The sequence below is a fragment of the Parasphingopyxis sp. genome (assembly GCF_028279465.1).
Classification (GTDB): Bacteria; Pseudomonadota; Alphaproteobacteria; order Sphingomonadales; family Sphingomonadaceae; genus Parasphingopyxis.
This window is the reverse complement of record NZ_JANQNS010000003.1, coordinates 165,762-220,384: the sequence shown is the minus strand read 5'-3', so window position 1 is coordinate 220,384 and position 54,623 is coordinate 165,762. Positions and strand designations below refer to the sequence as shown.

The following is a 54,623-nucleotide window of genomic DNA, read 5'->3' as shown; positions in this document are numbered from 1 at the left end:
GTCTCGAAGAAGATCGTATCGCTCGCGGCCTGGGCGAGGAAGTCCGCGCGGCTGCCCGGCGCGGGACCGGTCGGGCCCGTGGGGCCGGTGTCCGGCGTCGTCGTGCCGACGGGTGGCGGCGGCAGATCGTCGGGCGCTTCGCGCGAGCAGGCACCCAGCGCGAGCGCAGAGCCCGCAGCGAGAAAAATCGCGGTTCTGGAAAACTGGGTCATGATCATGTCCTCTTCTTCTTGCGATGCGGCCCCGCCTTATGCCGCCATATATCGAGCGGGAGTCAAGTATGCAGCGCGCCGATCAGTTCCTGAGCGGCGACCAGGAGGGGTCGGACGCGCCGACCGGCGTCGGTAGGCGGCGGATCATCCGCCCCGTCACATCGACCGACCAGAGGGTCGGCAGGGCATTGCCGCGCGGCGTCCGGAAGAAATGGATGACGCGGCCATTGGGCGCCCAGCTCGGTCCTTCATCCTGCCAGCTGTTCGTGAGGATGCGCTCGCCCGATCCATCGGGGCGCATCACGCCGATCCGGAAACCGCCGCCCAATCGCGTAAAGGCGATCAGATTGCCGCGCGGGCTCCATTCAGGCGTCGCATAGCGCCCGCCGCCAAAGCTGATCCGCCGCTGGTTCGAACCGTCGGCATTCATCACGTATAGCTGCTGCCCGCCAGAGCGATCGCTTTCGAACACGATCCGGCGGCCGTCGGGCGAATAGCTGGCGCTCGTATCGATGCCCGGCGTATTGGTCAGCCGCACCGGCTGCCCGCCCGACACGGCCACACGGTAGATGTCGCTATTGCCGTTCACCGCCATCGAGAAGACGACATAGCGGCTGTCCGGTGAATAGCGCGGCGCGAAGGTCATATAGGGCGCATTGACGAGCAGCCGCTGCCGCCCGCTCTCCACGTCATAGATATAGACGCGCGGCTCGTCGTTCAGATAGCTCATATAGGTGATCGTTCGGCCGTCCGGTGCGAAGCGCGGCGTCAGCACGATCGACTGTCCGTTGGTGAGGAAGCGGTGATTGGCGCCATCGGTATCCATGACCGCGATGCGGCGCACGCGGTTATCCTTGGGGCCGCTCTCGGCAACATAGACGATGCGGCTGTCGAAATAGGCGCCCTCGCCGGTCAGCCGCGCATAGACCATATCGGCACAGCGATGCGCGGCGCGGCGCCAATCGGCGTAATCGACTTCGTAACCCGCACGCTCCAGCGGCGCCTGGGCGAACACATCGTAGAGATAGCAGCCGACCGTCAGCCGGCCGTTGCTGCCGGCCTGCACATAGCCCTGAACCAGATTTTGCGCGCCAACCTGGCTCCAGGCCGGATAATCGGGCGCGGTCACCTGCGGCATATCGACATCGCGGAGGAACTGGCGCTCGACCGGATTGAAAAAGCCGGAATTGCGCAGATTATCCTCGATGACGCGTGCCACCTGCCGCCCGAGGTCCGCTGTATTGCCCGCCGGCGTATCTACGGCACGGGGCGTCGGCATATCCGGCACAGCAATCGCGGTCGGGTTGGAGATACCACCGATGACATCGCCCTCGATCGGGCCCGATATCCCGGCCTCCTGTGCCACAGCCGCGCTGCCCAGCATGGCGAGGCACAGACCCAGCGCGAACCGCCGCAGGGTGGAAATCGTGGGAAGGGAAATAGCCATGATGCGCATGCTCCTCAGGTCAATTGCGCCGGAATGAAGTTCAGAACCACATCGCTCCAGCCATTCTCATAGAGCGCGTCGGGCAGCGGCGGCATCGGACAGCGCGGATTGAGCACCGCACTGCGCGCCGCTTCCACCATCTGCGACTCATATTGTCGGTTCGAACCGTTCACGCCCCGTGCGCCGAGCACGCTAACTTGGCTGCGGCTGAGCGAACCGTCGCGCGACGGCTGGATACGCAGGCGGACGACAATGTCCTCGGCCGATGTCCCGCTCAACGAGCCGAGATTGTAACAGGGCCGTACCGCATTCACGATCCGGCTGATGAGGTTGGACCGGTCCGCCCCACTGACAGGCGCCTGCGAACGGGACGTGCCGCTATCATTTGTCGAGCCGATCCCATCCGTGATTCCGGCAATGCGCGACGTGCGGCGCTGTTCGCGTGGCGGGCGGCGTTCGGGGCGGGTCTCGGGTCGCCGTTCGGTACGGCGCTCCGCCGGGCGAGGCGGGGCGGGCGTCGGCGTGATGCTGGGTTGCGGGAGCGGTTCGATATCCGGCGGATCCATAACATCGATTTCGTCCGCGAGATCGCGGCGCTCGGCAGCTGGAGCAGGCCGGTCGGCGGCGGACGCGAAGGCGCCGATATCGTCGCTCAGCGTGACCGCAACCGCCTCCCGGCGGGGCAGCTCCTCGCGCGTCAGCAGGGTGACGGACAGGATCGCGAAGAGCGCGACATGGCCGATGGCCGCCGCGCCGAGCGCAATGCGCTCCGCCCGATCCACTAGATCGGCTCCACATCGGCGGGGTCGAGCAACTCGACATCGTCAGCCTGAGGCGCATCGTCGTCGGTACTTTCTGCCGCATCCGGCACGCTGCTCTCTCCGGGCGCGGTCGTGAGCAGCGAAATCCGATTAAGCCCCGCCCGGTTGAGCTCGCCCATGACGAGCATCACCCGGCCATAATCGAGCCGTGTGTCCGCGCGCAGGAACACCGCATGGCCTTCCGGCCCGGCCGGCTGTTCGGCAATCGCGGCAAAGGTCGACGCCAGTTCAAGATCGGTGACCGCAATATCGTCGACGAAAATCTGGCCACTCTCGTCGATCGCGATCTGGGTCGGCTCGCTTTCCTGGTCGAGCGCACCCGCCCGGCTTTCGGGCAATTGTACCGGCACGCCGGACGCGAGCAGCGGTGCCGTCACCATAAAGATGATCAGCAGCACCAGCATCACGTCGACGAAGGGCGTCACATTGATCTCGGACATCGGCACGCGCCGGCCACGCACGGACTCGGAGGGAAGCTGCATCGCCATGGCCTAACGCGTCGCCTCCAGCTCGTGGCTCAGCGTTGCGTGCAGGCCATCCGCATAGCGCGTCAATCGGGCTTCGAGCCGGTTCAGGCCGTGCGTCAGACGGTTATAGGCGATCACAGCCGGTATGGCCGCAAACAGGCCGAGCGCCGTCGCGAACAGCGCTTCGGCGATACCCGGGGCGACCACATCGAGGCTGGTCGACGCCTGGCCCGCGATATCGGTAAAGGCGCGCATGATGCCCCAGACCGTCCCGAACAGGCCGACAAAGGGGGCGACCGAACCTACGGTCGCCAGGATGTTGAGCCGGTCGGTCAGCTTGTCCATTTCGGCTGCCACCGCCGCACCCATCGCCGTCGCCAGCCGCTGACGCGTGCCGGGCCGGTCGATCGTGCCATTCTTGGTCGAACGCCGCCATTCGGCGAGTCCGGCACTGAATACCTTGGCTGCGGAGTTTTCGTCGCCGCCGCGCGCGTCATAGAAGCGATCGATATCCTCGGCGCGCCAGAAATCACGCTCGAACCGCTCGCTCCGCTTGCGCATCCCGCCGATCTTGCGGCCATGGCTGATGATGATCGCCCAGGTCCAGATACTGGCAAGCAGCAGCCCGGTCATCACGAGCTTCACGACGATATCGGCCTGCATGAACAGCGTCAGCGGGTTCATCAGCGATTCGCTCGCGCCGAATTCGAATCCTCCCATAGCGGTTATTAGTCTCCCATTTCCAAACGCTTGAACGCATCGATCCATTCGCGCGGCTGGCGTTTCGGCCGTCCGTTTGCGGCAAGCAAAGCTGCCGTCACGTCACCTTGCGTCAATATGTCGCGCCCGCGCATGACTCGCTGATGAATGGCGCAGCTTGCGGCGCGCACGCCGGTCACATGGCTGAGCACGACCAGATTATCATCGAGCTTGGCCGGAGCACGGTATTTGATCGCGAGATCGACCACCGCATAGGCGCCCTCGCCCGCCTCCATCCGCGCGCGCTGATCGACGCCGGCGAGCCGCAGCATGTCAGACCGGGCGCGCTCCATGAAGCGCAGATAATTGGCATGATAGACGATTCCGGAAAGGTCCGTATCCTCGAAATAGACGCGCACGGGAAAGCGATGCTGCTTGCCGTCAAAATAGCCGGATACCGGCCGATCGCGCGTTTCGTCGCTCATATCTCCAGCCTTAGCGGGGCGGGACTCGCCGGAAAAGCACGGATTTTCGGGTTGTCGCTGCGGGGGAACGGGCGAGCGTGCTAATCGAACAGCCCGTCTTCCGCACCCTGCGGCGGATTGAGGCCCAGATGTTTCCAGCCACGCCCGTTCAACTGCCGCCCGCGCGCCGTCCGCGCGACGAGGCCGAGCTGGATCAGATAGGGTTCGATCACTTCCTCGATCGTATCGCGCGGTTCGGAGAGGCCCGCGGCCAGCGTTTCGACGCCAACCGGGCCGCCTTTGTATATGTCCGCGATCATGGTGAGATAGCGCCGGTCCATCAGGTCGAGCCCCAGCGCATCGACTTCGAGCCGGTTGAGCGCGGCGTCGGCCGTCTTCGCATCGACCTCGCCAACGCCGTCGACATTGGCGAAATCGCGAACCCGCCGCAGCAGCCGCCCGGCGATCCGCGGTGTACCGCGCGCCCGGGCCGCGATCTCGCGCGCGCCATCTTCGGTGATCGCGAGATCGAGCAGGCTCGCCGCGCGCCGCACCACCTGTTCGAGTTCGTCAACGCTGTAGAAATTGAGCCGCACCGGTATACCGAAGCGATCCCGGAGCGGCGTCGTGATCAGCCCCTGCCGCGTCGTCGCGCCGACCAAAGTGAATTGCGGCAAGTCGATCCGCACTGAGCGGGCCGAAGGCCCTTCACCGATGATGAGATCAAGCGCGCGGTCCTCCATCGCCGGATAGAGGATCTCCTCGACTGCAGGATTGAGCCGGTGAATCTCGTCGATGAACAGCACATCGCCATCCTCAAGGTTCGTCAGCAGCGCCGCGAGATCGCCAGCCTTGGCGATCACCGGACCGGATGTGGCACGAAACCCAACGCCGAGCTCGCGCGCGACGATCTGCGCCAGCGTCGTCTTGCCGAGCCCCGGCGGACCGAACAGCATGACATGGTCAAGCGCATCCGACCGCCCTTTCGCGGCCTCGATAAAGACGCGCAGATTGTCGCAGGCCGATTTCTGCCCGATAAATTCGGCAAGCGTCTTGGGCCGCAGTGCCGCATCGGCGTCCTCCGGCTTTCGCTCTGGCGAAACATGGCGATCAGTATCGGTCATCGGACAATCGCCACGATGATGATGCAGATGAAAAGCGCAATGGTGAGCAAGGGCAGCAGCGTCAGCGGCCGCCGATAGGCGATCCGCGGATCGGGCGTATCGCCATCCGCGCGATTCTGCCGGTCGTCGCTATCAGTCATAATGCTCGACCTCGTCGCCCGGGATGGTCACCCAGCTATGCTTGCGCGCTTCCCAGACCGAAAATTTCGGCGGCGGGAAATCGGGATTCGTGAACAGCCCGACGGGAATGGCGATCGCGTCCGGCATCGGCCCGCCAGTATACCAGACCGTCGTGCCGCAGACCGGGCAGAAATGATAGCGCGTGACATTGCCCGCATCGGTCGTGCGTTCCCAAAGGGTGCTCTCGCCTTCGATAACGACCTTGTCCTTCGGCCAGCGCGCCTGTTCGCCGAACGGCGACCCGCTGCGCTGCTGGCAGGCGAAGCAATGGCAGACGGAAACGCGGATGGGCTCGCCCTCGCAGGTCGCGGAAAGCTGACCGCAGCGGCATGAAGCGGTCCGGTCAGTCATTCGCTGCCTCGTCGAGATGCGTTCCACATTCGCTACATACACGCTTCGGCCATAGTCGGTTTCCACCAACAAAAGGACCAATACGCCCGTTTTCATCCTCAGTCCGGAGCGGCGATTTCCCACATGAGGGGCACCCGGCAAATGCGACCGTGAGCGCATATGCTACAAATGCTGCGCAGAACAAAACCATGACGACATCAAATGGCACAGTCTCAAATGCGGCGATGACAAAGGACAAGCAAAATAGAAATAGGCTCAGCAAAAGAGCGGCACCTGTCCGGCCGTACTCGGTCGATAGCGGGAGACGTTTTGGTGCCGTCCTCACTTCGCTGCCCTTTTTAGCGCGACGCGGACGAGCGCATCCAGCCCCGCATCCGCGCCAAGCTCGCCCTGCGCGGCCGCCACGGCCGCGCTCGCTTCCGCAGGCTTGAAGCCGAGATTGAGGAGCGCAGACACAGCGTCGGCGGAGGGGCCGGACGGTGCGGACGCAGCGCTACCACCCGCTGCTGCCGGAATAGCGCCGACCTTGTCCTTCAGCTCGTTCGCGATGCGGCTGGCGAGTTTCGGGCCGACGCCCGGCGTGCGCGCGAGCATCGCGGCATCGCCCGCCGCGATCGCCGTCTGAATCTCCGCCGTCTCCAGCGTCGAGAGGATCGCCAGCGCGACCTTGCTACCGACGCCCTGCACGCTGCCGAGCATCCGGAACCAGTCGCGCTCGCCGGCGCTCGCAAAGCCGACAAGCCGGATGAAATCGTCGCCGACCAGCATCTCGGTATGGATCGTCACATCGCCGCCGACCGGGCCGAGCGCTTCCAATGTCCGCGTCGATGCCGCAACCTGATAGCCGACGCCTTGCACATCGATCACCGCATGATCGGCGGCGCTTGCCTCGAGCACCCCTTTGAGCTTGGCGATCATGCCGCTGCCCCAACCGCTCGCGCACTGGCCCGGTGATGGGCGTGGGTGATTGCAATCGCCAGTGCGTCAGCCGCGTCTGCGCCCGCGATCTTCGCGCCGGGCAGCAGGACGGACACCATCGCATGGATCTGCGCCTTGTCCGCGCCGCCCGTACCGACAACGGCCTTCTTTACGAAGCGCGCCGCATATTCGCCGATCGGCACGCCGGTATCCGCGAGCACGAGCATCAGCGCGCCGCGCGCCTGGCCGAGCTTCAGCGTGGATTGCGCATTGGTGTTGACGAACACTTCCTCAATCCCGGCTTCATCGGGTGCGTGTTCGGCGAGTATAGCGCGCAATCCTTCGGCCAGCGTCGCCAGCCGCTCCGACATCGACGCCTTCGCATCGGTCCGGATTTGCCCGTTCGCGATATGCGACAGGCTGTTGCCCTTCGCCGTAATGACGCCCCAGCCGGTGCAGCCGAGCCCCGGATCGAGGCCGATCAGCTTCAGTTGAGCTTCTCCATAATCTCGTCCGAGACATCGTAATTGCCCCAGACGGTCTGAACGTCGTCATTATCGTCAAGCGTGTCGATCAGGTTGAGCAGCGTCTGCGCATCCTTTTCATCGACCGTCACCTCGATACTGGGCCGCCAGGCGAGTTTTGCGCCGTCCGGCTCGCCGAGCGATTTTTCCAGCGCGCTGGCGACCGCGTGGAGATCGTCGGCCGCTGTCCAGATTTCATGACTCTCATCGTCGGATGAAATGTCCTCGGCGCCGGCCTCCATCGCGGCTTCGAGCACTTTCTCCTCATCGCCCGCATCGGATTTATAGGTGATCAGCCCGAGCCGCTCGAAACCGTGCGCGACCGAGCCGCTCTCGCCCATATTGCCGCCATTCTTCGCGAAGATCGAGCGGACGTCGGAGACGGTGCGGTTGCGATTGTCGCTCAGCGTTTCGACGATCAGGCTGACGCCGCCCGGCCCGAAGCCTTCGAACGTGATTTCCTCATAATCCTCGGCATCGCCTCCGCTCGCCTTGTCGATCGCGCGCTGGATATTGTCCTTGGGCATCGATTGCGCACGCGCCGTCTGCACGGCGAGCCGCAGGCGGGGGTTCATGTCGGGATCGGGCGTACCCATCTTGGCCGCGACCGTGATTTCGCGGCTGAGTTTGGAGAAAAGCGCCGAGCGCTTCTTGTCCTGCGCGCCCTTGCGATGCTTGATATTTGCGAATTTACTATGGCCTGCCATCGGTCTCGTCTGTCTAGCTGTGTATCTGGCGAGGCCTTAGCGTAGCAGTGTGGCCCCGCGCAACGCTTCCGCCGAAAAGCGGATCAGGCATCGACAATCCGCTGCCAGGCCACATCGCGCCAGGCGCCGAATTTCCAGCCGACTTCGCGATAGATGCCGACCGGCGTGAAGCCGACCGATTTGTGCAGCCCCTCGCTAGCGTCGTTGGGCAGCGCGATACCGGCATAGGCGGCGTGAATGTCATGCGCCGCGAGGATCGGGAAGAGCGCCTCGTATAGGGCCGTGCCGACGCCTTTGCCCGTATGCGCATCCGGCACATAGATCGCGACGTCGCAAGAGAAGCGATAGGCGTGGCGCAGCCGGTGCGGCGAGCCATAGGCATAGCCGGCGACCGCCCCGTCCAGCTCGGCCACGACCCAGCCATGCGATGCGCGGAACCCATCGATCCGCCGTGCCATCTCACGCACCGACGGTACTTCTTCTTCGAAACTGACCCAGGTCTCTTCGACGAATGGCGCATAGATCGCCTGACACGCTTCGGCATCTTCGATGCCGCCGGGGCGGACCTTCACCGTCACGCCCGCTTCAACCGAGTTTCACCGCCGTGCCCGATACCGAGACCATGAGCATCGATCCCGTCTCGCCGATCACTTCATAATCGAGATCGACCCCAACCACGGCATCCGCGTCCGCATCCTCGGCCTCATGTTCGAGATCGGCGAAAGCCTCGCGCCGCGCGGTCTTGAGCGCCTTCTCATACGCGCCTGCCCGGCCGCCGACGATATCGCGCACCTTGGCGAACATGTCGGAAAACACATTGGCGCCGATAATAGCTTCGCCGGTCACAACGCCGCAATAGCGCGTGATCGGCCGGCCTTCGACCTCAGGCGTGGTGGTGATGATCATGCCGGGCTCCCTGTCTGTGCGCGGATCACCCTAGCCGATCGGTTCGATTATGCCAGCCCGGTGTCAGTCCATGCCGAGCGCGGATTTGTAGGTTTCGAGAAGATCGTCCTGTTCGCGGCGATCGTTGGTATCCATCTTCCTGAGGCTAACGACCTTGCGCATGATTTTCGGGTCATAGCCGACCGCCTTCGCCTCGGCATAGACGTCCTTGATATCGTCAGCGATGCCCTTCTTTTCTTCCTCGAGCCGTTCGATCCGCTCGATCAGGAGCTTGAGCCTGTCCGCCTGAATTGCGCCGTCCGCCATGGTCATCTCTTTCTGCGTGAGTATGGAAAGCGCGAGGCTCTAGGCGAGCGCGCGGCAAGCCTCAAGCGTTCTTCGCAACGCTTTCTTTCATCCGCTGCAATTGCTCCGGCGTCGCATCGCCCTGATAGCGGTCTTTCCATACCGCATAGGGCATGCCGTAGATCGCCGCGCGCGCCTGTTCCTTGGTCAGCGAGCCGTCCGCGGCGTCCATGATCCAGTCGGCCAGACAATTGCGGCAAAAACCCGAAAGCCCCATAAGATCGATATTCTCCGCATCGGTCCGGTGCCGGAGATGGGCGACAAGCCTGCGGAATGCAGCCGCTGCCACAGCATCGTCGATTTCGGGCATGATTGCGGAATCGGGCATCGTTTCGCCTCCATTGCAGTTGCACTGTAACGTTAAGGCTATAGAGCCAAGATCATAAGTCTAGGAAGCATTGTGGTTTCGGATACAGATCCTCGCCAGCGCAAGGTGCGAATTCTCGCAACCCTCGGTCCGTCCAGCGACGACCCGGAGATGATCCGCAAACTCTATCTGGCGGGTGCCGATGCGTTCCGGCTGAATATGAGCCATGGCAGCCATGCCGATCACAAAAAGGTGATCGCCGCGATCCGCAAGCTGGAGAAAGACGCGCGCCGGCCGATGACGATCCTCGCCGATCTTCAGGGACCCAAATTGCGGATCGGCGAATTCGCGGACGGGCTCGTCCAGCTCGAAAAAGACAGTATTTTCACGCTGGACCGCGACGAGAGCCCTGGCGACCGGAGCCGCGTATCGCTGCCGCATCCGGAAATTTTCGCGGCGATCGAAGAAGGCGCCCGGTTGCTGCTCGACGACGGCAAGGTGGCCTTAAAGGTCACCGCCGCCGAACCGGACCGGATCGAAACGGTCGTTGAAGTGGGCGGTCCGCTCACGAACAATAAGGGGCTTAACGTCCCGGACGTTGTGATCCCGATGGCGGCGTTGACCGACAAGGACCGGAGCGATCTCGCCTTTGCGCTGGACCAGGGCGTCGACTGGATCGCGCTGTCTTTCGTGCAGAAACCCGAAGACGCGGCCGAAGCGCGGAAACTCATCCATGGGCGCGCCGCCCTGCTCGCCAAGATCGAGAAACCGTCCGCCGTGCGGCGCATCGACGAGATACTCGAAGCCGTCGATGCGGTGATGGTCGCGCGCGGCGATCTCGGCGTGGAAATCCCGCCGGAAGAAGTGCCGCCGCTTCAGAAGCAGATTATCGAAAAGGCGCGGATGCTCGGCCGGCCGGTGGTCGTTGCGACGCAGATGCTGGAGTCCATGGTCCGCTCGCCGAGCCCGACCCGGGCCGAAGTCTCCGATGTCGCAACGGCCGTTTATGACGGGGCCGATGCGATCATGCTCTCTGCGGAGAGCGCGGCCGGCGATTGGCCAGAAGAATCGGTTGCGATGATGGACAAGATCGCAACGGCTGTGGAGGCCGATCCCAGCCATTGGGCGCGCGTGCATTTTACTGAGACCATGCCCGATTCGACGAGCGCAGACGCGCTGGCTGAAGCCTCGAACGGCATCGCCGAGACCGTATCGGCCAGCGCGATCATCTGTTTCACGACATCGGGGTCCACGGCGCGGCGCGTTTCGCGCGAGCGGCCGTCGGTGCCGCTGCTCGTGCTGACACCGAAGCTCAAAACCGCCCGGCGGCTCGGCCTTTTATGGGGCGCGCATTCGGTGCATACGCGCGACGTCAATAATTTCGAGCAGATGGTCGCGAAGTCGAAGCGCATGGCGCTGCGCGCGCGCATCGCCAATGGCGGGGATCGTGTTATCGTTATGGCAGGCGTGCCCTTCGGAACGCCGGGATCGACCAATGTGCTGCATATCGTGCGGCTGCTCGGCGATGAATTGCAGCGCCACACACAGGCCGAGATCGCTCGGGACCGCTAAGCCGAGTTCAACAGGCCTTTCTCGTGTAAATCCTCGGCAAGCGTGTCGGCATCGCGGAAATGATGGCCGACAAAACCTTCGCCTTCGCTGGCGCGGACATTCTCCTCGCGATCGTCGATGAAGATTGCCGTGCCCGGCTCCAACCCAAATCGGTCCAGCGCCAAGCGATAGATCGCGGGGTCGGGCTTTATCACCTTCTCTTCACCGGAAATCACGATATCGGCAAAATGATCGATTACCGGCGCCGTCGGCCGGAAAATGTCCCAGAACTCTGTGCCGAAATTGGTGATCGCGAAAAGCGGAACGTTCCGCCGCGCCAGTGCGTCCACCAGCGCATGTACGCCGGGCACCGGCCCGGGGATCGTTTCGAGCCAGCGATCGACATAAGCATCGATCAGCGGCGCATGTTCCGGAAATTCGGCTTTGCGTTCGGCGACCATGGCCGCGAGCGGCCGACCGGCATCATGCTGAACATGCCAGTCCAGGGTGACCACATTGTCGAGAAACCAGTCCCGCTCCTCAGGGTCCGGGATCAGTTTTTCGAACAGAAAGCGCGGATCCCAGCGATACAAGACATTGCCGACATCGAAGACGACGGCGTGCACTGCCATTAGCCCTGGCGAGCTTTGAACCTGCGATTGGTCTTGTTGATCACATAGGTGCGACCGCGGCGGCGAATCACGCGGTTGTCGCGATGGCGGCCCTTGAGTGATTTCAGTGAGTTACGGACTTTCATGGCGCTGCCCGGCCTTTTTGCTATCTCGATTGTCGGAAACGAACGGTGCACCTATGGTCGAACCGCGTGAAAGTCAAGCATTTGGCCGCCGGAGAGCGGCAGGGAGTGTGTGTTGAATTTGCCATTCCGCAAGGACGAATCGGGAATGCTGCCCGCCGGAGAACGGGTGTACGCCATCGGCGACATTCACGGCCGGCTTGATCTGCTCGAAGCGATAATCGGGAAGATCGAAGCCGATAATACCCGGCGCGAGGCGGCGGATACCCGGATTCTCCTGCTCGGCGACCTGATCGACCGAGGCGATGATTCCGCCGGCGTGGTCGAATATGTGCGATCCTGGAACGCGGATTTCGCCGCAGTCGACGCGATCCTCGGCAATCATGAGGCCTCGCTGCTTTCGGTGCTGGATGGCGACACGCAATGGCTCGAGAGCTGGCTCGGCTATGGCGGCCGGGAAACGCTGCTCAGCTATGACGTTCCGGCGGACCTGCTGAGGCGCGGCAGCCTCGCGGAAATTGCCGAGGCCGTGCAGGCCTATGTGCCCGATACGCACGCGGCATGGCTGAAAGACCGGCCGCTTTCGATCCGCCGCGGCGGCTATCTCTTCGCCCATGCCGGTATCCGGCCCGGCCGCAAACTCAGCGATCAGAAGCCCAAAGACCTGTTATGGATTCGATCCGAGTTTCTCGACAGCGAAGCGGATCATGGTGCCGTTATCGTCCATGGCCATTCGATCACGCCGCAGCCCGAACACCGGCACAACCGGATCGGCATCGATACGGGCGCCTATTTCAGCCACACCTTGACCGCGCTCGGCCTCGAAGCCGGCGAGCGCTGGTTCATCCAAAGCAAGGGAGAACCGACCTCGTGAAACTGCTCGTCCCGCTTATCCTGTTGCTCGCCTCGTGCGGTTCGGCTGCCGGCAGCACGTCTTTCGAGGCAGACGGCCCGATTTCCGGCAACATCCTGCTGACCGGCAACAAGGGCGAGGACACGGTCAGCCTAATAGACCTCGACAGCGGGACGGAGCTGGCCCGCCTCGAAACCGGCAGTCAGCCGCATGAGATCGCGATCTCGCCGGACGGGCAGCGCGCGGCCGTGGTCGCCTATGGCGGGACGAGCATCGACATTATCGACGTGGCTGCGGCCGCCATTTCTCAGACCATCGATATCGCGCCAAACAGCCGCCCGCACGGCCTGCTCTGGCTCGTGGACAATCGGCTCGTCGCGACCACCGAGGGCAGCGATACGCTGACCATCGTCGATATGGACGATGCCGGTGTATCGGCCATGCCGACGGGCGGGGAAGGCTCGCACATGGTCGCCGTCAGCCCGGACACCAGCCGGGCCTATGTCGCCAATATGCGCAGCGGGACGGTCAGCGTGCTCGAGCTCGCAACGGGCGCGCTGCTCGCGACCTGGGAAGCCGGCGAGATGCCGGAAGGACTCGCGGTTTCGTCAGACGGCACGACGCTCTGGGTGGCCGACCGCGCCAATGCGACGCTGTTTGCGTTCGACACGACGAGCGGCGAACGGATCGCCGAAATCGCGGTCGGCCAGTTTCCGATCCGCGTCGCGATCAGCCCCGATGGTGCGACGGTCGTCACCTCCAATCTGATGAGCGGCAATCTCAGCCTGATCGACGCCGAGAGCCGGACTCTGAACCGGACAATTCCGGTATCGAGCTCGGCCGGTACGCGGCAGGTGACGATCCTGTTTTCAGACGACGGGCGAACGCTCTATGTCGCGGAAACCGGCCGCAACCGGATCGCGACGGTCGATATGGAGCGTGGCGAGGTGGTGCGGCATTATGCCGCGGGCGAGGATAGCGACGGGCTGGGCATAACGACGATCACGCCGGCCGACTAACCCTGCTCGCCGAGCTTTGCCTCCCAGGCCAGCGCGTCCGCAACGATCCCGTCGAGATCAGCATGGCGCGGCCGCCAGGGCAGAGCCTCCAATATCGCGCTATTGTCGGCGATCAGCGCATCGGGATCGCCTGCGCGGCGCGGCGCGATGGTGCGGTTCAGCGTGACGCCGGCCACCCGGTCGACGCTGTCGAGCACCTCAAGCACCGAAAAGCCGCGCCCATAACCGCAATTGAGGATATGGCTCTCCTCCGGTGCGGCGATGAGCTTTTCCAGCGCATCGATATGGGCCGCCACAAGGTCCGTGACATGGATGTAATCGCGCACGCCGGTACCGTCATGCGTGTCATAATCCGTGCCGAAAACGGCCACGCCGTCGCGCTTGCCGAGCGCGGCCTCGACCGCAACCTTGATCAGATGTGTCGCACCCGCCGTCGATTGCCCCGACCGGCCCTCCGGATCGGCGCCCGCCACGTTGAAATAGCGCAACGCGCAATAGTTGACTGGATGCGCCGCCGCCGCATCGGCCAGCATATATTCGGTCATCAGCTTGGAGCGGCCATAGGGATTGATCGGTATAGCCGGCATGTCTTCGGTGACCGGGATCGTCTCGGGAATGCCATAGGTCGCGGCGGTTGAAGAAAAGAGGAAATGCGCCACGCCACCGGCAATCGCCGTCTCGATCAGCGTGCGGCTGCGCGCGGTATTGTTGTCGTAATATTTGAGCGGGTTTTCGACCGACTCGGGCACCACGACCGATCCTGCAAAATGCATGATCGCGCCGATGCCATGCTCCGCGATGACCGACGCGACGAGCGGCACATCGCCGACATCGCCTTCGACGAAGACCGCATCGTCCGGCACAGCCCAGCGGAATCCCGTAACGAGATTATCGAGCACGACGACCGGCCAACCGGCGTCAAGCAGCGCCAAGGCCGCGTGACTACCGATATAGCCCGCACCGCCGGTCACCAGAACTGCCGGTTTTCCGCCCGTTTGCGTTGTGCTCACCCCTGCCTGACTCCCTTTTGCATCCTTTTCGTGCCACAAACGTTGAATTGTCTATAGCGCTTTGGGTCGCGTTAGGGAGATAGCCCATGCACAAGACACTCATCCGTTCCACCGCCATCGCAACGCTCGCGCTGGTCGCAGCCTGTGCGACGCCATCGCAGCGCGGCACGGAAGTGACACGTTTCCATCTCGGCCAGCCCGTCCCGGCGCAGGCGATCAATATCGAGCCCGCCGATCCGGAACGCGAGGGCAGCATCGAACATCGCCAATATGCGGCGATCGTCGCGCAGCAGCTCGGCGCCATCGGCTTTACCGAAACCGCGCTCGAAGAGGCCGAGATGATTGCCGTGATTGACGTTCAACGCGGCACGCGACAGGAAGTCGCCCGGCGCTCGCCCTTTAGCATTGGCATCGGCGGCGGCTCCTTCGGCAGCCGCACGGGCGTCGGCATCGGTACGAGCGTAGGTATCGGCGGATCGCGCGGCGGCGAAGTGAATGTCACCGAGTTATCGGTCGCGCTGAAACGCCGTTCGGAGGGCACGATCGTCTGGGAGGGCACCGCGACGCGCGTTACGCGGCCCGGCGAGGAGGACCCGGCGACAATCGTTCAGACACTCGCATCCGCACTGTTTCAAGGCTTCCCAGGAGAGTCGGGCCGCACTATCACGGTGGAATGACACTCAGCATTACGAGCGCCTTCGATGGCGGCAATATCGCAGTCCTGTCCGCCACTGGCGACACGGCGGAACTGGAAATCGTCAAGGACAACGAGTCCGATTTCTACCAATGGTTCTATTTCCGCGTCACGGGATGCGCGGGCAAGAGCCTCACGCTGACAATCGCCAATGCCGGCGGCAGCGCCTATCCCCAAGGCTGGGACAATTACCAGGCCCGCGTATCGACGGATCGCGAACAGTGGCGGCTGGCCGACACCGATTATGCCGATGGCACGCTAACGATCCGGCACAAGGCCGAAGCGGATAGCCTGTGGTTCGCCTATTTCGCGCCGTATACGATGGAGCGCCATTACGATCTCGTGACCGAGATTGCGGGCCGCGATGGCGTTTGCCACAGCTCGCTCGGGCTCACCCTGGACGGTCGCGAGCTCGACTATTTCGCGATGGGGACGGGAGACCTCTCTATCTGGCTCTACGCCCGGCAGCATCCGGGCGAGACGATGGCCGAATGGTGGATGGAGGGTGCGCTCGACCGGCTGACTGATCCCGCCGATCCCGTCGCCCGGGTGCTGCGCGACAAGGCGACGTTCCACGTCATTCCGAATATGAACCCAGATGGTTCATTTCGCGGCCACCTGCGAACCAACGCAGTGGGCACGAACCTCAACCGCGAATGGCACGAGCCGACGCCGGAGAAGAGCCCGGAAGTGCTGTGGGTGCGCAATCATATGGACAAGACCGGCGTCGATTTCGCGATGGACGTACATGGCGACGAGGCGATCCCGGCCAATTTCATCGCCGGTTTCGAGGGCATTCCGAGCTGGACCGAGCGGCAGGGGAAGCTCTACGACGCCTATCTCACCGCGCTGCTCAAAGCCTCACCCGATTTCCAGACGAAACTCGGCTATCCGATCGCCAAACCGCGCAAGGGCAATCTCTCCATGTCCACCAATCAGGTCGCCGAGCGGTTCGATTGCGTCGCGATGACGCTCGAAATGCCGTTCAAGGATAATCACGAACTGCCGGACGACGAGTTCGGCTGGTCGCCCGAGCGCTGCGCCCTGCTCGGCCGCGCCTGTCTATCGGCCCTGCTCGATGTGATCGACGATCTGCGCGACTAGCTGAGAACTTCACCGAGAAAATCCGTCATCGCCCTCCAGCTGCGGCGATCGGCATCGGGCTGATAGGCGAGACCGCGCTCCGGCATCTTGGCGCTCTTGTCGGTGAAAGCATGACCGGTATGGCCATAGGCGTGAATCTGCCAATCGACGCCCGCGCCCGTCAATTCGACGGCCAGCGTCGTCACCGCTTCGGGCGGCGCGAGCGGATCGTCCCAGCCGTGGCAGACGAGAATTTTTGCAGGGATGGTATCCGCATTGGCGAAGGGCGGCGGATCGTAGATGCCGTGAAAGCTCACAACGCCGCGGACCTCGGCCCCACTACGCGCCAGATCGAGAACGGATTTCCCGCCGAAACAGAAGCCGATGGCGGCCAGTCGTTCGGCATCCACACTATCGAGCGCCTGCATTGCCGCCAGCGAGGCGTGCAGCCGGTCCCGCAATAGCGCGCGATCCGCGTTCAGATCGTTCATGAAGCGGGCCGGATCGTCATCCTCGCGCGTCGCCCGATTGCCCTGGCCATAGAGATCGGCGACGAACGCGGCATAGCCGAGCCCGACGACCCGCTCCGCCGTCTGGAAATCCGCTTCCTTGGTGCCCAGCACATTGGGTACGACCATCACGCCCGGGCGCGGCGCGTCCCAATCCGTATCGGCCACCGCCATGCCTTCAAACGGCCCGTCGGGGCCGTCATATACTGTCACGCTGCGCTCTATCGCCATGGTCCGACTCTTCTCGATAATTGCCGTTCGTCCGCTTGTATCGCCGCCCAGCCGCGCTAAGGAAAGCGCGGATCGCTACAGGAGTTTCCCGATGCCCCAACTCGTCCTTGTCCGCCACGGCCAATCCGAGTGGAATCTGCAGAACCGCTTCACCGGCTGGTGGGATGTCGATCTCACGGACAAAGGCATTGCCGAAGCCAAGGCGGCGGGCGTGTTGATGCGCGAAAAGGGTGTCGATCACGATCTGTGCTTCACAAGCTTCCAGACGCGCGCGATCAAGACGCTCAACCTCGCCCTCGCCGAGATGGATCGGCTCTGGCTGCCCGTCGAGAAGAACTGGCAGCTGAACGAGCGCCATTATGGCGGGCTGACTGGGCTCAACAAACAGGAGATGCGCGACAAGCATGGCGACGAGCAGGTTCATATCTGGCGGCGCAGCTTCGATACGCCGCCGCCGCCGATGGAGGATGGCAGCGAATACGATCTAAGCACGGACCGCCGCTACAACGGCGTCGATGTGCCGAAAAGCGAGAGCCTGAAGAATACGATTCAACGCGTGCTACCCTATTGGGAGGCGCGGATCGCGCCCGTGCTCAAGGCGGGGCAGCGCGTCCTGATCTCGGCTCATGGCAATTCGCTGCGCGCGCTGGTCAAACATCTGTCCGAAATTCCCGACGACGAGATCACCGGCCTCGAAATCCCGACCGGCCAGCCGATCGTCTACGATCTCGCCGATGATCTAAGCGCAAATGAGCGCTACTACCTGTCCGAGCGCTAGAGCGCGCCGCCATTGCGCGCCGCCCGGCTTCGCACTAGAAGAAATCGCTTCTTCTGGCTCAAAGCGCAGGACGAAGCATGACCGACACGCCGCTTATCGGCATTATCATGGGCAGTAGTTCCGACTGGGACACGATGCGCCATGGCGCCGAAATCCTGACCGAACTGGGCATCGCGCATGAGTGCAAGGTCGTCTCCGCGCACCGCACGCCCGACCGGCTTTACGATTACGCCAAAAGCGCCGCCGATCGCGGGCTCAAGGCGATCATCGCGGGCGCGGGCGGTGCGGCGCATCTGCCGGGCATGGCGGCGTCGATGACGCGATTGCCGGTACTCGGCGTGCCGGTGGAATCGAAGGCGCTCAAGGGCATGGACAGCCTCTTGTCGATCGCGCAGATGCCCGCCGGCATTCCAGTCGGCACGCTCGCCATCGGCGTGGCGGGCGCCAAAAACGCGGCGCTGCTCGGCGCCGCAATCATCGCGACGCATGACGACGCGGTCGCGGGGCGTCTCGACGCCTGGCGGCAGGCCCAGACCGACGCGGTCGGCGAAGACCCGGCCGGATGACCACGCCGCTCGCGCCCGGCGCGACCATCGGCATTATCGGCGGCGGGCAGCTCGGCCGGATGCTGAGCATCGCAGCCGCGCAACTCGGCTATCGCTGCCATATCTATGCGCCGGAAGACACACCCTGTGCCGCCGATGTCGCAGCGCTGCATATTTGCGCCGACTATACCGATGAGTCCGCATTGCGGGACTTCGTCCGCAACGTCGATGTGTTGACCTACGAATTCGAAAATGTGCCCGCCGAACCGCTGCGCGCGATCGCGGACGAAGCGCCGCTCCACCCGAATGTCGATGCGCTGGAGCTGGCGCAAGACCGGCTTTCGGAGAAAGACTATGTCGTCGGGCATGGCGGCCGCCCGGCCGATTATCGGGCCGTGTCCTCGCTCGCCGATCTGGAGACGGCCATAGCGGATATCGGTACGCCGGCCATCCTGAAGACACGCCGCTTCGGCTATGACGGCAAGGGACAGGTTCGGATCATGGACGCCGGGGCCGCTACATCAGCCTGGACGGAGATCGGCGGACAGCCATCCGTTCTCGAAAGCTTCGTCGATTTCGAGAAGGAATTTTCCATCCTGCTCGCGCGTGGCACAAGCGGCGAAACGCGGATCTGGGATGCGCCGCAAAACCGTCACGCGGATGGCATTCTCGCCCATTCCATCGCGCCGGGAGACGGGATTATTGGCGAGCAAAAGGCGGCAGCCGGCGATCTCGCGCGCGGTATTGCCGAAGCGCTCGATTATGTCGGCGTGCTCACCTGCGAATTTTTCGCCAGCGCGGCCGGGCCGGTCTTCAACGAAATGGCGCCGCGCGTCCATAACAGCGGCCATTGGACGATCGAGGGCGCCACGACCTCGCAATTCGAGAATCATATCCGGGCGATCTGCGGATTGCCGCTCGGCAATACGGCGCTGACCGCGGCCCGCATCGAGATGCACAATCTGATCGGCGCGGACGCCGATGACTGGATGTCATGGCTGAAAAAAGACCGGGCGCACCTCCACCTTTACAATAAAGGGGAAGCGCGCCCGGGCCGCAAAATGGGGCATGTGACGCAGCTCTTCTAGTCGCCGCGCATGCCGAAACGATTTAGCCGGTCTTGGTTGCCGAGAACGGCATTTCGCCAAACGCGCCGGCCTTGATGTTGCCAGCCATCTTGTCGCCTTCGACAGTCGCCGTGCCTTCCAGCGTCATCGGCATCGGAACCGTGATGTCCATCTTCCAGGTCAGTGTGTTGCCGTCGATTTTGCCGTCCTTGACTTCGGCCGATCCGGTCGCGCCGGCATTGGTGCCCGTGACGGTGTCGCCATCCTGGCTCAGCGTCATCGTCGATTTCTGCTCGCCCATCGGGGAGTTCACGACCGAATCCCAGGTTCCTGATACGTCTGTCATATGCGAATCCTTCCTTACAGTTATGTCAGTTAATCCGTCCCGACTGTTTCCACAGGCAGGCCCAGCGCGTCAAGCTGTTCCCGGACGAGAGATGCATCGCCGACGACGATCCACGTAAATGCGTCCGGGTCGATGGCCGCACGCGCCGCTGCATCGAGCTCCGCCCGGTCGAACGACCGATACATGGCGGCAAGCCCGTCATAATAATCGTCGGACCGCTCATAGAGCATGTTGCGCGTCATCCCGACGATGATCCCGCCGGACGTTTCGAAGCTGCCCGGGAGGCTGCGAATGCTGCCATTGATCGCGCGGTCGAATTCGTCCTGCCGGATGCCTTCGCTCGTCAGGAAGGTTGTAATCTGTTCCTGCAGCGCGGCGATGGAGTCGCCCGTCCGGTCCGCCTGCACCGGCGCGCGGACGGTATAGCTGACAGGCCCGGCGAAGCGATTGATCGCGCCGCTCACGCCATAGGTCCAACCCCGCGCCTCGCGCAGATCCAGATTGAGCCGGGAGAGGAAGCTCCCGCCCAGCGCGTCATTGGCGGTCAAGAGCGGCAACAGTTCGTCGGTGCCTTCGAGCCCGAGCACCTGCCCGCCATAGATATAGGATTGCAGGGAATTCGGACGGTCGACCAGAATGATCCGCGGATTCGCAGCCGGAATAGCGGCATCCATCGACTTCGTGCCCGCTTCGCCGCTCGGCTCCCAGTCGCCGAAGCGCGGTTCAAGCGCGGCAATCACATCTTCCAGCGTCGAATCGCCAACCACGATTATGCTGAGCCTGTCGGGGCGGATCCATTGGCGGTGAAAGGCGAAAAGGTCTTCGCGCGTGATCGCCGCAACGGACTCCGCCGTGCCGAGCCCGCTACCCGGGCGGCCATAGGGGTGCGCATCCCCGAACAAAGCTGGCCAGAGCGTCCGGCTTGCAAGGCTCGGCGGCGATGTGCCTTCCGCCACGATCTGGGTGAGTTGTGTTGCGCGCAATCGCTCGATTTCGGCCGGTTCGAATGCCGGGTTGCGGACGACATCCGCGAGCAGATCGAGCGCCGGACCGAAATTGGCCGCCAGGGCGAACAATCCAAACCCCGTGCGGTCGCGGCTCTTGCTCGGCGTGATCGATGCGCCGAGTCGCTCCTCTGCTTCCGCGATCTGCGTCGAATTGAGGCTGGTCGTGCCTTCGGGCATCAGCGACAGCATCAGCGCCTGCGTTCCGAGCTGGTCTGCACGGTCGGCGGCGTTTCCGGCATCGAAGCTCAGCAGTATCTGGATCGTCGGCACCGCCGCACGGCGGACGAAGCGAATCTCGACGCCGTTAGAGAGTGTTCCGCGCTCGACATCGGGGAAATCGAGATCGCCGATCGCGCCGACTTCCGGACGCGGGACGCTGCGCGTACCTGTTGGCTCCTCTACGGCTTGTTCAGAAACATCCGGTTCCTCGCCGGGCTGCAGATAGTGCGCGGGGCTTTCCAGCCCGCCGGTTTGCGCGCCTATAATCGACAGGCTTTCTTCATAATCGCCGCGTTCGCCGGGATCGACGCGGGTCGCGAGGACCGGCCGGGTCAGCCATTGCTGCATGGCGGCGCGAACGGACTCCGGCGTCGCCGCGCCGAGCCGGGCGAGCTGCGTGCGGTAAAAAGCCGGATCGCCGGAATAGAGTTCGCCGCTCGCCAGCACGGCTGCCTTGCCGCTGAAACCGCCAACCCGTTCGAGACCGGCTAGACGCGCTGCGACCTGGCGCATCGCCACGCGATCGACCTCGTCCTGCGTGGGGCCGTTGGCAATATAATCGGCGATCAACGCATCAAGCCGCGCGGACACCGCATCCGCATCGGCCGTGGGCGCGACATCGACTTGAATCTCGAAAATGCCGACATATTCGAAGTCGAGAACGCCCGCAGATACGCGCACCGCGACCTGCTCTTCGCGGACCAGGCTGTTGTCGAGCCGCGAGCTCGAGAGCCCGCCGAACACCGCCGCGCCAACATCGAGATCGGCCGTCACCGGATCGTTGAGTCCGGGCACGGCCCAGCTGCGATAGAGTCGCGTCGTCGCAACATCGTCCTGCATGACGATTTCGCGGCGCGCATCGAGCGTCGGGATGCCGGGATCAATCTGTTCGGTATCGGGCCCGCGCGGAATATCGCCGAAATAGCGCTCGACGAGCGGCCGCGCGGTGGCCGCGTCGATGTCGCCGGCAAGGACGAGCACCGCATTGTTCGGGCCGTAATGCGCCCGAAACCAGGCGCGTACATCGTCGAGGCTCGCCGCGTCGATATCGGCCATCGAGCCGATCGTCGAATGGCCATAGGGGTGGTCGGGGCCGAACAGTGCGTCGATCTGCGCGTAACTTACGAGCCCATAGGGTTGGTTGTCGCCTTGCCGTTTTTCATTCTGGACGACGCCGCGCTCGTCATCGAGCTTTTGCTGGTCGATCGCTCCCAGCAAGTAACCCATGCGATCCGACTCCAGATACAAGGCCAGCTCGAGGCCCTGGGTCGGGACGGTCTGGAAATAGTTGGTCCGATCGTACCAGGTCGTACCATTGAGATCGGTTGCACCCATTTCGCGCAGCGGTTCGAAATAGATGCCCGGCGCGTTCTCAGACCCGTTGAACATCAGATGCTCGAAAAGATGGGCAAAGCCCGTCTGGCCTTCCGGTTCGTGCCGCGATCCGACATGATACCAGACCGAAACGGCGACGACCGGCGCCTTGCGGTCTTCATGGACGATAACGCGCAGGCCGTTATCGAGCGTGAAGCGTTCGTAAGGGATCGATACCTCGCCGACGAGATCGGCGGCCGAGACATTGGGCTGCGGACCGGCAGGCGCTTCGCCGTGATCATCCAGCGCAAGCGCTGGCGTGGCGAGCAGCGCCAGCGGCGCAAGCAGGCACAGTTTCAGGAAATGCATCGCATCTTCTCCCGGAAAATCGCGACAGACCATAGCGGCGGGAAAGCGCCGTGCAAGCAGCGGTTGCGGTCGCTCGACGAACGCCTAAATCTGTCGACAAAGATAAAGTGCGCAACGCCTTGTGTTGTATTTTTGCAACACTATATCGGGCCGGAGACAGGAACAGGGATGGACAGATGAATCTCGAGAAATTTACCGACCGGGCCAAAGGCTTTTTGCAATCCGCACAGACGGTAGCGATCCGCATGAACCATCAGCAGGTGCGCGCCGAGCACCTCGCAAAAGCGCTGCTCGAGGACGAGCAAGGCATGGCGGCCGGACTTATCGGGCGTTCCGGCGGTAGCGCCGAAGCGGCCATACGCGAAATCGACGAGGCGCTTGCGAAGATACCCCAGGTTTCCGGCGGTGGCGCGCAGCAGACGCCGCAGCTCGACAACGATGCCGTGCGCGTGCTCGATACGGCGGAGCAGATCGCAACCAAGGCCGGCGATTCCTATGTCACCGTCGAGCGCCTGTTGCTCGCCATGGTCATGGCCAAGGGCACGCCGGTCGGCGACGCGTTCGACAATGCCGGGGTGAAGCCCGAAGCGCTCAACGGCGCGATCAACGAGCTGCGCGGCGGCCGGACCGCCGACACGGCGAGTGCCGAAGATCGCTATGACGCGCTCAAGAAATTCGCGACCGACCTCACCGAACGCGCCCGCGAGGGTAAGATCGATCCGATCATCGGGCGCGACGAGGAAATCCGCCGGACGATCCAGATTCTCGCGCGACGCACCAAGAACAATCCCGTCCTGATCGGCGAGGCCGGCGTCGGCAAGACGGCGATCGCCGAAGGCCTCGCGCTGCGTATCGCCAATGGCGATGTGCCGGACGGCATCAAGAATCGCAACCTGCTCTCGCTCGATATGGGATCGCTGATCGCCGGCGCCAAATATCGCGGGGAGTTCGAGGAGCGGCTCAAAGGCGTGCTCGATGAGGTGAAGGGCGCCGATGGCGAGATCATCCTGTTCATCGATGAAATGCACACGCTGGTCGGCGCGGGTGCCTCCGAAGGCGCGATGGATGCGTCGAACCTGTTGAAGCCAGCGCTCGCGCGCGGCGAACTGCATTGCATCGGCGCGACGACGCTCGACGAGTATCGTAAGCATGTCGAGAAGGACCCGGCGCTGCAGCGGCGCTTCCAGCCCGTTTATATCGAAGAGCCGAGCGTCGAGGATACGATCTCAATCCTGCGCGGCATCAAGGAAAAATACGAACTGCACCACGGCGTGCGTATTACCGACGGCGCGCTGGTGTCCGCGGCGACGCTGTCCGAACGCTATATCACGGACCGCTTCCTGCCCGACAAGGCGATCGACCTGATGGACGAGGCCGCCTCGCGCATCCGCATGGAGGTGGAGTCGAAGCCCGAGGAGATCGAGACGCTCGACCGCCGCGCGATCCAGCTCAAGATCGAGCGCGAAGCGCTGACCAAGGAAAATGACGACGCCTCGAAGGAGCGTCTCGCGGTCATCGAGGAAGAACTCGCCAATCTCGAACAGGAATTGGCCGAACTCACCCAGCGCTGGCAGGCGGAACGCGAGAAAATTCAGTCCGAAGCGAAGCTCAAGGAAGAACTGGACGCGGCGCGCATCGCGCTCGAGCAAGCGGAGCGCGCGGGCGATCTCGCGAAAGCGGGAGAGCTTTCCTACGGCACGATTCCCGATCTCGAGAAGAAGCTCGAAGAGGCCGGCGAAGCCACAGAGGGCGCGATGCTGCGCGAAGAAGTGACGAGCGAGGATATCGCTTCGGTCGTGTCGCGTTGGACCGGCATTCAGGTCGACAAGATGCTCGAGGGCGAGCGCGAAAAGCTGCTCGCGATGGAAGAGCATCTCGGCAAGCGCGTCATCGGGCAGGAAGATGCGGTCAAGGCCGTGTCAACCGCTGTCCGCCGCTCGCGCGCCGGATTGCAGGATCCGAACCGGCCGCTCGGCAGCTTCCTGTTCCTGGGCCCCACCGGCGTCGGCAAAACCGAGCTGACGAAAGCGCTCGCCGAATTCCTGTTCGACGATCAGAACGCGATGGTTCGCATCGACATGAGCGAATTCATGGAGAAGCATTCGGTGGCCCGGCTGATCGGCGCGCCTCCCGGCTATGTCGGTTATGACGAGGGTGGCGTGCTGACCGAGTCAGTGCGGCGGCGGCCCTATCAGGTCATACTGTTCGACGAGGTCGAGAAAGCGCATAATGACGTGTTCAACGTCCTTCTGCAGGTGCTCGACGACGGGCGGCTGACGGACGGCCAGGGCCGTACAGTCGATTTCTCGAACACGCTGATCATCCTCACCAGCAATCTCGGCAGCCAGTATCTGTCATCGCTCGGCGACGAGCAGACGGTCGATGAGGTCGAGCCGCAGGTCATGGAAACGGTGCGCGGCCATTTCCGCCCCGAATTCCTCAATCGCCTCGACGAGATCATCCTCTTCCATCGCCTGAGCCAGGCGCATATGGCGCCGATCGTCGATATACAGGTCGCGCGCGTCCAGAAGCTGCTAGATGATCGCAAGGTCGAAATCGAACTGTCGGATAAGGCCCGCGAATGGCTGGGCCGGGTCGGCTACGATCCGGTCTACGGCGCGCGACCGCTGAAACGCGCCGTGCAGAAATATCTGCAGGACCCATTGGCCGATGCGATCCTGCGCGGCGATATCGCCGACGGCATGACCGTCAATGTCGATGAAGGCGAGGGTGCGCTATCGATGACATTCGGCTAAGCCGAGCGGCATGAGCAAAGCACAGGCGTGGAGCGCCTATTGGAAGCAGATGGGCGAAGCGGGGGGCTGCCTGCCGGGTGCGCCGCCCGCCGTCGACGCGCAGCTGACCGAGTTATGGACGCAGTTTGCCCGGCGATTCGATCGTGGTGCCAAGCTGCTCGACCTCGCCTGCGGTACGGGCGCGGTGATGCGCGCGCTGCTGCGCGGCAATGGCGATCTGGATCTGACGGGCGTCGACTATGCCGAGCTGCCGAAAAGCCGATCTAAGAAGACCAAACTCGTCGGTTCGACGGACATCGCCAACCTGCCATTCGATGACGAACGCTTCGATGGCCTGACCAGCCAGTTCGGCATCGAATATGCCGATGTTGCCGCGGCTGCCCCCGAAATCGCGCGCGTCGCGAAAGCCGACGCTATGGTGCAGTTCATCGTCCATCACGCGGACAGTCCAATCGTAGAACAGAATCGCAACAGGCATGCGGCGCTAAACGCTATCGCGCGCTCTTCCATTCGCGACATGGCGCGCAGAGCGACCAGCCAGCCCGGCAGCGATACCGCAATGTTAAGCCAGACCTTTTCGCTGATCGCGCGCAGCCATCCCGATCAACCTGTCGTGCGGGAAATCGCGGCGGCGATCGACCATGCGGTTCGCTTCGGCGGTGCGGGGGCTGACAAAGAACTCGACCGGATCGAGGCCAGCCTGGAACAGGAGATCGCCGTATTGAGCGCATTGCTGGATGTCGCGCTCGGCAGTAGCGGTGTGGCGGAATTCACGGCAAGCCTCGCCGCGCATTTTGACTCTGATGCTGCGCGACCGATCCAAATTCAGGGGCTTGCTCGACCGATCGCCTGGTCAATCTCGGCCCGGCGCAAGGCGTAACGCCCTCAGGCTAGCCATGGGCGCGATTATCGGTAATGAAGGAGCCGATTCTCCGGCCGCCCGGCCGTCCATATCGGAGTCTGGATAATGCGTATCTTCCGATCTTCCCTTGTCTGCCTTACCGCCGCTCCCCTTTTTCTTGCTTCGCCGGCCCATGCCGATGACGGCGAAGAAGCGCTCGAGCCGTTTCGCGAATGCGGAACGATCACCGAAGGACCAGCGCGGCTTGCCTGTTTCGATGCCGCCCTTGCCGGCGCCGATGCCGCGCTCGAGGCGCGCCAGGAACGGCGGCGACGGCGCACGGTAGAGGATTTCGGCCTGTCAGCCACGCAGATCGAAGAGCGCTACGACCGCGAAGTAGAGCGCGCGCGCGAAAGCGGTGGCGACGCGGAAGACGTCGCGGATTTAGCGCCACCCGAACCGACGGAAGTCACATCGAATATCGTCGAGACTTTCACGGACAGCACGCGCCGGCGTGTATTCCTGTTAGAGAATGGCCAAATGTGGCGAGAGGGCAGCAATAGCAGCTTGCGCGGCCGGATTCGTGTCGGATCAAGCGCAACCATCTCGCGCGGTGGGATCGGCGGCTATCGGCTGCGCGTCGAGGGCCGTACTGGATTTATCTCGGTATCGCGCATTCGATAACCGACCGGGCTATAGCGCCCGCAAAGAGGCTGTCTTTCCAATTGATTGGCCACGCCAACTTACGGGCAATCGATAGCAAACCGGCTCATGAACGCTAGTTGCGTTGCATCGAGTCCCGGGTTGTATCGTCCAGTATCCGGCGAGCGTCGCGATTGCCGGATTGCGCGAGTTCGCGCCATTCTGCAATGGTCAGACATGTGCGTATGCGCCGAGCGTTCGAACCGGTCACCCGGCGCGTTTGGCAACGTACGCGCTGATCCGGATCCTCTTCGGCTTCCTCCACGCCAGGCGCTTCTTCCTGGATCATGGCCATAGCTGGCGTACTGAACGCGATTATTGTGGCGGCCACAACGGGCACGACTATCTTCATTGCAAAACTCCGCAACTATTATTCGAAAATAACGATAAACACCCTCCCAGTGTATCTAATCGAGTGTCTACTCTCTAAACTGGATATGGACAAGGGTGGGTCCATGGCGTGATTGCCAACCGGCCGCTAAACGTCGACACCAGACTCAATATTGCGGAGCCCTCACTGTTTATGGTCAAAACCTTCTCTCTATCGCTGGATGATCCCGCAGTACTGGTGCACCGTTACGATGAAAGTGCAGATGCATTCCATTTCATCCGGCTCGATCGGGATACGCGGCGCAAGACGACATTCCTGTCCGAAGAAAATCTGCCGGGCGATCAGACGCCGGTCGTCGTCGCTCGAAAAGATGTCACGTTGAAACAATATGCAGGCTCTCCGCTGCATTACATCTTCCATTCGGGGTTTTGTTGCTCGACTCTGCTTGCGCGGGCTCTGGATCAAACAGACATGAGCACCGGTCTCAGCGAGCCCATGGTTTTGCGCGATATGAGCGGTTATCGGCAGCGCAGTCTGGACAAGGATCGCGCAATCGCAGTTCTCGAGCAGACGCTGAATTTGCTCGCGCGACCATTCGAAGCCGGCGAAGCAGTAATCGCCAAGCCGTCTTGCACCGTCAATGGGCTGGCCGACACTCTGCTAGCGGTGCGCAACAATAGCCGGGCGTTATTTCTATACGCGCCGCTTCGGCTATTCCTGAACTCAATCGCGCGCAAAGGCATCACCGGACGCCTATGGGGCCGCGAGCTTTTCATCACGACCCAGAAAACCGCGCATGTTGATCTCGGCTTCGATGACGAGCAACTTTTCGGGCAGACCGATCTACAGATCGCCGGACTCGCCTGGCTGGCGCAAAACCGGATTTATGAGGATTTGCTCACCGAACATGGCGGCGATCGCATTGCCTCTCTCGATAGCGAGACCTTCCTCGCCCGCGGCGCCGAGAGCCTTGCGCGAATCGGGCGGCTCTTCGCGCTCGACATGGACGAGGCGCGCGCGCAGGCGATCGCCGATAGCGCCGTATTTCGGCGCCATTCCAAGTTCGGCGACGATTTCGATGCTTCAAAACGGCGCGAGGAACAGGCTGCCGGCGAATCCGCGCATGCCGACGAGATTGAAAAGGTCGCGGTCTGGGTCGAGACGGTTGCCGAAGGCCTGAACATCCCGATCCGGCCCAGCGGCAGTATCATGGGCTGATCGGCGCCTGCACGTCGAAGGCAACGGTCAGCCGCTCGCCGGCATCGAACGGGATCGTGCCGTGCCACATGATCGACGGGAAGAGCGCGAGGGTACCGACTTTCGGCTCCACTATCTCGAACGGTTCGAGGTCTAGGCCGAGCTCCTCGGGCGGTTTCCCGAACGCCAACCAGCCGGCCGGCGGTTCGCCGAAATCCTCCTGCAACGGGAGGCTTACATAGAGGGCGGAGCTGTACCAGCCCCGGGGATGGATATGGTTTGTATGCCGGCCGGCCCCCGCCAGTCGCACGGACCAGGAGCCTCCGAACTGAAAAGGGCCTGGGCTGTGTCGCAGGACCGGATGATCGGAATCGATAGGCGCAAGGGTATGCATATGCGCGGTCACGGTATCGACGATGGCCGCGCGCAGCTCCCGAATTTCGGGATCGGCGCGGGCGAATAGCGGCCCGTCGGTTTGCGTGCCACCCCGCACCGATTGGCCAGCCATGTCGGCCTTGAGCACATGAAGCGTCCGCAGATGTTCGGCAAAGGCGGTCATATCGACCCGTTCTCCGATGTCGTAGGTCTTGATCAATCGCTCGTCGCGTTCGAGCCAGTCCCAACGGGGGTCGTCCGTCATGCGCCAGGCGAGGCCGAGATATGGCCACATCTCGTTCGCATCGGCATCCTGCATCCGCTCCTCGCCGCATTTTGCGGCCTGTTCCGGCCTTCCGGTTCTTAGCATGTGCCGCATGTACCGCACTGCCAGCGGCATTTCCGTGTAGGGCACAACACGATCGAACAGCCGATCAGCACGGTCAGGATCGCCAACCTCGGACGCGCAAATCGCCTCACTAATATCGAGCACACGAACATCGGTGACATACTTCCGAGCGCGTTCGACGACCGTATCGGCAGCGTTGAAGCGACCAACCTGGCACAACGCATTGATCAGCTTGAACCATAGGCCTTGATTGCTGGGATGTGTTGCGAGAGCGCGTTCAAAGCCCGCCGTGAAATGGTCGCGCTCGCCGTTCATCCAGCGCAGATTGGCGAGCAGTTCCTGCCCTTCGATCCAGAGCGGATTGCTCCCAAGCAGATCGTCCAGATCGGCAATCGCCGCTTCTATGTCGCCGACGGCCGACTGGGCAGCGGCGCGCCCCATTATAACAGACCCATCGGCAGGCGAATACTGCCTAGCCTTGTCGAACAGGTCCGTTGCCGGTCGGCCTGCTTCCATCGTCACCCGCGCTAGCGCGTGGGTAACTTTCGGATCGCGGGGCGCAATCGCGACCGCGCGCGTAAAAGCCTCGATCGCATTCGCCGAGTCCTCGTCGGCGCGATACATCAGACCCAGGACGTGCCACAAACGCAGATGGTCGGGATGCGTTTCGAGCGCTGCCCTTATCGCCGGAATGGCCGCCCTCGGCGTACCGGCATCGCGTTTGCGCATGGCTTCAGCGATTATGGCCTTCGGGTCCGGCCCGTCTGACTGTTGCCCGCGGCTCCGTTCGGCCATTTCGTGCGCAATACCTCGATAGCTTTAGCCAAAAAGGTTTTGATACCGGCTCATGCGCGTATCCGGCAAGTGCAAAGAAAAGGGCGGCAAGGTTTCCCTCACCGCCCATTTCTTGTTCCGGAGCTCGCTACTAGAAGCGAAGGCGTCCGGTAACCGAATAACGACGGCCAAGCGTGTCGTACGTTGTCGGCCATGTGTTACCCGAGTTGAACGTGCTCGGTCCGATGAACGAACTCGAGATCGGCGCGTCACGATCAAGCAGGTTCTGGATCGCGAACGTCACGTCGAAATTCTCGCTCACATTCGACCGGAAGGACAAGTCGAAATAACTCGCATCATCGAAGTATTTGAACTCTTCGCTGAACGTGGCGTTCGTCGCAGCGCCTTCGAGCGCGATGCTGTCGATCCACCGCCACAGCAGCGAGATGTCAACGAGATCGTCGATGCTCACCGTGGTGCGGAAGTTGAACGCGAATTCCGGCGTGATCGGGAAACAGTTTCCGCTGAACAAGCCGACACAATCGCGATTCACCGATGTTGGCGTAGGCTGCTGCAACTGCTCGTCAACCCAGGTACCAGTGAAGTCCCAGTTGATCGAACCAAAGCTGACCGGCAAGTTGTAGACAACACGCAAATCGATGCCTGACGTCTCAAGCGTACCCAAGTTGTCCAGCAGGAAGATCGCACCAGCGGTCTCGCCGCCACCGTTCAGTGAACCGTTGATCGGATTACGACCAACCGCAGCACATTCCGGCGCAGCCGGATTCGGTGTCGGATTTGCCCGGTCCGGGCCGAAGCACGGATCCAGAATATCGTCAATCGTCGGCTGCGTGATCGCGTCCGTGACCTCGATATTGTAGTAGTCAATCGTCACCGCAAGTCCAGGAATCTGAGGCGGTGTTATGACAAGACCGATTGTGAGACTGTCGGCTGTCTCAACGTCCAAGTTGGCGTTACCGGCCTGGGTCGAGTTGATCTGACCAGCGGAAGGTTGAGGAATAAGGCCGCCATCGACGAACGGTGCGGGCGCACCCTGTGCAATACAGATCGATCTCAGCGTTGCATCCATGGTCGGGTTCGCACCCGCGCACGGATCAACTGCCAGAGGCGTTAGCGTAACAACCGCGGGCTGGAACAGTTCGGCGATGTTCGGCGAACGTACCGACCGCTGATAGATGCCACGGATCGCGAAGCCCTGGAAAGGCTCCCAGGTGCCGCCCGCTTTCCACGTAACGCTCGTACCCGTGTTGGAGTAATCCGAAACACGGATACCGCCCTCTATCGTCAGATTGTAAAAGCCCGGAACGTCTTCGATGATCGGAATGATCAACTCGGCAAAGCCTTCGATAACGTCGAACCCGCCGCTGAATGCAGCTGCCGGCGCACCGGTACCAAGCACCTCGTCTTGGGTGCCGGCCGCGACGCCCGGATTCTGCGCCACTGTGAGGTCACGATATTCAACACCGACAGCGAAACCGACCGGCGTTTCGGTGAAGAAACCGGTCTCTCCGAAGGTGCCCGCAAGCGAAGCGTTCACCTGCGCTTGCGTCACGTTAACCGTGAAGCTCGACGGCTGGTTAAAGAAGGCCACGGCACGCGGGTCGATGTTCGTGCCAACGCCGCCGCCGAACAGGTTGATCGGGAAACAGCCATTGCTCGGATCCGCACAGGTGGTCGGGCTCGTCGCATCGAGCGCTTGCTCAATACGGGACTTGAGACCCCAGCCGCGCCGCGTCGTCGTACGATCCGATTCACCATATGTGGCATACACATCGTAGCTGAGCGTCGGGCTCAGATCACCGCGAACACCAGCCCATACCTGGAACTGGTTCGTCGTGATGTTGGTCTGACGGGGGCCCTGCTCGACCAGACGGCGATTGATAATCACGTCAGGCGCAAGATAGTTGGGATCTTCCGGACCAGTCGCCGCACCAGCAGCTGTACAGGTCGCCGGATCGATCGGGTCTATCGCGCCGGGCAAGAACGTCGTTGCGCAAATTTGCTGAAGCTGGGTATCCGTTAGGAATGGATTGTTCAGCGGGAAGCGGAACGGGTCGCCGAACAGACCGGACGGAGCCAGCTGCAAGTCAACAACGCTCTTTGTGAACATGCCGCGTGAATAGACTTCGATTTCCGGAGTCACTTCGTAACGAGCCGAACCGAAGATATTGTAGCGTTCAAGCGGCGTCTGGAAGAAGTTGAACGGCGCGAAGTTGAACGTGTTGAACACCGGCACAAAAGTCTGGCCGTCGGTCGCGTTCTGCAACGTGCTGTTGATCGTAGTAGGCACCGACGTACCCGAACCGATGACGCTGTTAACATTCGCGAACAATGCCTGCTGCGAAATCTGACGGTTGGCCTGCAGAACGTCATCGACTTCCTGATAACCAACGCTGAGAACCGCGTTACCGCGACCGTCGTCGAAGTTGGCGCCCAGCGTGAGGTCGGCACGGAAACGTTCACCGTCGCCGCGCTCGGTGATACCGAACGTGGTAGCAGCTTCGAGGCCCTCGAAATCGCGCTTCGTCACGAAGTTTGCAACACCCGCGATAGCGTCGGCACCATAAACCGACGAAGCGCCGCCTGTAACGATTTCGACCCGCTCGACGAGCGCAACCGGAATGATGTTAAGGTCGGTCACCGACGCGATGCTCGAAGGCACGAGACGCGTACCGTCAAGCAGCACGAGGTTACGGTTCGTGCCCAGGTTACGCAGGTTCAACGAGGCGAAACCGCCGCTGCCGTTGTTAACACTGTTGTTGATGCCGGGCGAAATACCGGGAAGATCGCCAATCAGCTCCTCAGCGTTGGTAGCCTGGCGAAAATCGATTTCGTCCTGGCTTACAACCTGGATCGGGCTCGACTGTTCGAGGTTCGGGTTCGTAATGCGCGAACCCGTGACAACGATGGCCGGCTGGCCCGAGGTGCTTGCGGACGCGAGCTCATCGCTATCCTGCGCGAACGCAGGAGTCGACATCATCGCGACGCCGATCACGACAGGTGCGGCACCCGCCTTCAGTTGAGTAAATTTGGAAGTCTTGGTCACGTTTCCAGCCCCTTATTCTGGAGTTAGATACCGCAAAATCGCGGCCTAAATTCTAGCCTTTGCTGGGTTGGTCCAAGCATGCGACCCGCGCAGCTCACCCATAGGCTTGCAGCGTCACTGCATGGAGATTGGCGGCCTGTAAAGCATCGGTTCGGCCTCCTAGGCGGGTTCGCGAGGATATGTCGCCAAAATGCAACAGTTTGTTGGGGCGGCCCGCACAATCCATTGGCCAAAGCGCTTGGTTACGCCGATCTTTGGAAATTAATCAGGCTTTTAGCGGTTTCCGGCACCGGAACGCGGCATCGGCCCGACAAGGAATTGCGGATCGATTCGCTCGGTGCCCCATTTCATCCCCCAATGGAGATGCGGGCCGGTCGACCGGCCGGTCGACCCGATTGCCGCGATATTCTGGCCACGCTCGACCCGGTCTCCCTCTTCAACGTCGATACGCGACAGGTGCAGAAATGCGCTGTTGAGCCCCATTCCATGATCGATGATGAGCAGATGGCCTTCAAGCGTGAACGGCGTCTCCGTCGCCAGCACGACAACACCGTCGGCCGGGGACACAACCCGAGTCCCAGTAGGACGGGCGATATCGACACCGGAATGATAGGAACCCGGCTCGCCGCGATAGATGCGCTGCGACCCGAACACGCCACTGATTCGTCCGGTCACCGGCCAGAGAAATTCCTGTTGCCAGCCATTGGTATCGGACTGAATTTCGCGCGCCGCCACGATCTGCGCGAGTTCGGGCGCGCGCCGGCGCTGAAATGCAGCCGAAGAGTAGCCACCCCGTCGCGCGACATTGACATGCTGGACTGGCCAATTGGTCGCAGCGATGGTGAGGTTTTCGCTCACCGTTTCACCGTTCTCCAGAAATGCGACAAGCCGCGCCGAAGGTCCGTGATCGCGCCCGAAACCGATCAGGAAGCGCCCTGTTTCGGTCATCGGAATCTCAGTATCGCCCAGCTGCAGCCGCCGCGTGCCCGCCGGCGCCTGACCGTGCACGAGTCCGCCCTGCCGGAAAACGCCGTGCAGGCTAAAGCCTGTGCGGGCGGATCGGTCATCGGTCTGGGCTAAAGCAACGCCTTGCTGGGCGCTATCCGCACCATTTGCGTAGCCCGGCGGAACATAGGCAATCGCGCAAACACAGGCGACTAAAAACAGCAGGGCCGCCCCAACCAACCCCTTGATCATCGCGCGGCCTCTGCCGCACGCACGGCAATCTCGGCGCTGGCATAGGCTTCCTGCTTCTCGACGCTCCAATACCGCAGATCGTCGAGATGAATCGCTTCGCCGGTTACCCCACACAGCACATGGTCGCCGGGCGCGATCATCCGGTAATTGTTCGCCATATAATGGAGCTTGGCGGTCCGCCCGCCACTCATCGTCAACATTTCCCTGCGCCTCTAATCGAACAATCCGCCCTGGCCGGATTCGGCCATGGGCTTGCGGCGCTTAGAATAGGCGCGCTTGCGGCCATCCTCAACCCGGGCATCGACAGTCCCGTCGGCCAATCGGACCGTGAAGGCACCGGCCTTCCGAACCGCCGCCGCGCTGACCAGCGTACCGCCATCGCGATCCGTCACCCGCGCATAGCCACGTTCGAGCGGCCGTTCGGGATGGAGCTGTTCCAGCAGGCGGGAAAGGCCATCCAGCCGAGTCAGTCTATCGGCCAGGCGCGCCTCGACAAGTCCCGGTCTCAGCCGGTCAGTGCGCCGGGCAAGCGCAATCCGGGCAAGATCGAGCCGTCCCTCCAGCACGCGCGGCAGCCGTTCCACCAGTTCGTCGACCCGCTGGGCCTGTGCCGTGAACAGCGTTTCGCGCCGTGGCAGGAGCCGCGCAATGGCGCTGAGGCGCTCGGCCAACCGACCGGCATGCCGCCGTATCGCACCCATTGCCCGGGTCCCGCTTTGCGAGAGCATCGCGAGCAGTTCCGACCGCACCGGCACGGCCAGTTCGGCCGCGGCCGTCGGCGTCGGCGCACGGCGATCGGCCGCGAAATCAGCCAGCGTTGTGTCCGTTTCATGCCCGACCGCCGAAATGATCGGAATTTTGCAATCGGCTATGGCCCGAACGACGATTTCCTCGTTAAAGGCCCAGAGGTCTTCGATCGATCCGCCACCGCGCGCAACAATGATGAGATCGGGCCGCGAAACGGGCCCGTCCGCATCCATCGAATCGAATCCGCGCACGGCCCGCGCGATCTGCTCCGCCGCGCCTTCGCCCTGGACGATGACCGGCCAGAGGACGACATGGCTCGGCATACGATCCGCAAGGCGATGCAGGATATCGCGGATGACCGCGCCGGTCGGCGATGTCACCACACCGATGGTGCGGGGCAGAAAGGGCAAATGCCGCTTGCGCTCTTCGGCGAACAGCCCCTCCGCCGCCAGCGCCTTGCGGCGTTGCTCGAGCAGCTGCATCAGCGCGCCTTCGCCCGCGACTTCCAGACTTTCGATAACGATCTGATATTTGGACCGGCCCGGATAGGTGGTCAGCTTGCCGCTCGCGACGACTTCGATGCCGTCTTCCGGCGCAAAAGCGAGGCGGGCGGCCTGGCCTTTCCAGATCACCCCGTCGATCACCGCCTTGTCGTCCTTGAGGCCGAGATAACAATGGCCCGAGGCCGCCCGCTTGAACCCGGAAATCTCGCCCCGGATACGGACATGGCCGAAGCGCTGTTCCACCGCGCGCTTAAGTGCCTGCGATATTTCCGAAACCGATAGCGGCTGCGCATTGTCGCCTTCAGCGCTCTCGGCTAGGAGCGCAGCGGCGGGTTCGTTACGGCCATGTTCTGAAGAGGAAGACTGCATGAATGTCCTGTTGCTGGGGTCGGGTGGCCGCGAGCATGCGCTGGCCTGGAAGCTGGCACAATCGCCAGACCTGACCAAATTATATGCCTCGCCCGGCAATCCGGGGATAGCCGAGCATGCGGAACTCGTCGAGATCAAGGATGGCGACCATCGCGGAACCATCGATTTCTGCCTGAAAAAATCGATCGAACTCGTCGTGATCGGACCCGAAGCACCGCTGGTCGACGGCCTTGCGGATAATCTGCGGACAATGGGTTTCGCCGTATTCGGCCCGGACAAGGAGGCCGCACGGCTCGAAGGATCGAAAGGCTTTACGAAAGACCTGTGCGCCGAGGCAAACATCCCGACAGCCCGCTATGCGCGTTTCAGCTCGGCTGAAGCCGCATTATCGGCGCTCAAGGAATTCGGGCTGCCGGTCGTTATCAAGGCGGACGGACTGGCCGCCGGCAAAGGCGTGATCATCGCGGAAACGGCTGAAGACACCGAAGCAGCAATCGAGGGTATGTTCGACGGCGATTTCGGCAAGGCCGGCGCCGAAATCGTGATCGAGGAGTTTCTCGAAGGCGAGGAGGCGAGCTTCTTTGCCTTCATCGATGGCGAAACCGTACTTCCCCTCGGTTCGGCGCAGGATCACAAGCGTGTCGGCGAGGGCGATACGGGACTCAATACCGGCGGCATGGGCGCATACAGCCCCGCCCCGGTTCTCGACGAGACACTGACAGGGCGCGTGATGGACGAGATCGTGAAGCCGACCGTCGAGACGCTCGCCAAGCGCGGCACGCCCTATAGTGGCGTGCTGTTCGCCGGGCTGATGCTCACGGAAACCGGGCCGCAGCTGATCGAATATAATGTCCGGTTCGGCGACCCGGAATGCCAGGTGCTCATGATGCGGCTCGAAGACGATCTGCTGGCGCTGATGGTGGCGACCGCCGAGGGCCGTTTGAGCGAGATCGCACCGCCCGATCTCGGCAAGCAGAGCGCGATGACCGTCGTCATGGCGGCCAAAGGCTATCCGGGCACGCCGGAAAAGGGATGCCCGATTTCCGGGATCGAAGCCGCCGAGGCCGATGGTGTGAAGATATTCCATGCAGGAACGTCCGATGAAGACGGCCAGCTCGTCGCCAGCGGCGGACGCGTGCTGAATGTAACAGCTCTCGGCGATACGCTGCGAGACGCCAAAGACACAGCCTATGCCGGAATCGACGCGATCGACTTTGCCGACGGCTTCTATCGCAGCGATATCGGCTGGCGCGAACTCGAACGTGGTTAACGATTTGCCAAAACCTGCGTTGGGCGACACAATTCCGCAATAAAGGGGGTTGGGGAGCATTATATGCCGGCGCAGGCAAAATTGCTGATCGGGCTGTTGGCAACGATCGTGGTGACATGGCTGTGGCTACAGCCATTCGGGCAAGCCGCGGCCATCGCCGAGGATCTGGAGCAGCGCGCCAGCGAAACGCTGGCATCCCACGGTGCCGCAAATGTCGACATTGCTGTCCAGTCCGATCCGGTGCGGCGAGTGATCGAACTTGACGGCGAAATTGGCAATTCCGAACGTGGCGAATTGCGCGATGCGGTGATGGCGCTATCGGGCGTCTCCGATGTCGTATGGCCCGAAGCCGATCCGGCCGAGATCGAACAGGCTGCGGCGATCGAGAATAGCGCGGCGCAAGATTGCCGCGAAACGGTCGAAACCGCGATCGGCGGCGAACGGATTCAGTTCCGCAGCGGATCGCCCTATCTCAATCCTGCCGCGCATCGTTTGCTCGACCGGATCGCCGAAGCGGCAGACGGCTGCGAGGGCATCCGCATCGCGATTACCGGCCACGCGAACAGCAGCGGGCGAGCAAACGTCAATAACGAGATGTCCGCCTTCCGCGCGACGACGGTGCGCGACGCGCTGGTCGAGCGCGGTTTGCCCGCGGAGATGCTGACAACGGCGGGCCGGGGATCGGGCGAACCGCTCGGCGGCAACCCGGCCGATCCGGAGAACCGGCGCGTCGACTTCGAGGTCAGCCTCGCTGACGGGGAGGCCGGCTGATGTTTGCATTATGGATCGAAGTCCTGCTGCTCAACCTGGTTGCCTTCGGAATCGGAATCGCCATCGCCTGGTTCCTTTGGGGGCGGGGAGAGGCATAGGTTATGGGCTATCTGATCGCTTCTTTCTGGCTTCCCATGCTCCTTTCGGCCGTGATCGGCATGGCGACCGGCGCATGGGTCTGGCGCCGGCCAGCCCAGGCTGCATCGGCCGCCGATCTGGTCTATCCGGCGGCCGGTTCGTCGGTTGCCGCATCCGAGCCACAAGCAGCGGAGGCAGCCGAGGAACCACAGCCGGACCCAGAACCCGAACCGGAAGCCGCACCGGCTGAACCGGAATCGGCGGAAGCGGAGCCCGAGTTGGAAACGGAGCCCGAGCCAGACACACCGCCATCGCCCTTTCTGACCGAACCCGACGGCGACCCGGACAACCTAACCCTGATCAAAGGCGTTGGGCCCAAGCTCGCCGATATGCTCCACGATCTCGGCGTGTTCCATTTCGCGCAGATCGCCGACTGGGGCGAGCATCAGGTCACCGAAGTCGATTCGCAGCTCGGCAGCTTCCGGGGCCGGATCGAGCGGGACCGCTGGGTCGATCAGGCCCGCCTCCTGAACGCCCGCAACGTCGCCGCGTTCGAGCGGGAATTCGGCAAGATGAACGGTCCGCTCTAGCCGGCATCGCGGCCCCCTCACCATCATTAACGGCCCATTCAGGCGGGCACCGGATTATGGCGCACGGGTCGGTTGCAGAGGGAGGAATCCGATGCGCCTATTGTCTTTCGCGCCCATCGCGGCGCTCGTCCTGACCGGACTCGTCTATTCCGTACAACCGAGCGAAGCGACGCAGCGGCCGATGACACCCGCGACCGCGGACGAAATCTGCGCGCCGTTCCTCGTCGCCGATGACGCCGAATATGAGCGGCGCCGCTATCGCGGTAGCGGCACCGTGGCCAGCGCTCCGCCGCCACCCGCTCCGCCTCCACCTCCGCCGCCCCCTCCGAGCCAAGCCGCTGATGGATCGATAGTGGTATCCGGTTCGCGTGTAGCTAGTCCTAACCGCGAACAATCAATGCCAGTCCAAGCAGTCGGCGGGATAGCAAGCCACAGCGTCAACCGCGCAGCTGTAATGCCACAGAACCGCGAGCGCTATGATGGCGAGGCCGTCGCTAGCATCATGGCCGTTGCTGACGAGCCCGTCTCCACCTTCGCCGTGGATGTCGACACGGGCAGCTATGCCAATGTCCGCCGCTTCCTGAACCAGGGGCGGGTGCCACCACAGGCCGCTGTGCGCACCGAGGAAATGGTCAACTATTTCCGCTACGATTACGCTCGGCCCGCCGACCGGACGCGGCCGTTCAGCATCACAACCGATATGGCAACGACGCCGTGGAATGAGAATACACGGCTTCTGCGCATCGGCCTGCGTGGCTATGACATCGAGCGCGGCGAACGTCCCGCGGCCAATCTCGTTTTCCTTGTCGATGTCTCGGGCTCGATGCATTCGCGCAACAAGCTGCCGCTCGTCCAGTGCTCGATGGCGATGATGGCCGAACAGCTAAATCCGCGCGACCGCGTGTCGATCGTCACCTATGCCGGATCGACCAAGACGATCCTGACCGGCTCGAACGATCGTGACGAGATCATCGCGGCGCTCGGCCGCCTGCGCTCAGGCGGATCGACGGCCGGCGCGGCAGGCATCAGCCTCGCCTATGACGCGGCCCGCGCCAATATGATCGAGGGCGGCATCAACCGCATCATCCTGGCGACCGACGGCGATTTCAACGTCGGCACGACCAATCGCGACCAGCTGATCGAGATGGTCGAACGCGAGCGCGAAGCGGGGATTTCGCTTACCACGCTCGGCTATGGCACCGGCAATTACAACGAAGCGATGATGGAGCAGATCGCCAATCACGGTAACGGCAATTACGCCTATATCGACAGCGCGATGGAGGCGCATCGCGCGCTCGTGCAGGAGCTCTCCTCGACGCTGTTCACCATCGCGGCGGACGTGAAGATCCAGATCGAGTTCAATCCGATGCATGTCCGCGAATACCGGTTGATCGGCTATGAAAACCGCCTGCTCGCCGAGGAGGATTTCGATAACGATACCGTCGATGCCGGCGAGATCGGCGCCGGTCACCAGGTGACCGCTCTCTACGAGATCGTGCCGGCGGGATCGCGCGGCTGGCTCCCGGAGCGGCGCTATTCGGGCAACCGGCCGGAAGCGCGCGGCGGCGAGGGCGCAGAACTCGCGCATCTCCGATTGCGCTACAAGCTGCCGGGCGAAGACGAATCGCGCCTGATCGAACAGCCGATCGGCCGCAGCGCGATGCTCAACGCCCGGGCGCCGAGCGGCGATATGGCGTTCGTGACCGCTGTCGCGGCCTTCGGCCAGCGGCTCCGCGGCGACACCTATCTCGGCGAATTCGACTTTGCTGATATAAGGCGACTGGCCCAGACCGGCGGCCGAACCAGCGATTATTGGCGCGGCGAATTCGTCACGCTGACGGAGCTCGCCGAAGCGCGCAGCGCGCCCGGCGGCACGCGCGAAGGCGGCAGCCGCTAAGCGAACACAAGTCGATCCGCAAGGGTCGTTCATGCAATCTTGCATGGGCGGCCCGCGCCCGGCATAGGCCGCCGGATATCCGATCCCGGAGGCCCCGTTGTCCGATACGCTGCTCTACGTCCTGATTGCCCTTGCCGTGCTCGTCGCGGCGATCATTCTTTTGCGCCTTATGGGTGGCAAGAAAGATACGCCGGCAGACCCGGTCGACGCCGGCGAAACACCGACACCCCCGAGCGTTGCTGACACGCCGATCTCGGACACGACACCGGAAGAATCGGTCCGGGAGGTTGGTCCCGAATCGCCCGATTCCAGCCCTGCAGCCGCACCGTCCGACGATCCCAACAGCGACGAAAGCGAGCCGCTCACCCAGATTAAGGGGCTAGGATCAAAGGCAGAGGCCAAGCTCAATGCACTCGGCATAAATCAGTTCGACCAGATCGCGAGCTGGACGGACTCTGATGTCGAAACTATCGGCGCGGAACTCGGCGACATGGCGCAACGCATCGCACGCGACCGCTGGGTCGAACAGGCCGGCCTGCTCGCCGCCGGCGATATCGCCGCGTTCGAAGCGAAGTTCGGTAAGCTCGGCTAGACCGGCGTACACGCCCTATCGGGAGACAGGCGCGATGGAATTGGTGACAGGCACCGACGGCAAGAAGCGCTGTTTCGGCAGGCAGCCGAGCAAGGAATTCTACGCGCGCTATCATGACGAGGAATGGGGCGTGCCTGTGCATGACGACCGAATACTGTTCGAGTTCCTGATCCTCGAAGGCGCGCAGGCCGGGTTGAGCTGGGAGACTATCTTGCGCAAGCGCGACGGCTATCGCGCGGCATTCCATGAATTCGATGTCGAACGCGTCGCGGCAATGAGCGACGCCGAGCTGGAAGCGCTGCGCGAAGACGAAGGCATCGTGCGCAACAGGCTCAAAATCTACAGCGCCCGCAAGAATTCGCGGGCCTTTATCGCGATGCAGCAGGAATATGGCTCGTTCGCCGCCTGGCTATGGGATCATGTCGATGGCGAGCCGCTGATCAACCGCCCGCAAAGCTTCGCAGACGTCCCGGTCTCGACGCCGCTGTCCGATACGATCTCGAAAGCGCTGAAGAAGCGCGGCATGAGCTTTGTCGGCACGACGATCATCTACGCCTATCTGCAGGCCGTCGGCGTCGTGAACGATCATGTGAAGGGGTGCTGGCGCTATCCGGAATGACGGGCGCGCCGCGTTATTCGCCCGCCAGATGCAGCACGACCTCGCGCCGGTGCGGGCGGCGGCGATGTTCGAACAGGTAGATGCCTTGCCATGTCCCGAGCGCCAGCCGCCCGTCGATGACAGGAATGGCGAGATGTGTCTGGGTCAGCGCGGATTTGAGATGCGCGGGCATATCGTCCGGCCCCTCGCTATCGTGAAGGTAGTGCGACCCTTCGGGCGCAAGCCGGTCAAAAAAGGCGATCAGATCGTCCTGAACCTCGGGCGCGGCATTCTCCTGAATCAACAGCGAGGCCGAGGTGTGGCGGACGAATAGGGAGAGGAGGCCCTGCGATACGCCGCCATCGGCAATCCATGACGCAGCGTCGCGAGTGAACTCTGTGAGCGACCGTCCGCTCGTTTCAATGGTCAGAACGCCGGTATGGTGCACGGATCAGACGTCGAGATTCGCAACGTTCAGCGCATTGTCCTGTATAAACTCCCGCCGCGGTTCGACGACATCGCCCATCAGCTGAGTGAAAATCTCGTCGGCCACGTCCGCCTGGTCGACCTCGACCTGCAGTAGCGAGCGGTTTTCCGGGTCTAGCGTCGTTTCCCAGAGCTGGTCGGCGTTCATTTCGCCCAGGCCCTTATAGCGCTGGATTGATAGGCCCTTGCGGCCGGCTTCGAGGATCGCCGCGAGCAGCTCGGACGGGCGGGTGATGGCGACGCGGCCCTTGGCCGGCGCACCATCGTCCTCGTCTGCGGCCTCGGCGGCCTTCATGCTGACCAGATGGCTGACAAGTCCATAATTCTCGGCCTGTTCGGCCGCGACGCGCTGCAGCTTGCGGGCCTCGGCCGAACGCACGAACGCCGCGTCGATCAGATGGACATCCGTCACGCCGCGCCAGCGCCGGTGCAGCTCGAAACTGCCATCTGCGTTGATCTGGCCCGTCCATTGCGCCTCCGGATCGTGACCGCTCAGCCATTGCGCGACGAGCGCAACGGCCTGTTCCTGCTGCTCCGGCGTCAGCGCCTCGTCGAGCGCGCCCATCAGCGCGAAGGCCTCGACAATCGCCGGGTCATAACGTTTCGGCACATAGTTCATCAGCGAGCGCATCCGTCGCGCATGATCGATGAGGATGCGCAGGTCTTCACCCATGCGCTGTGACCCGTCGCCGGTTTCGAGCAGCATTGTATCGAGGCCCGCATCGATCAGATAGGCATCGAGCGCGCCATCGTCCTTCAGATAGACCTCGCTGCGGCCCTTGGAGACTTTGTAGAGGGGCGGCTGGGCGATGTAGAGATGACCGCGCTCCACGATTTCAGGCATCTGCCGGTAGAAGAAGGTCAGGAGCAGAGTACGGATATGCGCGCCGTCGACATCCGCGTCCGTCATGATCACGATCTTGTGATAGCGCAGCTTCTCGATATCGAAATCGTCGCGGCCGATGCCGGTGCCCATCGCCTGGATCAGCGTGCCGACTTCCTTGGACGACAGCATCCGGTCGAACCGCGCGCGCTCGACATTAAGGATCTTGCCCTTCAGGGGCAGGATCGCCTGATAATGCCGGTCGCGGCCCTGCTTGGCCGAACCGCCGGCGCTGTCACCCTCGACGAGGAAGAGTTCCGATTTCGCCGGATCGCGTTCCTGGCAATCGGCAAGCTTGCCGGGCAGCGAGGCGACAGCCATCGATCCCTTGCGCGTCATCTCGCGCGCTTTCTTCGCCGCCTCGCGAGCGGCGGCGGCATCGATCACCTTCTGGATAACCGCCTGCGCATATTGCGGATTTTCCTCGAGCCATTCGGCGAGCTTGTCGGCGATCAGGCTTTCGAGCGGCTGGCGCACTTCGCTCGAAACCAGCTTGTCCTTGGTCTGTGAGGAGAATTTCGGATCGGGCAACTTGACCGAGACGATCGCCGTCAGACCTTCGCGCATATCGTCGCCGGTCGGCTTCACTTTCGATTTCTTCAGCGCGCCCGAGCTTTCGGCATAATTGTTGAGCGTGCGCGTCAGCGCCGAGCGGAAGGCCGCGATGTGCGTGCCTCCGTCGCGCTGCGGAATGTTGTTCGTGAAGGCGAGGACATTCTCGTGATAGCTGTCATTCCATTCGAGCGCGACATCGATGCCGATGTCGTCGCGCTCGCCCGAAATCGCGATCGGATCGCCGATGATCGCCTGTTTGTGGCGGTCGAGATACTGAACGAAGGCCGAGGTGCCGCCCTCATAATAGAGCTCGACTTCTTCGCGGTCCGCATGCCGCGCATCCGCAATAAACAGCCGTACGCCCGAGTTGAGGAACGCCAGTTCGCGATAGCGATGCTCGAGCTTCTCGAAATCGAATTCGGTGATCTTGAAGGTGTCGGCCGAGGGCATGAAGGTGACCTGCGTGCCCTTTCTGCCATCGGCGTCGCCGACCACTTCGAGCGGTGCCTCGGCAACGCCTTGCCGGAACCGGACGAAATGCTCCTTGCCATCGCGCCAGACGCGCAATTCGAGCCAGTCCGAGAGCGCGTTGACGACAGACACGCCAACGCCATGCAGACCGCCCGACACCTTGTACGCGTTATCATCGGACGTGTTCTCGAACTTCCCGCCGGCGTGCAGCTGGGTCATGATGACTTCGGCTGCCGACACGCCTTCTTCCTTATGGATATCGACCGGAATGCCGCGGCCATTATCCTCGACTGTAACAGACCCGTCCGCGTTCAATTGGATCAGAATCCGATCGCAATGGCCGGCGAGCGCCTCGTCAATCGCATTGTCGGAGACTTCGAACACCATGTGATGGAGGCCCGATCCGTCATCGGTATCCCCGATATACATGCCGGGCCGTTTGCGGACGGCATCCAGCCCCTTCAAAACCTTGATGGAATCGGCGCCGTAATCGCCTTTTTCCGGAGCGGATTTTTCGTCTTCGGAAGTCGGATCTTCGGGTTCGTCAGTCATCTGTCATATATAGGCCTTTTTGGCGCAAAACCCAAGCGAAACGGCCATGTTTCTGGGGATCAGGCGATCACGTTTCAGGCTCGGTTTACGCGGCCATCGGCAACCCGAAAATGCGCGGCGGGATCGGCAACCGCGTCAAATAATGCAGGCTCGGTGCCCGTCATCCAGACTTGACCTTTCCCGGCCGCGAGCCGCTCGAACAACGCAACGCGGCGAACCGGGTCCAGATGCGCGGCGACCTCGTCGAGCAGGATCAGCGGGTGCCGCCCGGCGCGCTCGGCGACGAGATCGGCATGGGCGAGCACGATTGCCAGCAGCAGCGCCTTCTGCTCGCCCGTAGAGCAGCGATCGGCGGCCTGCCCCTTGCCGAGGTGCGTGACAGCCAGATCGCTTCTGTGCGGGCCTGTGAGCGACCGTCCGGCGGCACGATCCCGGTCGCGCCCATTTGCGAGCGCCGCGCGGAAATCAGCGACCGGCTGCCAGCCTTCGAGCGCGAGATGCGCCTTGGCGAAGGGCCCATCAGGCTGCGCACTCAGTTGCGCGTTAAGCGCATCGATTGTCCGCTCCCGGGCGCCCGCAACAGCGCCGCCATGCTCGGCCATCTGCACTTCGAGCGCCGCGCACCATTCGATATCGAGCAGCGCCTCGTCACCCAGCAACCGATTGCGCGCGCGCATCGCGGCCTCATAGCGCGACGCATGCCGCGCGTGGCCGGGCTCGAGCGCAAGCACGAGCCGGTCCAGAAAGGCTCGGCGGCCGCTTGGCGCGTCGGTGAACAGCCGATCCATCGCCGGGGTAAGCCAGAGAATCGACAGCCATTCGGTGAAGGCCGTAGCGGACGCTGTCGCGCCATTGATCCGCACCCGGCGGCGATCGGGCGTCGCGGGCAATGTTCCCGTACCCAGATCGACATCGCCGCCCGGCGCGTCGAGCACGGCCGCGACAGAAAAACCGCCCGGGCCGTCGGCGCGCGCCATTTCCGACAGTTTCGCTCGCCTCAGCCCGCGCCCAGGCGCAAATAGCGAAACGGCTTCAAGGATATTGGTCTTGCCCGCACCATTTTCGCCGGTCAGCACGACGAAACCGGCTCCTGGTTCGATCAGGGCGCTTTCATAGGAGCGGAAATCCGTAAGGCTGAGGCGGCGGATCGTCATCGGCCGCCTCTATGGGGCATTGCGCTAAAGGTTCACACCCGCATCGGCATCAGCACATAGAGCGCGCTGGCCTTGTCATTCTCGCGGATCAATGTCGGCGCGGCGGCATCGGCGAGATGGACCTCGATCGCATCGCCCTGCACCTGGCCGAGAATATCGAGCAGGTAACGCGCGTTGAAGCCGATCTCAAACCCATCCGAGCCGTACTGGCCGGCCACTTCCTCGGACGCCGTACCGTTTTCAGGCGAGGTCACCGACAGCGTTATCTTGTCCGCGTCGAGCGCCATCTTCACCGCGCGGGTCTTTTCCGTCGCAATCGTCGCGACGCGATCGACGCCCTCCTCGAAACTGCGAGGATCGATCTTGAGCAGCTTGTCGTTTCCGGTCGGGATAACACGGCTATAATCGGGAAAAGTGCCGTCGATGAGCTTGGACGTCATTACCGCCGTACCCAGCCCGAAACGGATCTTGCTGTCGGACAGCGCAACTTCCACGGTGCCATCAAGTTCGTCGAGCATCTTGCGGAGTTCACCGACGCATTTGCGCGGCACGATCACGTCGGGCATGCCATCGGCCCCATCCGGGCGCGGCAGGGTGAAGCGGGCCAGCCGATGGCCGTCCGTCGCCGCCGCTTTCAGCACCGGCTGGTCGTCATCGGTTACATGGAAAAAGATACCGTTGAGATAGTAGCGCGTTTCCTCGGTCGAGATCGCAAAACGTGTCTTGTCGATAATCTCGCGCAGCGATGCAGCCGGCAATTCGAAGGTCGTCGGCAAATCGCCCTCGGCGATCACGGGGAAGTCGTCGCGCGGCAGTGTAGCAAGGTTGAAACGCGCCCGGCCCGCATTGACCGCCATTTTGCCCTCGGCCGCTTCGAGCGACACCTGGCTGCCCTCAGGCAGCTTGCGGGCGATATCGAACAAGGTATGCGCCGATACCGTTGTCGCGCCCGCCTGCTCGACCTGCGCTTCGACGGTCTCGACGATCTGCAGATCGAGATCGGTCGCCATCAGCTTCAGCCCGCCGCCCTCAACGGCCTCGATCAGGACGTTGGAGAGGATCGGAATCGTGTTGCGGCGCTCGACCACCGATTGCACATGGCCAAGGCTCTTCAAAAGCACTGCCCGTTCAATCGTCGCTTTCATTGTCATCCCCTGCCCGCGGCATAGTCGTTTTCGGGAGAAAGGTCCTGCCCTTTATCGCAGAACTTGGCAAGGAAAACGGCGAAAAACGCAAGCCCTGACACCCGGTTTTCGGCACTTTCCTGTGGATAGCCCAAGCGACACGGCGGATCGGCACGGACTCTTGCTCTGCACGGTTGCTTTCGGGCCGCGGATTGGCGATCAGCGCTCCGGTGAGCAGCCCCGGCCGCCTCTTTATCGCCCGGCATGGCGAGACCGTGTTCAACGCCGCGGCGCGGCTGCAGGGCGACCATGTCCATACGCCGCTGACGCGCGCCGGCTTCGAACAGGTCGACCAGATGGGCGCGGTGCTGAGACACCGGCTCGGCCCCAAGCCAGATCTTGCATTGTGGTCATCGAGCGCAGGTCGCGCCTCGCAGACGCTCGCCCTTATTGCCGAACATCTCGGGCTGGACTGGCACGATGCCCGGCATGACGACCGGCTTGTGGAGATCGGCATGGGCTGCTGGGGCGGCCGCTACTATGCCGATGTCGCCGAGGAATATGGGCCGATCGTCGATATGGATACGCGCCTGTTGAAGCCCGCGCCCGATGGCGAAAGCTATGCCGAAATCGCCGAACGTGTGACAGACTGGTTCGACGAGCATGGCAATGGGCCTGGCGACAAGCTTGTCATCATGCACGGCATATCGAGCCGGGTCTTTCGCGGCGTGTTGCGCGGACTCGATCCGTTGCCGGACTATGGCGTGCCGGTGGCGGCTGGGCTGCCTCAGGGCTCGGTGGTGGTTATCGAAGACGGCGTAGAAACACTGATCGTCGAAGGCGATGGCGGGGAGCGGGCATGACGAAACCGTTCGCCCTGTTGGCCATTGTTCTGCTCATACTTCCGGCGAGTGCGGCCGCGCGCGAATCCCTTGGCATCTACAGCAATTGGGGCGCGTTTCGCGATCCCGAAGTGCCGCGCTGTTATGCCATCGCCCGGCCGGACCGGGAGCGGCGCGGTGAATGGGAACCCTTCGCTTCGGTCGGCACCTGGCCGCAGCGCGACCGGCGCGGTCAGGTCCATTTCCGGCTCCGGCGCGAAATCGGTGAGGATACGCAACCCGTGCTCACCATCGGCGAGCGCCGCTTCGAACTGGTCGGGCGTGGCCCCGACGCTTGGGCGGAATCGAGCCAGGACGACGCGGCCATCGTTGCCGCTATGCGCAACGGCGCCTCGATGCGGATCGAGGCGCGATCACGGCGGACCGGCCGCTTCGTCGACAATTACAGCCTGCGTGGCGCGGCAAGCGCGATCGATGCGGCTGCGCTGGGGTGCGCCGGCTAGGCTCGCGACTCGCAAAACGCCGCCAATCCCCTTACATGGCGCCGCATGAGCGCATCGTCCGCCCCCATGAACCGGCCGGGAACGGTCGATCCCGTCCCCGTGCCGCGCAACCTGCCGCAGCGCGCAGACGGGCGTATCGACCTGCTCGGCCTGCCGCGCGCCGAAATACGCGCCGCGTTCGAAGCGGCGGGGCTCGCGCCGAAGCAGGCCAAGCTTCGGGCCAAGCAAGTCTGGCACCAGATCTACCATCGCGGGAAGACCGATTTCGCCGAAATGAGCGATATCGCTAAAGCGCAGCATCCCTGGTTCGAGAAGCATTTCGTGATCGGCCGGCCCGAGATCGTCGAGCATCTCGTTTCCGAAGACGGCACGCGCAAATGGCTGCTGCGGACGGTCGACGGGCAGGACTATGAAATGGTCTTCATCCCGGACGCGGACCGGGGCACGCTTTGCATCTCGAGCCAGATCGGTTGCACGCTCAACTGCCGCTTCTGCCACACGGGCACGATGCGGCTCGTGCGCAATCTCGTGCCCGGCGAGATTGTCGGTCAAGTGATGCTGGCGCGCGATACGCTGGAAGAATGGCCGGGGCCGGGCGAATCGAGCAATTACGATCCGCACGGCCGCATGCTCACCAATATCGTGCTGATGGGCATGGGCGAGCCGCTCTATAATTTCGACAATGTCCGCGACGCGATGAAGATCGTGATGGATGCCGAAGGCCTCGCTTTGTCGCGCCGCCGGATCACGCTCTCCACCTCGGGCGTCGTCCCGATGATCGAGCGGACGGGCGCGGAGATCAGCGTCAATCTCGCCGTCTCGCTCCATGCGGTGACCAAGGACGTGCGTGACGAGATCGTGCCGCTCAACCGCAAGTACGGGATCGAGGAGCTGCTTCAGGCCTGCGCCGATTATCCGGGCGCCAACAATGCGCGGCGGATCACGTTCGAATATGTGATGCTCAAGGACAAGAATGACAGCGACGCAGACGCGCGCGAGCTGGTCCGCCTGATCCGGCACTACAAGCTGCCGGCCAAGGTCAACCTGATCCCGTTCAACCCCTGGCCCGGCGCGCCCTATGAATGCTCGGACCCGGATCGCATCGCGCGCTTTTCCGAAATCATTTTCGACGCAGGCATCAGCGCCCCGATCCGCACGCCGCGCGGCCGCGATATCATGGCCGCCTGCGGGCAGCTCAAATCGGCTTCCGAAAAGAAGAGCCGCGTCGAACTGGATCGACTGGCCGCCGAGAAACAGGCCGCGCTGGGCTAGTCCGCAACCGCGATCACATCGATTTCAACCATCAGTTCAGGCAGCGCCAGCGCCTTGACCTCGACGATCGTATCGGCCGGCCAGGGCGGCGCGAAATAGCGTTTGCGCGCCTCCACCATCGCCGGGAAGTTCGTCATATCAGTCAGGTAGATCGTGACCTTGACGATATTTCCCCGGCTGCTGCCGCCCGCCGCCAGCACGCGATCGATATTGGCGAAGGTCTGGGCGAGCTGCGTCTCGAAATCGCCCGCGCCGACGATAGCGCCGCTCTCGTCGATCGCCGCCTGACCGGACAAGAAGAGCAGATCGCCAACCCGCCAGCCCGGTGCGATCGCATAAGGCGCAAGGGGATCGGGTTCGATGGTGATGACTTCGGCTTTGTCGGTCATGCTGAAATTCCTTCTCAATCGGGTCGGTCATGCGCTTAGCACTTTTCGCATGCACCTGCTCCGTCCGGGCGTTCCATCCGGATCGTCGAGCGGCTACCCCAGATGCGAAGGCTGGCGCCCCATGAAGCGGCCTCGGTAGCAAAAACATGATGATGCCAGGCTATCCATCGTCCGCGACCCTTATCCGGGCGCAGGCGGCGCTGGTTCATTGCGGCCGATGTTCAACACGTCGGGATCTATATTGCAGTCGATCGACAATGCGCGCGTGCGCTGAATCTCGTTTCCCGTTTCGCGGTCGATCTTCCGGGTTTCAGTGGCGCGCAGCACGCCGCAATGTTCGGCAAAACTGCTGTGTATCGTCTCCTCCGGCCGCGCTTCGTCGTCGATATCGGGGTGCAAAGCACTCGTCTCCCGATAGCGTTCGACCATCCAGTTCTCGGGATTGACGAAGGCGAACCGCTCGAACCCGTCTTCCATCGTAATATGAAGGACATAATAGTTCACGCCCTCGATCTCCTCGCGACCGAATAGCGACGCCCGATGGCCGCGCGCGGCCAAATCGTGGAGCCCGAACAGGTTGAATTCGATGCCGCGCTCCAGTGCGGCCCGGGCCAGCGGCGTGGTCTCTGCGAATTCCGCTCCCGCGCCTGCCTGCTGCCAACCGCCATCGCCATCGATGCCTTCACTGAAGACACGTGCTCCGCCGGCATAGATATCGACCCGCATGCGTCCATCGCGGGTTGCGCGGTAATCGCCGAGGACCATGAAGTCCGGCTCGATCACTTCGGGTTGGACGCGGATATTGCGCAGCGCTTCGATCGCTTCCGCGCCCCCGATCGCCTCGACATGACGTGCAATCACCTCTTCCGCTGTCAGTCCGGCGTCATATTCCGCAGGGCTGCTGCAGCCAGAGACGGCCAGCGACATGGCGATGAGGGGTGCCGCAAAGACCGCTCTGAAACTTTGCCGCATTCTCATTCTCCGTCGCGTATCGATGAATTACGACTATTGTCTTTTTGATGGTCGGACAAGGCGTTCGGCGGAGCGGAAATGCCGTTCGACGAAAAAGAGCCGGCGCATCGCTGCCCCGGCCCTTCGCACTTTCCGCTATGGGAGCGGGAACTATTGCATGCTGCTTTCGCGTTCGGTCCGGCGTTCCGCGCGCATCGCGTGACGCGCCGCGCGGCGTTCCTCGGGCGTGACAGTGCCGTCACTATCGGCATCGGCGCGGTCGAAACGCGCCAGCGATCGCGCGGAAACTTCGGCCAGGGTCAGTGCGCCATCATTATCGCTATCGACGCGGTCGAACCGCATCGCGCGGCGCTCAGCCCGATACACATGGCGCGCGTCCTGCAGCGCTGCGAACTCGGCGGCATTGAGAGCGCCGTTTCCGTCGCTGTCGGCCGCGGCCCAAGCCTGATCGACGCGAGATGTTTGCTGCCCTGCACCTTCAGAATCCTGCCGCCGCACTGTGCCATGCCGCAGCGGGGCCAGTTCCAGCTCGGACAGTCGAGCGCGCATATTGCCGTTTTCGACGATCATATCGCTGCGCCGCACGCCGCGCCGTTCGAGCCGCCGCATATGGGCGGCATTGCGTTCGGCGATGCTGATCTCGCCATCGCCGTCTCTATCCATGCGCGCAAAGCGGCGCGACTGGCGCTCTGCCCGGCGCGCTGCGCTGTAGCGCTCCGCCTCTTCACGACTCAGCAAGCCGTTGCCATCGGTATCGGCGGCGGCAAAGCGCTCGGCGATGCGCGCCTCCATCTGGGCGCGCGTCACCGGTTCGTCCCAGTGTTGCACATCTTGCGCGTTCGCAATCGTCGGGATCGCCAGCAAGGATGCCGTCACGGCGAAGGATATGAGGCCAATGGCAATTGAACGGTCCACCCGCACACTCCTGCAAACCGACCGTGAAGATGGACCGGTAAATCTTGATGCAGGCGATATAGGGTTAAATCTCTGTATGTCTGTTTAACGGCGTCGAAATTTCGTCGACGAAATCTCACGCCGTGTCGTACGTTTCCCGCATATAGGCGAGCGAAGCCGTCACGAGTTCCTCAAGGACGTCCATGTCGATATCGCTGAGCCGTTTGACATAGAGGCAGGATTTTCCCGTCTTGTAGGTGCCGAGCCGCGCCATGATCTCCTCGTGGCGGGGAAAGCCGCCCATGATGTAGAGCGTGAGCGCAGTCTTGCGCGGGCTGAAGCCGGTCAGCAGAAAATCGCCCTCGCGGCCGCTTTCATATTTATAGTGATATTGGCCGAAGCCGATGATCGAAGGCCCCCACATTTTCGGTGGCTCGCCCGACAGGCGCTCCATCAGCGCGCAGATCGTTTTCGCATCCTCCCGTTTCCAGTCGGGTTCCACCGCCGCGATGAAATCCGCCGGGCTTTTCTCGGTCGGCTTGGTCTTGTTCTCCGCCATCGGACATCCTCTCCAGTTGCGCGAATCCCGCATAGCGCATAGGCCGCGTCGGTCTGTTTCATAACGCAATATGGGAAGCGTACCGATGGCCGAGAAAATCACCCCATCCGATGTCAAGCGTGTCGTGCTCGCCTATTCGGGCGGCCTCGACACGAGCGTCATCCTGAAATGGCTGCAGGTCGAATATGGCTGCGAGGTCGTGACCTTCACCGCCGATCTCGGGCAAGGCGAGGAACTGGAGCCGGTGCGCGGCAAGGCGCAGATGGCCGGCGTCAAGGACGAGCATATCTTTATCGACGATCTGCGCGAGGAGTTCGTCCGCGATTATGTCTTTCCGATGTTCCGGGCCAATGCGGTCTATGAAGGATTGTACCTGCTCGGCACTTCGATCGCCCGGCCGCTTATCTCGAAACGTCAGATCGAGATCGCGCATCAGGTCGGTGCGGACGCCGTCGCCCATGGCGCGACCGGCAAGGGCAATGACCAAGTGCGTTTCGAACTCGGCTATTACGCGCTCGACCCGGACATCAAGGTGATTGCGCCGTGGCGCGAATGGGACCTGACCAGCCGCACCAAGCTGATCGAGTTCGCCGAAGCGCACCAGATCCCGGTCGCCAAGGACAAGCGCGGCGAAGCGCCCTTCTCGACCGATGCGAATCTTCTGCATACCTCCTCGGAGGGCAAGGTGCTCGAGGATCCATGGGAAGAGACGCCCGATTATGTCTATTCGCGTACCGATAATCCCGAGGACGCGCCGGATACGCCCCAATATGTTACGATCGATTTCGAGCATGGCGATCCGGTGGCGATCGATGGCGAAGCCCTGTCGCCGGCCGGCCTGCTCGCGAAACTGAACGATCTCGGCAAGACGCACGGCATCGGCCGGCTCGATCTCGTCGAGAATCGCTTCGTCGGCATGAAATCGCGCGGCATGTACGAAACGCCGGGCGGCACGATCCTGCTCGCCGCGCATCGCGGGATCGAACAGCTGACGCTCGATCGCGGCGCGATGCACCTGAAAGACGAGCTGATGCCGCGCTATGCCGAACTCATCTATAACGGCCTGTGGTTCAGCCCCGAGCGCGAGATGCTCCAAGCGGCGATCGACCATAGCCAGCAGGATGTAACGGGCACAGTGCGGCTCAAGCTCTACAAGGGCTCCGCCGATGTCGTCGGCCGCAAGGCGGATGTCGCGTTCAATCTCTACAGCCAGGATGTGGTGACATTCGAGGACGATGCCGGCGCGTATGATCAACGCGATGCGGAGGGCTTTATCAAGCTCAACGCGCTGCGCCTCAGGCTGCTTGGACGCCGCACTCGTTAACAGTTTCGTTTACACAGGGAGCCACAGAAAAGCTCCCCTCCCTTGACATATTTCGATAATTCTGGAAATATCGAAATATGGAACGGAAAACCGACTCTCTCCGCGAACAACAAGCGCTCGATGCGCTGGGGGCGCTGGCCCAGGCGAACCGGCTTGCGCTGTTTCGCCTCCTCGTCCAGCGCGGCGAGAGCGGCATGACCGCCGGCGAGATTGCGGAGCGGCTCGGCGTGCCCAACTCCTCGCTCTCCTTCCATCTCGCCCATCTCGAACGCGCCGGGCTTATCAGCCGCACCCGCGACGGCCGCTCGCTCATCTACCGCGCCGATTATGGCGCGATGAACGGGCTCGTCGGCTATCTCATGGAAAATTGCTGCGGCGGCGATGGCTGCGTCAGCGAACTCACCGATACACTTGAAAGGATCGCCTCATGAAACGGCTCCACCTCCATGTCGGCGTCGCCGATCTCGATGCCTCGATCGCCTTTTATTCGGCGCTGTTCGATGCCGAACCGAGCGTCACCAAGCCCGACTACGCCAAATGGATGCTCGACGATCCGCGCGTCAATTTCGCCATCTCGACCGGCCAGCATGCGCAAACCGGCATCAGCCATCTCGGGATCCAGGCCGAGAATGCGAACGAACTGCGCGACGTTTATGCGCGCCTCGAAAAGGCGGGCCGCCCGATCCTCGAAGAGGGCGAGACGACCTGCTGCTATGCGCAATCGGAAAAAAGCTGGGTCGCCGATCCAGACGGCATTGCCTGGGAGACCTTCCTGACCCATGGCGAAGCGACCCATTATGGCAGCGGCCCGTCGCCCG

General features: G+C 62.7%; 61 protein-coding genes (2 of these 61 cut by a window edge). 24 read left to right on the top strand and 37 right to left on the bottom strand.

Features of this window, described 5'->3' with window-relative positions; translation table 11 throughout:
* From pal to Q0974_RS02020, 16 genes are all read right to left on the bottom strand, one after another.
* Nucleotides 1-212, bottom strand: the 5' end (the start) of a protein-coding gene (pal, locus tag Q0974_RS02095; RefSeq protein ID WP_299322060.1) for a peptidoglycan-associated lipoprotein Pal. It extends 307 nt beyond the left edge of the window; the window shows 212 of its 519 coding nt (coding positions 1-212); its start codon is at nt 210-212; its stop codon lies off the left edge, out of view.
* 82 nt (nt 213-294) lie between these two features.
* Nucleotides 295-1,596, bottom strand: a complete 1,302-nt coding sequence (gene tolB, locus Q0974_RS02090; RefSeq protein WP_299322146.1) for a Tol-Pal system beta propeller repeat protein TolB — start codon at nt 1,594-1,596, stop codon at nt 295-297.
* Between the two features lie 77 nt (nt 1,597-1,673).
* Nucleotides 1,674-2,441: a hypothetical protein gene (locus Q0974_RS02085; RefSeq protein ID WP_299322058.1), complete on the bottom strand. Its 768-nt coding sequence runs from the start codon at nt 2,439-2,441 to the stop codon at nt 1,674-1,676.
* Nucleotides 2,441-2,968, bottom strand: coding sequence for an ExbD/TolR family protein (locus Q0974_RS02080; protein WP_366943568.1), 528 nt, complete (start codon nt 2,966-2,968; stop codon nt 2,441-2,443). Before Q0974_RS02080 ends, Q0974_RS02085 begins: the two co-directional genes overlap by 1 nt.
* A gap of 3 nt (nt 2,969-2,971) precedes the next feature.
* Nucleotides 2,972-3,667, bottom strand: coding sequence for a protein TolQ (gene tolQ, locus Q0974_RS02075; RefSeq protein WP_299322056.1), 696 nt, complete (start codon nt 3,665-3,667; stop codon nt 2,972-2,974).
* Nucleotides 3,668-3,675: 8 nt separating this feature from the next.
* On the bottom strand, nt 3,676-4,131 hold the full coding sequence (locus tag Q0974_RS02070; protein ID WP_299322054.1) for a YbgC/FadM family acyl-CoA thioesterase: 456 nt from the start codon (nt 4,129-4,131) through the stop codon (nt 3,676-3,678).
* Nucleotides 4,132-4,211: 80 nt separating this feature from the next.
* The gene (ruvB, locus tag Q0974_RS02065; RefSeq protein ID WP_299322053.1) at nt 4,212-5,234 is read right to left on the bottom strand and encodes a Holliday junction branch migration DNA helicase RuvB; all 1,023 of its coding nucleotides are present in this window, start codon (nt 5,232-5,234) and stop codon (nt 4,212-4,214) included.
* Nucleotides 5,231-5,374, bottom strand: a complete 144-nt coding sequence (locus tag Q0974_RS02060; protein ID WP_299322051.1) for a hypothetical protein — start codon at nt 5,372-5,374, stop codon at nt 5,231-5,233. The genes ruvB and Q0974_RS02060 overlap by 4 nt, the downstream gene beginning before the upstream one ends.
* A complete protein-coding gene (locus Q0974_RS02055; RefSeq protein WP_299322049.1) occupies nt 5,367-5,765 on the bottom strand; it encodes a GFA family protein in 399 nt (132 codons plus the stop codon). Before Q0974_RS02055 ends, Q0974_RS02060 begins: the two co-directional genes overlap by 8 nt.
* A 321-nt stretch (nt 5,766-6,086) precedes the next feature.
* Nucleotides 6,087-6,683, bottom strand: coding sequence for a Holliday junction branch migration protein RuvA (ruvA, locus tag Q0974_RS02050; RefSeq protein ID WP_299322048.1), 597 nt, complete (start codon nt 6,681-6,683; stop codon nt 6,087-6,089).
* Nucleotides 6,680-7,174, bottom strand: coding sequence for a crossover junction endodeoxyribonuclease RuvC (ruvC, locus tag Q0974_RS02045; RefSeq protein WP_299322144.1), 495 nt, complete (start codon nt 7,172-7,174; stop codon nt 6,680-6,682). Before ruvC ends, ruvA begins: the two co-directional genes overlap by 4 nt.
* Nucleotides 7,171-7,914 (bottom strand): YebC/PmpR family DNA-binding transcriptional regulator, encoded by a 744-nt coding sequence (locus tag Q0974_RS02040; protein ID WP_299322045.1) that lies wholly within the window; start codon nt 7,912-7,914, stop codon nt 7,171-7,173. Before Q0974_RS02040 ends, ruvC begins: the two co-directional genes overlap by 4 nt.
* Nucleotides 7,915-7,997: 83 nt before the next feature.
* Complete coding sequence (locus tag Q0974_RS02035; RefSeq protein WP_299322042.1) at nt 7,998-8,492, bottom strand: GNAT family N-acetyltransferase; 495 nt, start codon at nt 8,490-8,492, stop codon at nt 7,998-8,000.
* 7 nt (nt 8,493-8,499) lie between these two features.
* Nucleotides 8,500-8,820 (bottom strand): heavy metal-binding domain-containing protein, encoded by a 321-nt coding sequence (locus Q0974_RS02030; protein ID WP_299322040.1) that lies wholly within the window; start codon nt 8,818-8,820, stop codon nt 8,500-8,502.
* A gap of 63 nt (nt 8,821-8,883) precedes the next feature.
* A complete protein-coding gene (locus Q0974_RS02025) occupies nt 8,884-9,126 on the bottom strand; it encodes a DUF2312 domain-containing protein (protein ID WP_299322038.1) in 243 nt (80 codons plus the stop codon).
* Between the two features lie 61 nt (nt 9,127-9,187).
* Nucleotides 9,188-9,493, bottom strand: coding sequence for a DUF1244 domain-containing protein (locus Q0974_RS02020; RefSeq protein WP_299322035.1), 306 nt, complete (start codon nt 9,491-9,493; stop codon nt 9,188-9,190).
* Between the two features lie 105 nt (nt 9,494-9,598).
* On the opposite strand from Q0974_RS02020, the gene pyk reads away from it, so the two are divergent.
* A complete protein-coding gene (gene pyk, locus Q0974_RS02015; RefSeq protein WP_299322032.1) occupies nt 9,599-11,044 on the top strand; it encodes a pyruvate kinase in 1,446 nt (481 codons plus the stop codon).
* Here pyk and Q0974_RS02010 read toward each other — a convergent pair.
* Both Q0974_RS02010 and ykgO read right to left on the bottom strand, forming a co-directional pair.
* Nucleotides 11,041-11,655, bottom strand: coding sequence for an HAD family phosphatase (locus Q0974_RS02010; protein ID WP_299322031.1), 615 nt, complete (start codon nt 11,653-11,655; stop codon nt 11,041-11,043). The two genes, pyk and Q0974_RS02010, sit on opposite strands and share 4 nt — an antisense overlap.
* Entirely contained in the window at nt 11,655-11,780 is a 126-nt protein-coding gene (gene ykgO / locus Q0974_RS02005) for a type B 50S ribosomal protein L36 (RefSeq protein WP_116236560.1), read from the bottom strand. The genes Q0974_RS02010 and ykgO overlap by 1 nt, the downstream gene beginning before the upstream one ends.
* A gap of 112 nt (nt 11,781-11,892) precedes the next feature.
* On the opposite strand from ykgO, the gene Q0974_RS02000 reads away from it, so the two are divergent.
* A complete protein-coding gene (locus Q0974_RS02000) occupies nt 11,893-12,651 on the top strand; it encodes a metallophosphoesterase family protein (RefSeq protein WP_299322026.1) in 759 nt (252 codons plus the stop codon).
* Nucleotides 12,648-13,649: a YncE family protein gene (locus Q0974_RS01995; protein ID WP_299322024.1), complete on the top strand. Its 1,002-nt coding sequence runs from the start codon at nt 12,648-12,650 to the stop codon at nt 13,647-13,649. Before Q0974_RS02000 ends, Q0974_RS01995 begins: the two co-directional genes overlap by 4 nt.
* On the opposite strand, the gene galE is transcribed toward Q0974_RS01995, so the two are convergent.
* Nucleotides 13,646-14,659 (bottom strand): UDP-glucose 4-epimerase GalE, encoded by a 1,014-nt coding sequence (galE, locus tag Q0974_RS01990; protein WP_299322021.1) that lies wholly within the window; start codon nt 14,657-14,659, stop codon nt 13,646-13,648. The two genes, Q0974_RS01995 and galE, sit on opposite strands and share 4 nt — an antisense overlap.
* Nucleotides 14,660-14,745: 86 nt before the next feature.
* Between galE and Q0974_RS01985 the strand changes: the two genes are divergently transcribed.
* Both Q0974_RS01985 and Q0974_RS01980 read left to right on the top strand, forming a co-directional pair.
* Nucleotides 14,746-15,336: a DUF4136 domain-containing protein gene (locus Q0974_RS01985; protein WP_299322019.1), complete on the top strand. Its 591-nt coding sequence runs from the start codon at nt 14,746-14,748 to the stop codon at nt 15,334-15,336.
* The gene (locus Q0974_RS01980) at nt 15,333-16,457 is read left to right on the top strand and encodes a M14-type cytosolic carboxypeptidase (protein ID WP_299322016.1); all 1,125 of its coding nucleotides are present in this window, start codon (nt 15,333-15,335) and stop codon (nt 16,455-16,457) included. Before Q0974_RS01985 ends, Q0974_RS01980 begins: the two co-directional genes overlap by 4 nt.
* Here the strand turns inward: Q0974_RS01980 and Q0974_RS01975 are convergent.
* Nucleotides 16,454-17,176: a dienelactone hydrolase family protein gene (locus Q0974_RS01975; RefSeq protein WP_299322014.1), complete on the bottom strand. Its 723-nt coding sequence runs from the start codon at nt 17,174-17,176 to the stop codon at nt 16,454-16,456. The two genes, Q0974_RS01980 and Q0974_RS01975, sit on opposite strands and share 4 nt — an antisense overlap.
* 91 nt (nt 17,177-17,267) lie before the next feature.
* Between Q0974_RS01975 and gpmA the strand changes: the two genes are divergently transcribed.
* The 3 genes from gpmA (at nt 17,268) to Q0974_RS01960 (ending at nt 19,587) form a co-directional block, all read left to right on the top strand.
* On the top strand, nt 17,268-17,954 hold the full coding sequence (gpmA, locus tag Q0974_RS01970) for a 2,3-diphosphoglycerate-dependent phosphoglycerate mutase (protein ID WP_299322011.1): 687 nt from the start codon (nt 17,268-17,270) through the stop codon (nt 17,952-17,954).
* Between the two features lie 77 nt (nt 17,955-18,031).
* Complete coding sequence (gene purE, locus Q0974_RS01965; RefSeq protein WP_299322008.1) at nt 18,032-18,520, top strand: 5-(carboxyamino)imidazole ribonucleotide mutase; 489 nt, start codon at nt 18,032-18,034, stop codon at nt 18,518-18,520.
* Nucleotides 18,517-19,587: a 5-(carboxyamino)imidazole ribonucleotide synthase gene (locus Q0974_RS01960; protein WP_299322005.1), complete on the top strand. Its 1,071-nt coding sequence runs from the start codon at nt 18,517-18,519 to the stop codon at nt 19,585-19,587. Before purE ends, Q0974_RS01960 begins: the two co-directional genes overlap by 4 nt.
* Before the next feature lie 22 nt (nt 19,588-19,609).
* On the opposite strand, the gene Q0974_RS01955 is transcribed toward Q0974_RS01960, so the two are convergent.
* Entirely contained in the window at nt 19,610-19,912 is a 303-nt protein-coding gene (locus Q0974_RS01955; protein ID WP_299322004.1) for a hypothetical protein, read from the bottom strand.
* 29 nt (nt 19,913-19,941) lie between these two features.
* Nucleotides 19,942-22,821, bottom strand: coding sequence for a pitrilysin family protein (locus tag Q0974_RS01950; RefSeq protein ID WP_299322001.1), 2,880 nt, complete (start codon nt 22,819-22,821; stop codon nt 19,942-19,944).
* A gap of 176 nt (nt 22,822-22,997) precedes the next feature.
* Here Q0974_RS01950 and clpB point away from each other — a divergent pair, with 176 nt between their 5' ends.
* From clpB to Q0974_RS01935, 3 genes are all read left to right on the top strand, one after another.
* Nucleotides 22,998-25,577, top strand: coding sequence for an ATP-dependent chaperone ClpB (gene clpB / locus Q0974_RS01945; RefSeq protein WP_299321998.1), 2,580 nt, complete (start codon nt 22,998-23,000; stop codon nt 25,575-25,577).
* A gap of 10 nt (nt 25,578-25,587) precedes the next feature.
* Nucleotides 25,588-26,457, top strand: a complete 870-nt coding sequence (locus Q0974_RS01940; RefSeq protein WP_299321997.1) for a class I SAM-dependent methyltransferase — start codon at nt 25,588-25,590, stop codon at nt 26,455-26,457.
* An 87-nt stretch (nt 26,458-26,544) separates the two neighbouring features.
* On the top strand, nt 26,545-27,102 hold the full coding sequence (locus tag Q0974_RS01935) for a hypothetical protein (protein WP_299321995.1): 558 nt from the start codon (nt 26,545-26,547) through the stop codon (nt 27,100-27,102).
* A 94-nt stretch (nt 27,103-27,196) separates the two neighbouring features.
* Here Q0974_RS01935 and Q0974_RS01930 read toward each other — a convergent pair whose 3' ends face one another.
* Together Q0974_RS01930 and Q0974_RS01925 are read right to left on the bottom strand one after the other, a co-directional pair.
* A complete protein-coding gene (locus tag Q0974_RS01930) occupies nt 27,197-27,472 on the bottom strand; it encodes a hypothetical protein (protein WP_299321994.1) in 276 nt (91 codons plus the stop codon).
* A gap of 189 nt (nt 27,473-27,661) precedes the next feature.
* A complete protein-coding gene (locus Q0974_RS01925; RefSeq protein WP_299321992.1) occupies nt 27,662-27,871 on the bottom strand; it encodes a hypothetical protein in 210 nt (69 codons plus the stop codon).
* A gap of 51 nt (nt 27,872-27,922) precedes the next feature.
* Between Q0974_RS01925 and Q0974_RS01920 the strand changes: the two genes are divergently transcribed.
* Nucleotides 27,923-28,669, top strand: coding sequence for a hypothetical protein (locus Q0974_RS01920; RefSeq protein ID WP_299321990.1), 747 nt, complete (start codon nt 27,923-27,925; stop codon nt 28,667-28,669).
* Here Q0974_RS01920 and Q0974_RS01915 read toward each other — a convergent pair.
* The 5 genes from Q0974_RS01915 to xseA form a co-directional block, all read right to left on the bottom strand.
* Nucleotides 28,659-30,167, bottom strand: a complete 1,509-nt coding sequence (locus tag Q0974_RS01915) for a putative 2OG-Fe(II) oxygenase (RefSeq protein WP_299321987.1) — start codon at nt 30,165-30,167, stop codon at nt 28,659-28,661. The two genes, Q0974_RS01920 and Q0974_RS01915, sit on opposite strands and share 11 nt — an antisense overlap.
* Nucleotides 30,168-30,297: 130 nt before the next feature.
* Entirely contained in the window at nt 30,298-33,213 is a 2,916-nt protein-coding gene (locus tag Q0974_RS01910; protein WP_299321985.1) for a TonB-dependent siderophore receptor, read from the bottom strand.
* A gap of 273 nt (nt 33,214-33,486) precedes the next feature.
* Nucleotides 33,487-34,410, bottom strand: coding sequence for a M23 family metallopeptidase (locus tag Q0974_RS01905; protein ID WP_299321982.1), 924 nt, complete (start codon nt 34,408-34,410; stop codon nt 33,487-33,489).
* Nucleotides 34,407-34,610, bottom strand: coding sequence for a DUF2093 domain-containing protein (locus Q0974_RS01900; protein ID WP_299321980.1), 204 nt, complete (start codon nt 34,608-34,610; stop codon nt 34,407-34,409). The genes Q0974_RS01905 and Q0974_RS01900 overlap by 4 nt, the downstream gene beginning before the upstream one ends.
* A gap of 12 nt (nt 34,611-34,622) precedes the next feature.
* A complete protein-coding gene (gene xseA / locus Q0974_RS01895) occupies nt 34,623-36,029 on the bottom strand; it encodes an exodeoxyribonuclease VII large subunit (RefSeq protein WP_299321977.1) in 1,407 nt (468 codons plus the stop codon).
* On the opposite strand from xseA, the gene purD reads away from it, so the two are divergent.
* The 6 genes from purD to Q0974_RS01865 all read left to right on the top strand — a co-directional run bounded on the left by purD (nt 36,028) and on the right by Q0974_RS01865 (nt 41,846).
* Nucleotides 36,028-37,299, top strand: coding sequence for a phosphoribosylamine--glycine ligase (gene purD, locus Q0974_RS01890; RefSeq protein ID WP_299321974.1), 1,272 nt, complete (start codon nt 36,028-36,030; stop codon nt 37,297-37,299). The genes xseA and purD overlap by 2 nt on opposite strands.
* 63 nt (nt 37,300-37,362) lie before the next feature.
* Nucleotides 37,363-38,070, top strand: a complete 708-nt coding sequence (locus tag Q0974_RS01885; protein WP_299321972.1) for an OmpA family protein — start codon at nt 37,363-37,365, stop codon at nt 38,068-38,070.
* Between the two features lie 101 nt (nt 38,071-38,171).
* Entirely contained in the window at nt 38,172-38,738 is a 567-nt protein-coding gene (locus Q0974_RS01880; RefSeq protein ID WP_299321969.1) for a hypothetical protein, read from the top strand.
* 91 nt (nt 38,739-38,829) lie between these two features.
* Entirely contained in the window at nt 38,830-40,635 is a 1,806-nt protein-coding gene (locus tag Q0974_RS01875) for a VWA domain-containing protein (RefSeq protein ID WP_299321967.1), read from the top strand.
* A 97-nt stretch (nt 40,636-40,732) separates the two neighbouring features.
* Entirely contained in the window at nt 40,733-41,227 is a 495-nt protein-coding gene (locus Q0974_RS01870; RefSeq protein ID WP_299321964.1) for a hypothetical protein, read from the top strand.
* A gap of 34 nt (nt 41,228-41,261) precedes the next feature.
* Nucleotides 41,262-41,846: a DNA-3-methyladenine glycosylase I gene (locus Q0974_RS01865; RefSeq protein WP_299321961.1), complete on the top strand. Its 585-nt coding sequence runs from the start codon at nt 41,262-41,264 to the stop codon at nt 41,844-41,846.
* A gap of 13 nt (nt 41,847-41,859) precedes the next feature.
* Here Q0974_RS01865 and Q0974_RS01860 read toward each other — a convergent pair whose 3' ends face one another.
* The 4 genes from Q0974_RS01860 to dnaN form a co-directional block, all read right to left on the bottom strand.
* The gene (locus Q0974_RS01860) at nt 41,860-42,273 is read right to left on the bottom strand and encodes a secondary thiamine-phosphate synthase enzyme YjbQ (protein ID WP_299321959.1); all 414 of its coding nucleotides are present in this window, start codon (nt 42,271-42,273) and stop codon (nt 41,860-41,862) included.
* Nucleotides 42,274-42,276: 3 nt separating this feature from the next.
* Nucleotides 42,277-44,772 (bottom strand): DNA topoisomerase (ATP-hydrolyzing) subunit B, encoded by a 2,496-nt coding sequence (gene gyrB / locus Q0974_RS01855; RefSeq protein ID WP_299321956.1) that lies wholly within the window; start codon nt 44,770-44,772, stop codon nt 42,277-42,279.
* A gap of 74 nt (nt 44,773-44,846) precedes the next feature.
* Nucleotides 44,847-45,926: a DNA replication/repair protein RecF gene (recF, locus tag Q0974_RS01850; protein WP_299321954.1), complete on the bottom strand. Its 1,080-nt coding sequence runs from the start codon at nt 45,924-45,926 to the stop codon at nt 44,847-44,849.
* A gap of 32 nt (nt 45,927-45,958) precedes the next feature.
* Complete coding sequence (gene dnaN / locus Q0974_RS01845) at nt 45,959-47,071, bottom strand: DNA polymerase III subunit beta (protein ID WP_299321952.1); 1,113 nt, start codon at nt 47,069-47,071, stop codon at nt 45,959-45,961.
* A gap of 209 nt (nt 47,072-47,280) precedes the next feature.
* On the opposite strand from dnaN, the gene Q0974_RS01840 reads away from it, so the two are divergent.
* The 3 genes from Q0974_RS01840 to rlmN all read left to right on the top strand — a co-directional run bounded on the left by Q0974_RS01840 (nt 47,281) and on the right by rlmN (nt 49,667).
* Nucleotides 47,281-47,913, top strand: a complete 633-nt coding sequence (locus tag Q0974_RS01840; RefSeq protein ID WP_299321949.1) for a histidine phosphatase family protein — start codon at nt 47,281-47,283, stop codon at nt 47,911-47,913.
* Nucleotides 47,910-48,395: a hypothetical protein gene (locus Q0974_RS01835; RefSeq protein ID WP_299321946.1), complete on the top strand. Its 486-nt coding sequence runs from the start codon at nt 47,910-47,912 to the stop codon at nt 48,393-48,395. Before Q0974_RS01840 ends, Q0974_RS01835 begins: the two co-directional genes overlap by 4 nt.
* A gap of 66 nt (nt 48,396-48,461) precedes the next feature.
* Nucleotides 48,462-49,667, top strand: a complete 1,206-nt coding sequence (gene rlmN, locus Q0974_RS01830) for a 23S rRNA (adenine(2503)-C(2))-methyltransferase RlmN (protein WP_299321943.1) — start codon at nt 48,462-48,464, stop codon at nt 49,665-49,667.
* Here the strand turns inward: rlmN and Q0974_RS01825 are convergent.
* The 4 genes from Q0974_RS01825 to Q0974_RS01810 all read right to left on the bottom strand — a co-directional run bounded on the left by Q0974_RS01825 (nt 49,664) and on the right by Q0974_RS01810 (nt 52,481).
* On the bottom strand, nt 49,664-50,056 hold the full coding sequence (locus Q0974_RS01825) for a RidA family protein (protein ID WP_299321940.1): 393 nt from the start codon (nt 50,054-50,056) through the stop codon (nt 49,664-49,666). The genes rlmN and Q0974_RS01825 overlap by 4 nt on opposite strands.
* 180 nt (nt 50,057-50,236) lie before the next feature.
* Complete coding sequence (locus tag Q0974_RS01820; protein ID WP_299321937.1) at nt 50,237-51,028, bottom strand: hypothetical protein; 792 nt, start codon at nt 51,026-51,028, stop codon at nt 50,237-50,239.
* A 150-nt stretch (nt 51,029-51,178) separates the two neighbouring features.
* Nucleotides 51,179-51,943 (bottom strand): hypothetical protein, encoded by a 765-nt coding sequence (locus Q0974_RS01815; RefSeq protein ID WP_299321935.1) that lies wholly within the window; start codon nt 51,941-51,943, stop codon nt 51,179-51,181.
* Nucleotides 51,944-52,058: 115 nt separating this feature from the next.
* Complete coding sequence (locus tag Q0974_RS01810; RefSeq protein WP_299321934.1) at nt 52,059-52,481, bottom strand: DUF1801 domain-containing protein; 423 nt, start codon at nt 52,479-52,481, stop codon at nt 52,059-52,061.
* A gap of 85 nt (nt 52,482-52,566) precedes the next feature.
* Here Q0974_RS01810 and Q0974_RS01805 point away from each other — a divergent pair, with 85 nt between their 5' ends.
* The 3 genes from Q0974_RS01805 to Q0974_RS01795 all read left to right on the top strand — a co-directional run.
* Nucleotides 52,567-53,805, top strand: a complete 1,239-nt coding sequence (locus Q0974_RS01805) for an argininosuccinate synthase (RefSeq protein ID WP_299321933.1) — start codon at nt 52,567-52,569, stop codon at nt 53,803-53,805.
* 77 nt (nt 53,806-53,882) lie between these two features.
* Nucleotides 53,883-54,236: a metalloregulator ArsR/SmtB family transcription factor gene (locus Q0974_RS01800; protein WP_299321931.1), complete on the top strand. Its 354-nt coding sequence runs from the start codon at nt 53,883-53,885 to the stop codon at nt 54,234-54,236.
* On the top strand, nt 54,233-54,623 hold the 5' portion of the coding sequence (locus tag Q0974_RS01795; protein ID WP_299321929.1) for an ArsI/CadI family heavy metal resistance metalloenzyme. The gene runs 50 nt beyond the window's last position; only the first 391 of its 441 coding nucleotides appear in the window; it begins with the start codon at nt 54,233-54,235; its stop codon lies off the right edge, out of view. The genes Q0974_RS01800 and Q0974_RS01795 overlap by 4 nt, the downstream gene beginning before the upstream one ends.

What these genes read in the sequence shown, in the direction of transcription:
- tolB (WP_299322146.1), bottom strand. Translation starts at nt 1,596, where the DNA reads ATGCTGGGCAGCGCGGCTGTGGCACAGGAGGCCGGGATATCGGGCCCG.
- Q0974_RS02080 (WP_366943568.1), bottom strand. Translation starts at nt 2,968, where the DNA reads ATGGCGATGCAGCTTCCCTCCGAGTCCGTGCGTGGCCGGCGCGTGCCG.
- tolQ (WP_299322056.1), bottom strand. Translation starts at nt 3,667, where the DNA reads ATGGGAGGATTCGAATTCGGCGCGAGCGAATCGCTGATGAACCCGCTG.
- Q0974_RS02070 (WP_299322054.1), bottom strand. Translation starts at nt 4,131, where the DNA reads ATGAGCGACGAAACGCGCGATCGGCCGGTATCCGGCTATTTTGACGGC.
- ruvB (WP_299322053.1), bottom strand. Translation starts at nt 5,234, where the DNA reads ATGACCGATACTGATCGCCATGTTTCGCCAGAGCGAAAGCCGGAGGAC.
- Q0974_RS02060 (WP_299322051.1), bottom strand. Translation starts at nt 5,374, where the DNA reads ATGACTGATAGCGACGACCGGCAGAATCGCGCGGATGGCGATACGCCC.
- Q0974_RS02055 (WP_299322049.1), bottom strand. Translation starts at nt 5,765, where the DNA reads ATGACTGACCGGACCGCTTCATGCCGCTGCGGTCAGCTTTCCGCGACC.
- ruvA (WP_299322048.1), bottom strand. Translation starts at nt 6,683, where the DNA reads ATGATCGCCAAGCTCAAAGGGGTGCTCGAGGCAAGCGCCGCCGATCAT.
- Q0974_RS02040 (WP_299322045.1), bottom strand. Translation starts at nt 7,914, where the DNA reads ATGGCAGGCCATAGTAAATTCGCAAATATCAAGCATCGCAAGGGCGCG.
- Q0974_RS02030 (WP_299322040.1), bottom strand. Translation starts at nt 8,820, where the DNA reads ATGATCATCACCACCACGCCTGAGGTCGAAGGCCGGCCGATCACGCGC.
- Q0974_RS02025 (WP_299322038.1), bottom strand. Translation starts at nt 9,126, where the DNA reads ATGGCGGACGGCGCAATTCAGGCGGACAGGCTCAAGCTCCTGATCGAG.
- Q0974_RS02020 (WP_299322035.1), bottom strand. Translation starts at nt 9,493, where the DNA reads ATGCCCGATTCCGCAATCATGCCCGAAATCGACGATGCTGTGGCAGCG.
- Q0974_RS02010 (WP_299322031.1), bottom strand. Translation starts at nt 11,655, where the DNA reads ATGGCAGTGCACGCCGTCGTCTTCGATGTCGGCAATGTCTTGTATCGC.
- ykgO (WP_116236560.1), bottom strand. Translation starts at nt 11,780, where the DNA reads ATGAAAGTCCGTAACTCACTGAAATCACTCAAGGGCCGCCATCGCGAC.
- Q0974_RS01985 (WP_299322019.1), top strand. Translation starts at nt 14,746, where the DNA reads ATGCACAAGACACTCATCCGTTCCACCGCCATCGCAACGCTCGCGCTG.
- Q0974_RS01980 (WP_299322016.1), top strand. Translation starts at nt 15,333, where the DNA reads ATGACACTCAGCATTACGAGCGCCTTCGATGGCGGCAATATCGCAGTC.
- Q0974_RS01975 (WP_299322014.1), bottom strand. Translation starts at nt 17,176, where the DNA reads ATGGCGATAGAGCGCAGCGTGACAGTATATGACGGCCCCGACGGGCCG.
- gpmA (WP_299322011.1), top strand. Translation starts at nt 17,268, where the DNA reads ATGCCCCAACTCGTCCTTGTCCGCCACGGCCAATCCGAGTGGAATCTG.
- purE (WP_299322008.1), top strand. Translation starts at nt 18,032, where the DNA reads ATGACCGACACGCCGCTTATCGGCATTATCATGGGCAGTAGTTCCGAC.
- Q0974_RS01960 (WP_299322005.1), top strand. Translation starts at nt 18,517, where the DNA reads ATGACCACGCCGCTCGCGCCCGGCGCGACCATCGGCATTATCGGCGGC.
- Q0974_RS01955 (WP_299322004.1), bottom strand. Translation starts at nt 19,912, where the DNA reads ATGACAGACGTATCAGGAACCTGGGATTCGGTCGTGAACTCCCCGATG.
- Q0974_RS01950 (WP_299322001.1), bottom strand. Translation starts at nt 22,821, where the DNA reads ATGCATTTCCTGAAACTGTGCCTGCTTGCGCCGCTGGCGCTGCTCGCC.
- clpB (WP_299321998.1), top strand. Translation starts at nt 22,998, where the DNA reads ATGAATCTCGAGAAATTTACCGACCGGGCCAAAGGCTTTTTGCAATCC.
- Q0974_RS01940 (WP_299321997.1), top strand. Translation starts at nt 25,588, where the DNA reads ATGAGCAAAGCACAGGCGTGGAGCGCCTATTGGAAGCAGATGGGCGAA.
- Q0974_RS01935 (WP_299321995.1), top strand. Translation starts at nt 26,545, where the DNA reads ATGCGTATCTTCCGATCTTCCCTTGTCTGCCTTACCGCCGCTCCCCTT.
- Q0974_RS01930 (WP_299321994.1), bottom strand. Translation starts at nt 27,472, where the DNA reads ATGAAGATAGTCGTGCCCGTTGTGGCCGCCACAATAATCGCGTTCAGT.
- Q0974_RS01925 (WP_299321992.1), bottom strand. Translation starts at nt 27,871, where the DNA reads ATGGAAGATGTAATGCAGCGGAGAGCCTGCATATTGTTTCAACGTGAC.
- Q0974_RS01920 (WP_299321990.1), top strand. Translation starts at nt 27,923, where the DNA reads ATGAGCACCGGTCTCAGCGAGCCCATGGTTTTGCGCGATATGAGCGGT.
- Q0974_RS01915 (WP_299321987.1), bottom strand. Translation starts at nt 30,167, where the DNA reads ATGGCCGAACGGAGCCGCGGGCAACAGTCAGACGGGCCGGACCCGAAG.
- Q0974_RS01905 (WP_299321982.1), bottom strand. Translation starts at nt 34,410, where the DNA reads ATGATCAAGGGGTTGGTTGGGGCGGCCCTGCTGTTTTTAGTCGCCTGT.
- Q0974_RS01900 (WP_299321980.1), bottom strand. Translation starts at nt 34,610, where the DNA reads ATGTTGACGATGAGTGGCGGGCGGACCGCCAAGCTCCATTATATGGCG.
- purD (WP_299321974.1), top strand. Translation starts at nt 36,028, where the DNA reads ATGAATGTCCTGTTGCTGGGGTCGGGTGGCCGCGAGCATGCGCTGGCC.
- xseA (WP_299321977.1), bottom strand. Translation starts at nt 36,029, where the DNA reads ATGCAGTCTTCCTCTTCAGAACATGGCCGTAACGAACCCGCCGCTGCG.
- Q0974_RS01885 (WP_299321972.1), top strand. Translation starts at nt 37,363, where the DNA reads ATGCCGGCGCAGGCAAAATTGCTGATCGGGCTGTTGGCAACGATCGTG.
- Q0974_RS01880 (WP_299321969.1), top strand. Translation starts at nt 38,172, where the DNA reads ATGGGCTATCTGATCGCTTCTTTCTGGCTTCCCATGCTCCTTTCGGCC.
- Q0974_RS01875 (WP_299321967.1), top strand. Translation starts at nt 38,830, where the DNA reads ATGCGCCTATTGTCTTTCGCGCCCATCGCGGCGCTCGTCCTGACCGGA.
- Q0974_RS01865 (WP_299321961.1), top strand. Translation starts at nt 41,262, where the DNA reads ATGGAATTGGTGACAGGCACCGACGGCAAGAAGCGCTGTTTCGGCAGG.
- gyrB (WP_299321956.1), bottom strand. Translation starts at nt 44,772, where the DNA reads ATGACTGACGAACCCGAAGATCCGACTTCCGAAGACGAAAAATCCGCT.
- recF (WP_299321954.1), bottom strand. Translation starts at nt 45,926, where the DNA reads ATGACGATCCGCCGCCTCAGCCTTACGGATTTCCGCTCCTATGAAAGC.
- dnaN (WP_299321952.1), bottom strand. Translation starts at nt 47,071, where the DNA reads ATGAAAGCGACGATTGAACGGGCAGTGCTTTTGAAGAGCCTTGGCCAT.
- Q0974_RS01835 (WP_299321946.1), top strand. Translation starts at nt 47,910, where the DNA reads ATGACGAAACCGTTCGCCCTGTTGGCCATTGTTCTGCTCATACTTCCG.
- rlmN (WP_299321943.1), top strand. Translation starts at nt 48,462, where the DNA reads ATGAACCGGCCGGGAACGGTCGATCCCGTCCCCGTGCCGCGCAACCTG.
- Q0974_RS01825 (WP_299321940.1), bottom strand. Translation starts at nt 50,056, where the DNA reads ATGACCGACAAAGCCGAAGTCATCACCATCGAACCCGATCCCCTTGCG.
- Q0974_RS01820 (WP_299321937.1), bottom strand. Translation starts at nt 51,028, where the DNA reads ATGCGGCAAAGTTTCAGAGCGGTCTTTGCGGCACCCCTCATCGCCATG.
- Q0974_RS01810 (WP_299321934.1), bottom strand. Translation starts at nt 52,481, where the DNA reads ATGGCGGAGAACAAGACCAAGCCGACCGAGAAAAGCCCGGCGGATTTC.
- Q0974_RS01805 (WP_299321933.1), top strand. Translation starts at nt 52,567, where the DNA reads ATGGCCGAGAAAATCACCCCATCCGATGTCAAGCGTGTCGTGCTCGCC.
- Q0974_RS01800 (WP_299321931.1), top strand. Translation starts at nt 53,883, where the DNA reads ATGGAACGGAAAACCGACTCTCTCCGCGAACAACAAGCGCTCGATGCG.